Raw genomic sequence first — 57671 nt, 5'->3', positions numbered from 1 at the left:
CCGTTACAAGGCTGGGCCGCAATTGGTTCGCCCGACTATCTCGCCGCTGCCCTGTTCCCGGATGGCAGCTATCGACTAGCCGGGCTGGATACGGGTGGAAACATCCTGTTTTCCATACCTCTACCTGCGCGCGGCCACGCGGCAGCAGCCCATCCGCACCGCGCACAGGCCGTGGCTTTTGCCCGTCGTCCCGGCACCTTTGCGGTGGTCATCGATTGCGCCACAGGCACCGAAGTCACCCGACTTAACGCCCCACACGGTCGCCATTTCTATGGCCATGGCGTCTTTTCCCCCGACGGCACTCGTCTGTTCACAACTGAAAACGACTACGATTCCGGAGACGGCATGATTGGCGTCTGGAACACAGACAGCTACACCCGCATAGGCGAGTTCACTTCGGGCGGGATCGGTCCGCATGACATGCGATTGATGCCCGATGGTCAGACGCTGGTCATCGCCAATGGCGGCATCGAAACCCACCCCGAGACAGGGCGCACCAAGCTGAACCTGCCAACCATGCAGCCGCAGCTGACCTATCTGGATTTGTCCGGCACGGTTTTGGAACAGATGGAACTGCCACGCGCGCTGCATAAGAATTCGATCCGCCATTTGGCTGTACGGCACGACGGTTTGGTGGCATTTGCGATGCAGTGGCAGGGGGACAAGGTGCATCACCCCCCTCTGCTGGGCCTACATCGTCGGGGCGAAGCACCGCGTTTGCTTTCAGCGCCTGATGCCGCGCAAAGCACGTTGCAAGGCTACGCGGGCAGTGTCGCCTTTGCCGGGGATGAAACCACGGTTGCCATCACCTGCCCACGCGGCAACGCCTTGCACCGGTTCGACGTCGCGAATGGCCAACTGAACGGGGATTTCCCGTTGGAAGACGTCTGTGGCCTTGGCTCCGGCCCCAAAGGGTTCGTTTTCACCACCGGCACCGGGATAGTCGGAGAACTGACATCCACCCCCCGCATTTCAGCCCGGCCGGACTGTCATTGGGACAATCACCTGATCCCAATTCGCAAGCCTGCATAAACTCGGCAAATCCCCCCACATAGATTACACTTGGAAGAATCAAAATGCTGCCGTATTGGCGGGCGCTAAACCGGCACTTTAACCGCAAGGACTGACCTGATTGAAACAGACGCCCGACGCACCGCATTCCATCTACGGGGTAGAGAAATGGGGCAAAGGCCTCATTGAGGTGACGGAACAGGGCGAGATCGGTCTGCGCAATCCCCTGATGCCCGAGGCGGCGGCAATCAGCCTGCCAGGTATCCTGCATGATCTGGACGAACGCGGTATTAAGGCACCGATGTTGCTGCGCATCAGTTCGTATCTGGAAAACGAGATCGCGCATATCAACGAAAGTTTTCGCGATGCGATTGCACGTGTCGGCTACAAAGGCAGCTATCGCGGCGTATTCCCGATCAAAGTGAACCAGCAGGCCCAGGTGGTCGACCGGATCGTCGAGTTCGGTAAAAAGTATAACTATGGGCTCGAGGCTGGCTCCAAGCCCGAACTGGTTGTCGCACTGGCGCACCGTCTGGCCCGCGAGGCGCTGATTGTCTGCAATGGCGTCAAGGATGCCGAGTTCATCCAACTGGCCATTCTCAGTCGTAAGATCGGCTTCAACACGGTCATCGTTCTGGAAAGCCCGAAGGAGGCGGACACGGTGATCGAGGTCTATAACGAACTGGGCATCGAACCCCTGATTGGTGTGCGGGTCAAACTGACCAATCAGATCAGCGGCAAGTGGGAAGAAAGCTCGGGCGACCGGTCTGCTTTTGGCATGAACACTGACCAACTGGTCGCCACGGTGGACAAGCTGAAAGCGGCAGGTTTGCTGCATTGTTTGAAGCTGCAACATTCACACCTGGGCTCTCAGGTGCAGGACGTCAACGACGTGCGCCGCGCCGTTGGCGAGGCCTGCCGGTACTACACCGAACTGACGCGCGAGGGCGTGCCGTTGACCCATCTGGACCTCGGTGGCGGCATGGGCGTGGATTATACCGGTGAGAAAAAGGCTGCCGAGAACTCGATCAACTACACGGTCGAAGAATACTGCGCCAACGTGGTTGAAACCGTGGCCTACGCGATGGACGAGGCCGAGGTCGAACATCCAACGCTGGTGACCGAGAGCGGGCGCGCCGTGGTGGCGACGTCGTCGATGCTGGTGTTCAATGTGCTGGAAAGCACCTTGTATGACGCACCGAACGGCCCCGAGGTCGAAGCGGACGATCACCATCTGGTCTCAGACCTTGCCGCGATCAACGGGTACCTCAGTACCGAGCGTTTGCAAGAATGCTGGAACGACGCAAATTTTTACCGCAACGAGCTGCGCGCGTTGTTCCGCCGCGGCTATGTCGACCTGCGCCAGATGGCCCGCGCCGAACGCATCTATTTATCGCTGATGGCCCGCCTCAAGGCGCTGGCAGCAAGCGATGATTTGGAAACGGATGTGGACGACCAACTGGAAAAAGTGGCCGATATCTACCACTGCAACTTCTCGCTGTTCCAGTCGCTGCCCGATGTCTGGGCCATTGACCAGCTGCACCCGATCGTCCCGCTGCAGGGACTGAACCAGACACCCGATCGCCGCGCGGTCCTATCCGACATCACTTGCGACAGTGATGGCAAGATCGACCGGTTTATTCTGGCTGACGGCGTCTCACCCAGCTTGCCAGTGCATTCTCTGCCTGAAGATCAGGAATACCTGATGGGCGTCTTCTTTGTCGGGGCATATCAGGAAACACTGGGCGATCTGCACAACTTGTTCGGGGACACCAATGTCGTAACCATCGACCTGCGCGCTGACGGTGGCTTTGACCTGCTGCACGAACAAGAGGGCGACACCATCAGCCAGGTCCTGTCCTATGTCGAGTTCGACCCCAATGATTGCGTCGCCGCCTTCCGCAAAATGGTGGACGAGGCGATCTCGACCGGTACTCTGATGGCCAAGGACCGCAAAACCCTGATGAGCGCCTATCGCGACTCGATCAACGGCTACACCTATTACGAATAACCCCAGAGAGGAGATTACCCCCATGGGAACTTTGAGTGGCAAAACACTGGTTGTCGGCGCGGGCGGCGTATCCCACGCCGCCGTGCACAAGATGGCAATGAATTCGGACATCTTCACCGAAATCACTCTGGCCAGCCGGACCAAATCGAAATGCGACGCCATCGCCAAAGCGGTGAAAGACCGCGTGGGTGTTGATATCGCCACGGCCGAGTTGGATGCCTACAAAGTCGAAGACACCGTCAAGCTGATCAAGGAAACCGGGGCCGAACTACTCGTGAACCTCGCCCTGCCCTATCAGGATCTGGTGCTGATGGACGCCTGCCTTGAGGCCGGGATCCACTACCTCGACACAGCGAACTATGAGCCCGAGGATGAGGCCAAGTTCGAATACCACTGGCAATGGGCCTATCAGGAGCGGTTCAAAGAGGCTGGGCTGACCGCCATTCTTGGATCGGGCTTCGATCCGGGCGTGACCAGCGTCTTTGCCAAATGGCTTAAGAAACACAAGCTGGACACCATCCGCCAGATCGACGTTCTGGATGCCAATGGCGGCTCGAACGATCAGGAGTTCGCCACCAACTTCAACCCCGAGATCAACCTGCGTGAAGTGCTGGCCGAAGTGCGCCATTGGGAAAACGGCGAATGGCACCATAGCCCGGCGCTGACCAACAAAGTCGAATACGACTTTCCTGCCATCGGGCGGAAAAACATGTACCAGATGTACCATGAGGAACTGGAATCGCTCTCAACCCATTTCCCCGAGATCGAGCGCGCCCGATTCTGGATGACGTTTGGCGACGCCTATATCAAACACGCGACCGTACTGCAGAACGTCGGCATGACACGCATCGATCCGGTCATGCATGACGGCAAGGAAATCATCCCGATCCAATTCCTGAAAACTCTGCTGCCCGATCCCGGCGATCTGGGTGCCGAAACCAAAGGCAAGGCCTGCATCGGCGACATCGCTACCGGTCAGGCCAAGGACGGCTCGGGTGAGAAGACCTATTACATCTACAACATCTGCGATCACGAGGAATGCTATGCTGAGGTCGGCAGCCAGGCTGTCAGCTACACCACCGGCGTCCCTGCCATGATCGGCGCGGCGCAGGTGATCAAAGGCAACTGGTCCGAGCCCGGCGTGTGGAACATGGAACAGCTTGACCCCGACAACTTCATGGACATGCTGAATGAGCATGGCCTGCCTTGGCAAGTCCACGAACTCGACGGCCCGGTCGAGTTCTAAGTCCACTCATTTCATCTTTTGCCAAATACTCCGGGGGTCCGGGGGCGGAACCCCCGGCCTCTCCACCACAAGGAAACGCCGGACATGTCCGACATGATGACCACACAGGCTGGCGACGCCGGAGCCTTCCGCAATTTCGACCTGAACCGTGTGCCAACCCCCTGCTTTGTGGTCGATGAAAAAGCGGTCGAGCGAAACCTGACCATCCTCTCCGTTATCGGCACCCTGTCCGGCGCGCATGTCCTTTCGGCGCTCAAAGCGTTTTCCATGTTCTCGTTGGCCCCACTGGTGCGCCAGCACCTCGGTGGCACCTGCGCCAGCGGCATTTACGAGGCCCGGTTAGGCCGCGAAGAATATGGCGGCGAAGTCGCCACTTTCTGCGCCGGGTACAAAGATGCCGACATGGACGAAATCCTGTCGCTGTCCGACCACATCATCTTTAACAGCCCGGCACAAAAGGACCGGTTTTTGGCCAAAGCACAGGCCGCAAACGTGCAGGTTGGGTTGCGCATCAACCCCGAGCATTCCGAAGGCGAGATTGCCAAATACGACCCCTGCGCGCCCTGTTCACGTCTGGGTACCCCGATTAGCCAGTTGACCGCCGAGACCATGAACGGCATCGATGGCCTACATATGCACACACTCTGCGAACAGGGGTTCGATCCCTTGCAGCGGACATGGGCCGCCGTAGAACCAAAAATTGCGCCCTATATCAATCAACTCAAATGGCTGAACTTTGGTGGTGGCCACCACATAACGCGCGACGACTATGACCGTGAGGGACTGGTGGGCTTCATCAAGAGCATCCGCGAAACCTATGGCATCGACGTTTACCTTGAACCCGGCGAGGCTGTCGCTCTGGATGCAGGTATTCTGGTCGGCGAAATCCTCGACCTGCCCACCAACGGAATGAACCTTGCCATCACCGATATCTCGGCCACCTGTCACATGCCTGACGTGATCGAAGCCCCTTATCGCCCCGCGCTGATGGACGAGGCCGAGGCAGGTCACACCTACCGTCTGGGCGGCCCGTCCTGTTTGGCCGGTGACGTGATCGGAGACTACACATGGGACAAACCGCTGGAGATCGGCCAGCGTTTTGCCTTCCTTGATCAGGCGCATTACTCAATGGTGAAAACCAACACGTTCAATGGCGTACCCCTGCCCACCATCGCCCTGTGGAACAGCGAAACGGGCGAGTTGAAGATCATCAAACAGTTCGGCTATGACGACTTTAAGGACCGACTCTCATGAGCATTTTCCTCGACAGTGAACTGACCGCAACTGAGCGCACCGAAGATGCCCGGTTCCGCGTGATCCCGGTACCGCTGGAGCGCACGGTATCTTACGGTTCGGGAACGGCCAAAGGCCCCGAGGCCATCATTGAGGCCAGCAATGAGCTGGAACGTACCACCGGCCACGCCGAGCCCTGCGTCGAGGGGATTTTCACCGAAGAGCCCGTAGATTGCGATGCGTCCCTGTCCGAGATCATGGAGCGCCTTGCCCAGCGCACCGAGGCCGCCATCCGCGCGGGCAAGGTGCCGGTCACTTTGGGGGGCGAACATTCGCTGAGTTACGGCGCTGTGATGGGTGTGGCTCGCGCCTTGGGTCAACCCATAGGCATTGTCCAGATCGATGCCCATGCCGACCTGCGCAATGCCTATCAGGGGGAAAAACACTCCCACGCATCGGTCATGCATCTGCTCGCTGAAGAAGGTATCCGATTGGCCCAGTTTGGCGTGCGCGCCCTTTCGACCGAAGAAGTGCAAAGCCGCCTGAAAAATCACGTTTTCCACGTGGATGCTGAGGAATTGGTCACCGGTAATATCCACGCCGTCGACCTGCCCGAGGGTTTTCCTGAGCTGGTCTACGTCAGTTTTGACGTGGACGGGCTGGATCCCGCCATCATGCCCGCCACCGGGACACCGGTGCCCGGCGGGCTGGGCTACTATCAAGCGCTGCGGTTGGTCGAACATACCATGAAAGGCCGCAAATGCGTGGGCTTCGACGTGGTCGAACTGGCCCCCAATGGCAATGCCGCCTGGGACTTTACCGCAGCGCAGATCGTCTATCGCCTGATGGCTGCCTGTTAACCCTCGGCGGTCTCGTTCAACTCCATGTGCCCCTCACCCTTGTTCAGGACACGACGCAACATGGGTTCGAAGAACTCCAGCGGTTTGGTCGGGTAATCCGGGTCGAACGCCTTTTGGTCGTATTCATGGCAGAAATAGCGGCAGTCCTCCCAATAAGGGCTGTCGCGATACTTGTCGCGGGCGTTGCGGTCGCCTCCTAGATGATGGTTGTAATAATACCCCTGAAACACACAGTGATGTTTGAGAATCCAATAAGTTTTCTCACTGACATAGGGCTTCATCATCGCCGCTGACAGCTCACCATGGTTATAGGGTGACAGAATATCGCCGGTGTCGTGGATCAGTGCTGCGACCACGATTTCCTCGTCCGCGCCGTCTTCAAAAGCGCGCGTCGCGGCCTGCAGGCTGTGCTGATAGCGGTTCACGGGATAGGGCGTCCAGTCTTCGTCCAGCGACCGGATCGCGTCCAGAATCCGGTCAGGCAAAGCGGCATTGTATGCCTCTTCATACTCCATGACGGCGTCCCAGTCGGCCTTGGTGGCCTCTTCGAAACTGGTCCAGGTGGGTTTGTGGCTTTTGTCCAGCATGGCGCGGTCCTTTGGCTGATCTGTTGGAATTCAGAGTAACGCATCCCTCCTACTCAAAAAAATGAATTGATTTTATCAATCCGATGAAAAAATAGTATCGCCATGCAATTCAAAGCAATCGAGACCTTTCTATGCGTGGCCGAGACCGGGGGCTTCCATGCCGCCGCGCGTAAACTGAACGTGACACAAACCGCTGTCAGCGCCCGTATCCGGCTGATCGAAGAAGAAACCGGCAAGGCGTTGTTCACCCGCGGTGCAGGCGGCACCAGCCTGACTGAATTCGGGCAACAGTTCCGACCATATGCCGAACAGATGCTGTCGCTTTGGTCATTTGCATCGCGCGAGCTGCCAGCCCAAACGCAGAACCGGATCGCGCTGCGTCTTGGTGCGCAACTGAGCATCTGGGACCCGCTGCTTGTCGATCTGGCCGTTCAGTTCGAACAGCGCCTCGGGCAACTTTTGCTGACGTTGAACTATGACCACGATCTGAGCATGGTCGACGCGGTCGCCACCCATGTTCTGGACGCCGCATTGACCCACGAAACACCCAACGATCCGCGCGTGCAATCGCACGAGTTAAACCCCGAACGCCTGTTGCTTGTCAAAACTCCGGAAACGGACAATCCAGTTTTCGTCAATCTGGAACTGGGCGAGGTCTATCAGGACCACGTCCGTTCGGCTGCGCGGCAGGCCACGGGGCAAACGGTGTTTCTGGGCAATTGCCTGATGGCCCTGCGCTATGTCCTGCGGCGGGGCGGAACCGGGTATTTCCCGGAATACGTCATCCGAGATCATCTGTCCGCGGGTCAACTGACCCCTGTGGCCGGGGCCATTGACCTGCTGCTGCCGCTGCATCTGGTGACCCGCCGTGACAGCACAACCAGCGACGATGTCCTGACCTGCCTGACCGAGCTGCGCGCAGCCTAGGCCTGAGAGATCGCGCTCGAGGCATCTCTGTGGCGCCTGCGCAGCAACGGCCGCCCGGCAACCAGCAAAAACAGACAGGCGACCGCGATGCCGATGACCGCCGGCAGATACAACAGTATCCACAATTTCGGTTCTTCGATTACAACGGGTGAAACAAAGCCCCGCACGCCTTCCAGCACGACCAGAATCGAAAACGCCCCCAGGATCTGCGGCCACAGACCAAATCGCGAAAAGCTACCCAACATCAACGTGGCATACCCGGCCATTGCCACGGCGATACAAATGGCAACCCACGAAAACCGCTGATGCAATTCGTCAACCAATTCCCCGACGGGAAAGCCTTCGGCCGTACTGATGGCAGCGCGGTCTCGCAAAAGTTCAATGGTGGGGATGGCTTCGAGACTGCGCTCGGCCATGACATTCGAATTCGTCAGTGCGGAAATGTCATATGAGGCGTCCTCGAACAGCGTCGAGGACAAGGTTCTGCCCTCCTGATCCAAACGCAACGCGATCCCGTCCAACATCACCAAGTGGATCCCAGATTCATTGTTGACCAAATAGGCCGTTTTTGAGGAATAGCTGACCGGGTTCAGCGCATCTCGCCGATCTGATACGAAGACCTCAGACAGCGTGCCGTCCAGGTCAATCTTGCCGATATAGACAGTAACGCCAAAGGCGGGATGCAGGAATTCGCCCTCGTTCAGCAATTGCGCGGTGACGTCCCCTGCTACTTCGGCCTGGCGCTGTTCAAGCTGTTCGACCGATGCGGGGCGCAAAAAGACGCTGATGACTGCCATCATCAGCCCGGTCACCAACCCAAACAGGAATACCGCACGGGCCAGCCGCCATGGGCTGGAACCGGTGGCCAGCATCACCGTCATCTCGCTTTCGCGGCTCAGCCGGTTGGTGGCATAAACAGCGGCGGCAAACACCGCCATCGGCATCACCGTGCGGATCAGCGTTGGCAATGTCAGCGCCGAGAATTCCAGAAACACCATGGCCGATTGGCCACCGCTGATGACTCGGTCAAACAGGCTAACCGATCGGGTGATCCAGAACACACCGACCAGAACCAAGGTGAAAAAGCCGAACAGAATCAGCAATTGCCGCAGGAAATATCCATCAAAGCGCGACATGGGTCCTCTTACGTGTGTTCGTGGTGGTCGGACATTATGTCATTCCGTCGCTGTAGGAAACCGGGATTGGCCAATTGTCACCACCACGAAAAGCGCGGCAATGGCCTGGCTTGCTGAACCCAAGACTGTGGCGTGGCCGATTCAAGCGGACTATGCCTCTGTAAACTATTATATTCGGATCAAGGTGTGTCCTCCTTACCCGCCCATCCCGCTGTATCTCGGCGTTGTGTATCTACCTCTTCGAATTCCTGCTAAACGAAAACAAAACAAAAAAACATCCTTGAGCAGACGAGCAGATGAGAGGTCTAACCGCAGCGTTGGCAGTGCTCTTGACTATGAGCACGCCATTGGCATCGAAAGAAATACAGGTTGGCAATGATCCAGGCGGGCGGATTCTGGACCGCAAGGTTCAGATCGAAATCGCCAATAGGACCAACGCGCGCATACACATTGTCGGGGATTACTGTAACTCCAGCTGCACCATGCTGTTGGGGGCAGACGATGTGTGTGTATCCTCCGAAACGCTTTTCGGGTTTCACGGCCCGTACCGTGTAAACCGGACAAAGATGACCGAAAAGGAATTCGACCAGAAAAGCACTTCGCTTGCCACGTACTACCCGCGACCGATAAGAAACTGGTTCATGTCCAAGGCAAGGTTTGTGGGCCCGGATGAGTTTCTGTATGTGTCCGGTGAATATCTGATAAGCATCGGCGTGCAAGAGTGCGCGTAAAACTTCTGCAGGCTGTCACTTCTCACAACAGCCCATATGCAGGTCGCACGACTTTTGCGCATCCATTGAAACAGCGATTTGAGTGGAATGGCAGGGGCAGCAGGGTTCGAACCCGCGACCTACGGTTTTGGAGACCGTCGCTCTACCAACTGAGCTATACCCCTAAGGTGGGCCTCAGATATGCCAGCCGCGCGACGGACTCAAGAGGCTTTTTCAGATTCCGCGCGACAATTGCATTCGACAAACAAGTTGCGTGCAGCGTTGAGTTCTATAAGACACGGTTTGGTCAGTACGAGGGACCCCATCCGTGAGTATCCGCAAAAAGATCGCCGACAGCGAAGCCGTTCTGAACTGGGCTGCGCGCCGCATCGCAAGCTATATCCGGATGGTCAATCGCAACACCAAATGGCAACGCATCGGGTACGACGAACTGGACCATCTGGTCGAACAGGGTGAGCCGGTGATCGTGGTGCTGTGGCACCAAAGGCTGGCGCAATCCCCTTATTTCTTTCCTTTGGAAAAAGGGCCGATCTGTTCGATCACCTCATCCGCAAGAGCGGGTAGTATGGTGGGCCGAGTGCAGAAACTGTTCGGCATGGATACCATCGCCATGACCAGCAAAAACGCAAATAACATTGCGATATCGCGCCAAGTGATCGGCAAGATTAAGCAGGGCATTTCCATAGGCATCGCCGCGGACGGTCCGCGCGGTCCCGAACGGGTACTGTCCACTGTGCCTCTGGTCTGGGCGCGCACCTCGGGCAAGCGGGTGTTCGGCATCACCTTTTCGGCAGAACATGGCCGCGAGGCGGGGACATGGGATCGCCTTTTGATGCCGCGCCCCTGGCGGAATAAGGGTGTCTTTCTGTGCCGGGAATGGACTGAAACCGTGCCGCGGAAAGCGTCCGAAGAACAGATCGAAACCCTGCGCCAAAGCCTTGAGCAGCACATGAACGACATCACCGCCGAAGCCGACCGCATGGTCGGGCGCGAACCGTGGTCGCCTAAGGGTTAGCCGCCCCTCAGCCGTTGCATCAGATAGATTTCGCTGCCTTCGGGGATCGGTTCGGTTAACCCGCTGGCGATAACCCGCCCGTCGATGGCGATGGACACCCCCGCATCAATCGGGGCCTGCAATTGCGGATGGATCTTCACCAATTCTCGCAGCAACTCGCCTGTGGTCTTGGCCTCAACCTCCACCACCTGCTGGCCCCCGGTCAGTGACCGGAGGCTGGACCAGAGGTGAACCTCAACCATTGTCCTTTAGCGCCGCCAGAATGCGGGGCGGTGACATCGGCAGTTGCTTCATCCGAACGCCCGCCGCATGCGACACCGCATTTGCGATGGCGGCCAAAGGTGGCACGATGCCCGTCTCACCCACACCACGCACGCCAAACGGATGGCCAGGGTTGGGCACTTCGACAATCACCGTGTCGATCATCGGCAAGTCACTGGCGACAGGAATACGGTAATCCAGGAAGATCGAGTTCTGCAGGCGGCCATCCTCGCCATAGATATATTCCTCGTTCAGTGCCCAGCCGATGCCTTGCGCGGCACCGCCCTGATACTGGCCTTCCACATAGGTAGGATGGATCGCCTTACCCGCGTCCTGAATGACCGTATAGCGGGTAATCGCAGTCTTGCCTGTTTCCGGATCGACCTCAGCATCAACGATATGGGTGCCAAAGGATACGCCTGCGCCTTCTGGCGTGGCCTCGAAATGGCCCGAGATAGGCCCGCCGGTTTGACCCATGTGGGCGGTGATATCGGCCAGTGGGCGCGGGTCGAAATCACCCGCGTTTGGACCCGAAGGTACAGCGCAGCCGTTTTCCCATTTCACCGCATCCGCCGGAATTCCCCAGCTGGCGGCAGCTCGTTCGCACAGCTTTTCAACCGCGTGTTTTGCTGCCTTGATGGTTGCCAAGCCGCTTGCATAGGTCACGCGCGAACCATGCGAAACGTCGTTATACCCCAGCGTCGCAGTATCGGCGACGGTCACACGGATGTTCTCATACGGAATGCCCAGAACCTCGGCCGCCATCAGCGCCATTGACGCGCGTGAGCCGCCGATATCGGGCGTGCCCACCATCAACTGTGCCGAGCCATCCTCGGACAGCGCCAGCGAAACCGACGTTTCACCCCCGTGGTTGAACCAGAACCCGCAGGAAATCCCACGACCCTGCCCCGGCTTCAGCGGGGCTGAGTAATGCGGGTGGGCCTTCGCGGCCTCAAGCGTTTCCACCAAACCGATCCGCTCATACGTCGGGCCATAGCTGGCTTTGGTGCCTTCATGGGCGGCGTTTTTTAGACGAACTTCGATCGGATCGAGGCCCAGCTTCTTACACAGCTCGTCAATCACCGATTCAACCGCAAAAGCCCCCATCGGCGCACCCGGCGCGCGGTAAGCGGCCTGTTTCGGGCGGTTGGCCATCACGTCATACCCAATCTGGCTGACATTGGTCAGGTTATAGGGTGCAAAGGCACACATGGCGGTCATGTCACCCGGGGCGCCCGGAAACGCCCCGCCCTGCAGGCGGAACACGCCTTGGGCTGCCGAGATGGTGCCATCCTTCTTCATCCCGATCTTGATATCCATCGACGCCGAGGATGTCGGGCCAGTGGCCCGGAACACCTCGGACCGGGTCATCACCAGCTTAACCGGGCGGTTCGCCTTGCGGCTCAGTGCCAGCGCGACAGGTTCGATGAAGACTGTGGTTTTACCGCCAAAACCACCACCAATCTCGGACGCAGTCACGCGCAGTTGCGAGGTTTCGATACCCAATAGCGCCGCGCAGGTCTTTTGCGCGATCCAGTGGCCTTGAGTGGTACACCACAGCTCACCCTTGCCGTCGTTGCCCAACATGCCCAAACAGGCATGCGGCTCGATGTACCCCTGATGGGTCGCCTCGGTGACAAAGCTGTCTTCGATGATCAAGTCAGCTTCGGCAAAGCCAGCTTCTACATCGCCGTGCCCGCTTTCGTGGTACCGCACGACGTTTGGGTGCATCCCCTCGGGTACGGAATAATCCGCAGCACCCTCGCGTAAGACCGGCGCATCCGGCTCCATCGCTTTGTCTACGTCGGTGACGTGCGGCAGCACCTCGTATTCAACCTCGATCAGCTTGAGCGCATCGCGCGCCGCCAAAGCCGAGGTCGCCGCCACAGCCGCAACTGCGTGCCCGTCATAGAGCGCCTTTTCACCCGCCATGACGTTTTCCAGAACATTCCAGAATTCACCCTCAAGGCCGGGTTTGAACGGCACTTCGGCAAAATCCGCGCGGGTGACGACGGCTTTGACATCCTTGTGCGCTTCGGCCTGCGAGGTGTCGATCTTCACAATCCGTGCGTGGGCGTGGGGCGAACGCAGGATCGCGCCGTGCAGCATGCCTGGCGCAGAAACATCCGCCCCGAACTTGGCGCGACCAGTGACCTTGTCCAGGCCATCGGGCCGATCCGGGCGCGTGCCGACGAAGGTGAATTGCGTTTTACGATCGTCGAGTGCCATTATGAAGCCTCCCGCAGTTCTTCGGCCGTTTCCATCACGGCGCGAATGATCTTGTCATACCCAGTGCAGCGGCACAGGTTGCCTGCCAGCCAGTACCGGGCCTCTTCCTCGGTCGGGTTGGGGTTCTTCTCCAGCAGCGATTTGGCCGCGACCAAAATGCCCGGCGTGCAGATACCACATTGCAGGGCGGCATGTTCGATGAATTTCTTCTGCAGCGGATGCAGAACGTCACCTTCCGCGATGCCTTCGACGGTTTCGATCTGCTTGCCATCGGCCTCGACCCCTAACATCAGACAGGAACAGACCAAACGGCCATCAACCGTGACCGAGCATGCGCCGCAATCGCCCGTACCACAGCCTTCTTTCGCACCAGTCAGGTTCAGCTTGTCGCGCAGACAATCCAGCAGGGTTTCGCGCGGATCGCAAAGGTAATCGACCGCGTCACCATTCACGGTGGTGGATACGTGGAACTTGCTCATGCTTCCTCTCCCTTGGCGCGGGCATAGGCGATTTTCGCGGCGCGCTTGGCCAGAACGCCGACGACCTCGGTACGGAATTCGATAGTGCCGCGTTTGTCGTCAATCGGGTTGCAGGCGGCGGATGCCGCAGCGGCCAGTGCGTCCAATGAAGCGTCGTCCAGCGCGCTGCCGATGATGGCCTTGGCACAGTCCTCAACCAGCAGCACGGTCGGCGCGACAGCGCCCAATGATACGCGCGCCTCGGTGACGGTGTCCCCGTCCAGACGCAGGCTGACGCCAACGCCAACCACGGCAATGTCCATCTCAGTGCGCGGGATAAAGCGCAGGTATGCGTCGCCGCCATTGTCGCCCCGTGCGGGGATGTGGACGGCCGAGATCAACTCGCCCTTGCCCAGCGACGTTCTACCGGGTCCGGTTGGGATGTCTTCGACCGCTACCTCACGGTCGCCATCCGGGCCGGTCACCGTGACCGTGACACCCGCCGCAACCATGGCAGGCACCGAATCCGCCGCCGGAGAGCCGTTGCACAGGTTGCCGGTCAGCGTCGCGCGCCCCTGAACCTGGGTCGAGCCGATCAGATCCATCGCCTCGACCACGCCGGGCCAGTCGCGACCCAGTTCCAGATGTTCGCTCATCTCGGCGCCAGTGGCAGCGACGCCCAGCGTCCAACTGCCGTCGGCGTTGCTGTTGATATCGCGCACGCCGTCGATCTTCTTTATGTCGATCAGCGTATCGGGCGTCACAAGTTCTGATCGCAGTTGCACCAGAACATCGGTGCCACCTGCCAGAAACCGTGTGATGCCCGTCGCGTTTGCGGCCAGTGCCGAAGCTTCGGCAAAGCTGGCGGGGCTGTGATAATCCATGAAATACCTCGCACCTGTTGATCAGGATTCACTGGGTTCAGAGGGGACGTTAGTGCAGCAGCATGGCCGCGTCCATGGCAGGAGCGACCAAATTTCATGTTACCCGATGTCGTTTCCAGACCTGAGGTCAGAGGTCGATCTCGATCACACCGTCTGGCTGCGCCGCGCGACTTTGGCACAGGATCATCGCATCCGCGCGTTGCTGGTTCGACAGAACGAAATCGCGATGTTCAATGTCTCCCGAAATCACACCGCATTTGCAGACCCCACATATGCCGTCTGAGCATTTGACGTCCACGTGAATCCCCGCCTCGGTCAACACCTGTGCGGCGTCCTTTTCCACAGGTACGATCAATTCCCGACCCGATTTTGCCAGCCGTAAGGTGAACGGATGGTTTTCATATTCAGGCTGTTCAGGGACCGAGAAATACTCCAGATGCCGCGCGTCCTCAGGGAAGCCCTGCGCCTCGGCCGCTTGTATCACACTGTCCATGTAGCGGTCCGGCCCACAGGTATAAACGTGCCAACCCGGTTGGTAGCCTGACAGAACCGCATCCAGATCGGCGCGGGTGCCTTCGTCCGAGAAATGAAAATGTACATGTTCCGCCCAGGGCATCGCCGCCAAATCGTCCAGAAACCCCGCACTGGCGCGGGTTCTGGCTGAATAATGCAGCGCGAACGGCTTGCCCAGCGCGTGCAGGCGGTGGGCAAAGGCGATCATGGGGGTAATGCCAATCCCGCCGCCCATCAAAAAGGTCTTGGTGGCCGTCTCATCCAATTCGAAATGGTTGATCGGTTTTGAGATGAACACCTTGCGCCCTTCGTTAAAGATGCGGTGCAAAAGGGCTGAGCCGCCGCGCCCGTCATCCTCGCGCAGCACTCCGATTTGATAGGAGGACCGGTCAGACGGATCGCCAGACATAGAATACTGCCGCAGGAATTCCGGCGCGACCAGCACGTCCAAATGCGCCCCTGCGGTCCAGTCGGGCAAGGGCGCGCCGTCGATGGCCGCAAATTCGTACTTGGTCACATCCGCCGTCATCTTGTCGACTTTGGTCAGCTCAACCCGCATCACTGGCGCGTCGCCCGCAATAGTGTAGCGGTGGATTACCGACATATCACCGGCCGCTTTGCGGGCCTTGTATTCCTCAGCCGTGACCATCGCCTGATAGGCGGCAATCCCGGCTTCGCGATCCATAGCAAAGGGATAGGGCCACGGGTGCGGCGCCAGATAGGCGGGGTAGACGGCCAACGTCTGATCTTCGTATTTCAAGTCAAGGTCTGTTTGCAGACCACGCCGGTTCAGCGGGTGAGCGGTGGGGCGATAGGCACCATCAGTCTGCAGTTCGATATTCCACCACCACTTCTTGACGTCGTTCAAACCGCCATTTCCGACCGCATCATCCAGCTTTGCCAAAACAGCTGCGGCCTGAGGCAGGTTGATCGCGGCCCAGCGAAAGGGGCGCTCCTGGAAAATACCCTCAAGGTTCCATGGACAGGTTTTCATGCACCGTCCGCACATGGCCCCACCGGACGTGCCGATCCGGTACGTGGCACATTTCTGGCTGTCGGATTTCCAGATTTCATAGCCGTTGAACATCAGCTTCGGCCCGGCCGTGATCGCCCCCGAAGGACATTCACGCGCGCATTTGTTGCATGCCTCGCAAAAGCTCTGCAGACCGAAATCGATGGGCTTGTCGTGGCTAATCGGCATATCCGTTGTCACCACACCGGACTTCAGGCGCGGACCCAGATAGGGGTTCAGGATCACCTCTCCGATCCGACTGACCTCACCCAGACCAGACAGAAGCAACAGCGGCGGTTGCAGCACTTCGCCGTCCATGACGGTATGCGCCTTGGCCTTGTATCCGAGGTTACGGATTTGCTGCGCAATCACGCCGCCAAGAAGGGAAAACCGCAAGTAAGCCCGCATGGACTGGCTGACCGCGATCCAGTCGTCACCACTGGACCCTTCCATGGTTTCACGCCCCTGGTCGATGATCATACTGATCGCCTGATCATGCGGGGGGTTGATTTCCTCTCCAGCAGCGTCGTGGGAATACCAGCTCCATTCAGGGCACCGGCTGAGGCCAACGGCATCGGCACTTAGAAAATAGCTTGCGGCCTTAATATTCGCGGCATTGCGCGCGGCATCGGTAGGCTGCGACACCTCAGCACTTTCACCATCCTGCAAAAGCACGAAGGCCCCAAGCGCCCGGCGCTGCGCAAAGCTGGGGGCAGATTTGCGGACATAATGCCCACCCTTTGCCGCGTCCTGCAGCGGTTTGCCCATATCGCCAAACAACGCACGGGCGAACATGTCAGCACGCTTGGGGACGCGGGCGACATTTTCTTCGTCGATATAAGTGGTAGGGCTCTCAACGCGTTTAAGCTTTTCGAACGGATGTGCGCCGTCCACATAGCGCCGTTTGGCGTAAACGTCGCGGTTCAAGGCGTTCTTGGCAAACCCGGTGCCCAACCACCAGGCCGGACCCTGTGTGTGAAACCACGGCTGTTGCGCCATGGGCATCAGAGGCTGGTCATGCGTGATCTCTAACTCGGTCGTTACGGCGGCCAGACCGAACCGTTTGCCCAACCACGGGGCCACTATGTCGCCACCCTCAACCGTGGCTAGACCCGCCGCTACTGCCAGCCGGCCCAGATCAACCTCGGACGACATCGCGGTATGCGCCCGCGCGTCATAGCCCAGCAGGCGGATGTAATTGGCAATCACCACCGCATTCTCGGTCGCCAGCAGACAGGCGCGATGATCCTGCGCGTCGATGATCCACTCGGCCCCTGGCTCGGTCGGGTCTGGATCACGATTGTGTTCGTACAGAAAAACGATGGCGTGGCGATGCGTTTCCATCGGTTTGGGCGCGGCCTCCATGCTTTCCTTCAGGTCCGCCATGATCAGGTCGATTCCCGAAGCCAACGTCTTGGTCTGTCGCGTCTTCAGCGCATGGGACAACCGGTCGATATCCGGGTTGCGACGTGGCTCAGACAACAACGCCTCAGACGGCAACGGGCCGCAGCCCATCATCGAGGCATCATTGAAATAGCCAAATGCCTTAAGGTGGTTGGCGCGCTCGGACGGGTCCGCCGGAATCTCTGATCTCACCGGATTCACGAACCCGTCGCGGATGGCGTCCATCATCGCCTGAAACTCACCCATCGCGTTGACGATGCTTTCGGGCTGGTCCGGTTGGCGAAATCTCAGCTTTGGCATCGGGGGCACCACAGACAGATCCGGCATCTCGATCTGCCGCTCCAACCGCTCCAGCGGATACCGGCCCATATGGACAGGTCTGTTCTTATCCGAGAAAAAGCGGATTCCCATTGCGCGCCTCCTGTTGCTGACTGTCACCTAATGCGCCGTAGACAGCAAATCCATTCATGAATAGTCATAGATGATATGAGCAAAACTGATTTCACCGATCTGGACGGCAAAGTCTTGCGCACCTTTCTGACGATCCTCGAGGAAAGCTCGGTCTCAAAGGCTGCCGACCGGTTGGGTGTGACGCAATCGGCAATCAGCCACACGCTGGCCAAACTGCGGCAGGTTCTGGGGGATCCGTTGTTCGTGCGCTCGGGTCAGGGCCTGACCCCGACCGAGCGCGCCTTATCGCTGAAAGAGCCGGTACAACAGGTGCTGGACGGCATGCGGGCGCTGACTGACGAGCGTCCGTTTGATCCGCTGGCCGATGAGATCAGCATCCAGATCGCCACCAACGACATGCCGCGCGACCTGATCTTTCCGCCATTGCTGCACGCGCTTCGGGCCGAAGGCGTGCGCCTGCGGCTGGGGTTCATCCCGTCCGGCGTCCCCGACCCCGACCTGCTGCGCAGCGACCGGTGTCAGTTGATGCTGACCCCGCTGCCGCCCGATGGGCCGGATATTTTTCAAAAACGCGTACTGATCAGCCCGCTAATGATTTTCTACGATGCCGATCAGCGCAATCCGCCAGACAGTTGGCAGGCCTATTGCCAGTCTGAGCATATTGAAGTGCGATTTACCGACGGACGCAGTTCCCGCGCTGTGATGCGTGGTGTGGACCAAAGCCAGATCCGGCCACCAACCGTCACCCTGCCGCATTTCCACGCGATTCCGTCCTTTGTGAAGGGCAGCGACCTGATATCGACGGACACTGTGCTGATGAAACACGGGCCGTTGGCGGCACTGGACTGCGCGCCACTGCCGTTCGAGTGCGAGCCGGTCTCGATCTACATGGTCTGGCATCAACGCTCGGCCAATGACCCGGCCCATCGCTGGTTGCGCGCACGGATCGAGGCCATTGCCACGACGCTGCAGAATTGATCACCGGGGCGGTCGCGGATCAGAACCGTGCCTTGATCAGATGCATCAACGTCGCGCCCGTCTCGAAATAAGCACGTCGCAGGGCGGTCCAGCTTTCGCGGTATTCAGGAACCGCAGGCACAGGCAGCAGGCTCGGGTCGTCCTGCAGCAGGCTTTCTGCCATTAAGCGGCCAAAAACCGTACCCGGACCGATGCCCCGTCCAGAATATCCGTGTGCTGAAAGGGCATTGGGACCGATCTGCGTGATCTTGGGGATGTGGTCCGAGGTCATGGCGATGCGCCCATGCCACCCCTCGGTCAACGGCTGATCTGCAAGTTGAGGAAACAACTCGGCCAGTTTGCGCCTGCACCATGCCGCGTGAACCGCCCGGCCCGCCTGCCCCAGATCGCCCATGCCCCCGATGATCAGCCGCCCTTCGGCATCCATACGGAAAGAGGTCATGACCAACCCGGTGTCCCAGCACCCCTCACCCCCCGGCAGAATACTGGCCCGCAGATTGTCCGACAGCGGAGCCGTAAAGAACTGGAAGTAGTAGACCGGAACATAGTCCGGGGCGGTATCTTGAAGACCCTGATGATAGGCATTGGTGGCCTGAATTACCGATTTCGCCCGCACCGAGCCATGCGGGGTTTTCAGCACCCATTGACCATTGTCGTACTTCATCGACTGCACCGGGCATTGGGTGACAATCCGCGCCCCGGCCTCGGCAGCGGCACGAGCCAGACCACGCACATAGCCCAATGGGTGAATCGTCCCCGCACGCGGATCAAACAGCGCGCCATGGAATGCCGCGCTGCCAGTCCGTTGCGTGGCCTGATCGGCGGGCAGCAATTTAACTGGGGCTCCCGTGGCGCTCAACTGGGCGTGACGCCTCTGCAAATCCTGCAGGCCCGAGGCGGAATGCGCGCAGTGTAACGTCCCATTGCGAACAGGATCACAGTCGATGCCATGCCGCTCGATCAGGTCAAACACATCCGCAGGTGCCGCGGCCAAAAGATCGATCAACCGATCCCCGGCCCGCTTGCCCAGATGCGCGCGGATATCCTCGGGCGGCAACCACAGCCCCGCATTCGCCAGACCGACGTTTCGGCCTGAACCGCCGTGGCCAATGCCTTGCGCCTCCAACAGGCAGACCGACGCCCCGGCCTGCGCTGCCGTCAATGCTGCGGAACAGCCAGTATAGCCGCCGCCGATTACGGCCAGATCAACCGTTAGATCACCGCTTAGGGGGCGGTCTTCCACATGCTCGCGGCAGGTTTTCAACCACAGGGATTGGTCGTGGTCACTCACGCTGGGCTCCAGAATTTTGCGCGGATCATCGGGGCTGATTCAGCCGGTTGCAAGTGCCCTTTGATCATCGCGGCCCATGGCGATCAGAAAAGGCTCGGCTTGTTGTTGTGCCTGAAACGCCTCCTTATCCGACATGCCCTTCCAATCGGCCAGAACCAGTGACTGCGCCACGGCACCCCCCAGGGTCGCGCCCGGGCCGGTGACGATGAACAGGTCCGGGGCGAACTCGCGCGCAGCGGTCTGGATGGCGCGGGTAAAATCATAGGTCTCGGTAACCTGATGGCCCAGAGTGTAATCCCACAGCGCCTGCGTATCTGTCGCGCCCGGCCACCAGATTTTGCCGCGCCCATCGATCAAGGGGCGATCAGGCTGCGCAAACAGATCCGGTGCCAGTCGCGCGCGCCCTTCCGCAGCGACCGGAGTCTGCAAGGACGTATGAAACGCCGCGTGGTTCGCCAACCGCATCGGAAAGCGTTCCTGTACAACAGGCTGAGAAGCTTCGAACGCGTTCAACCCCGCTTCGTTCCCGGCCAGCACCAACATCCCACCCAGATCAATGGACAGCGCCAAATCACACCCGTCGGTTGCGTTGATCCGCGCCACATCCGCCAGCAACTCGGCCTTGCGCGCCGGAGCATCCCGCCAATCGTCGCCCGCATATGGATAGACAAGCTGCCCGCCAATTAGCTGTTCCTGCATCAGCGTGCCCATCGTGTTCACCACCCGAAAACCATCCTGCGGCGACAGCGCACCACCAGCAGCCAGGGCAATATACCAGCCCATCGAATTACCGGTGACTGCGACAACCTCGATATCGTCCGCCAAAGCCTGCGCATCGGCAAACGAGGCCGCATAGATCAAGGGCGAGGCCACATCGCCCCGCGAATACTTGGACATCGTATACCGGCCTGCACCATCCAGGGCGGTCACGGCGTCCTGCCCCGTCTCGGCACGGATGGCGTCGAAGCTGTGGAACAGGTCCATCCGCTGCGCGTGATGGCGGTGCAGATAACCCAGCTCGGGCTTGTTATAGGTGCCCCGACCGGGGCAGATGACGACGGCTGTGCGGGTCATTGGCGGCCTCCGGCCAGTTTCAGCGCGGCGGCAACGATACCGCCCTTGGATGGCAGCGGTGCGGCATAGGCCGGACCCGTGGCGATAAAGCAATCCTCGGCCACAACGCGTGCGGTTGGCGTTGCGGGATTTTCTTCGGCGAAGAACGTCATCAGCGCCTCGGACTGGCTGCCGGTGCGGCGGCATTCATCTACGACCAGAACATGTGCGCAGGGTTTGGTGGCCTCGCGCAGGGCCTCGACTGGCAAAGGCGCCAGCCAGCGCATGTCGATGATGCGCGTCTTTATCCCGGCTGCGTCCAGCTTGGGCAGCGCCTGTTGCGACAGATAATGCCCGTTGCCATAGGTCACGATGGCCAGATCGGTGCCATCCCCATGCACGCCAACCTCACCCAACGAAATACGTTGATCCGGCGAAGGGTAGGTGGTCATCCATCCGCCATCTTGCGCCCCGTGCAAATCGCGCATCGGATAGAGCGCGATGGGCTCTAGAAACACCACCACCCTTTGCTCTTCCCGCGCCAACCGCACGCATTCACGCAGCATCTGTGCCGCATCTGCACCAGAGGACGGACAGGCAATGATCACGCCGGGAATGTCGCGCAGCACCGCCAGGGAGTTATCGTTGTGGAAATGCCCGCCGAACCCTTTCTGATACCCCAGCCCCGCAATCCGCAGCACCATCGGGTTCGTGAACTGCCCGTTCGAGAAGAACGGCAGCGTCGCGGCCTCGCCCCTGATCTGATCTTCGGCATTGTGCAGATAGGCCAGGAACTGAATTTCGGGGATCGGAATAAAGCCGTTGTGCCCCATTCCTATCGCCAGCCCAAGTATGGATTGCTCGTCCAACAGCGTGTCGATCACCCGATCCGGACCAAAGCGTTGTTGCAATTTCTGCGTCACACCATAGACGCCTCCCTTACGGCCCACGTCTTCACCCATACAGACGACTTCACCGTGTTCCAGCATCAGATCGGTCAGCGCCCAGTTGATCAGGCGGCTCATGGGCTGGGGGTCATTCATCGCCCGCAAATCGCCGCCAAAGGCTTTGGCGCGCGCCTCGGCATCCGGGCCGTTGGTGGGTTTGCAGATACGTTTCGGTGGAACCAGACTGGCCACCACCTCGGCGGCATCTGACAAGTGAGGGCGGGTGGCGGCCTCGGCGGCGATGCGATCCGTGCGGGCGCAGGTGTCATTGTAAATCTTCAACGCCTGATCCGGCTGCAACGCGCCCGCTTGATCCAACAAACGCACAGTATGCAGCAGCGGGTCGTTGGCCTCATCAGCTTCGACCTCGGCTTTAGGCAGGTAGGTGGTCGGCACATCCGCCCCGGCGTGACCGTAGAGGCGCACTGTTTTCAGGTGCAGAAAGGCGGGTTTTCGGCGGGTTCGCACGTAATCGGCGGCTTCCTTGGCCACGGCGTAAGTCTCGAATATGTCTAACCCATTGGCTTGGAAATACTTGACGCCCGGCCGATGCTCCATCGACGATTGAATCCAGCCCTTCGGTGTCTTTACCGAGATTCCGATCCCGTTATCCTCGCACACGAACAACAACGGTAACGGCGTCGATTGCACGCTGGTCCAACCGGCCGTGTTGAACGCCCCCTGCGCGGTCGAATGGTTGGCCGAAGCATCCCCAAAAGAACAAACAGCAATCCCGTCCAAGGGCAACTCGCGGTGTTCCGGATCATGCCGCCGCGCCGCGCCCAGGCTATAGGCCGCGCCCACCGCTTTGGGCAGGTGGCTGGCAATGGTCGAGGTCTGCGGCGGTATCGTCAGCGCATTTGAACCCAGCACCTTGTGTCGCCCGCCCGAGGTCGGGTCATCCTTGGAACATGCAAAGCTAAGCAACATGTCCCAGGCGATCTGCTGGCCCGGCACCTGTTCGGCCCGGGCAATCTGAAACGCCGCATCGCGATAATGCAGAAAGGCAATGTCGGTCGGGCGCAGCGCGTGGGCGACGGCTGCCATCCCCTCGTGCCCCGAAGAGCCTATCGTATAGAAGCCCTGCCCCGCCTTTTGCATCGCACGGCTGGTGCGGTCCAGCGCACGGCTGAGGACTTGCGACCGAAACAATGACACCGCATCGGGGTTGCTCAGACCCGGTCTGGGGGCGGCCCCGTCGGGTAAATCGCGCTGTGCGACTCGGGTCAGGAAATTCTCGTGAACGATCTGAGCGCGATCCATGGCCAGTTCCCTGATCCTGTGTGACTTAATCCGGAGTGTTGCCGCAGCAGCACCCCCCCTTTCTTGCAGGCATTCGAGGGCAGAGGCAAAAGAAAGTCGCAAGCACCCGGGAAATAAACCTCCGATCCGATGCACAGGCTTACACGCACATACCCTGAAGAAATACCTGCATTTGTATCGGGCTGGCGCGCGGCAAAAGCCAGTGATATTCCTTTCGAAAGGTATGAGGATTTGTCATATGATCGCCCCGCGCCGCTTTTTGCCCTCGATCCCCTCTTTGCTGGCGCTTGAGGCCGTTGATCGCCTTGGCAGCGCCTCTGCCGCCGCCGAAGAGCTGTCACTGACGCAAAGCGCAATCAGCCGTCAGCTCAAGACGATGGAGGAACAGCTTGGCGTCGCCCTTATCCAGCGCAGCCAAATGCGGTTGCATCTGACGCCTGCGGCAAAGGAATATGTCCAGGTCGCCCGCAAAGCGCTGAACCAACTGGCGCAGGCGTCGCTGAAGCTCAAGGCCAACCCGACCGGAGGGTCGCTAAACCTGTCGATCCTGCCTGCATTCGGCATGCACTGGCTGGCGCCACGCCTGCAGGATTTCGCCCGCCGCCATCCAGAAGTCACGGTAAATCTGAATACGCGGCTGCGGCCCTTTGATTTCGACACGGAACAATTCGACGCCGCGATCCACTTTGGTCAACGCGACTGGGCCGGCGTGAATTACCTGCCCATTATGCGCGAAGATGTGGTGCCCGTTTGCGCACCCGATATGCTGCCCGACGACAGCGATGACATTGAGTGGTTGATCAAAGCGCCTCTGTTGCATTTGGAAACACGCCCCGAAGCCTGGGAGGAATGGTTCGCCGCACAAGGCCGCGAGGTTTCTGGGATACAGGGAATGCTATTCGATCAGTTCTCGACCATGGGACAGGCCACTATCCACGGGCTGGGCGTGGCATTGCTTCCAAGTTACTTGATCGAGGCTGATCTGGCAGCGGGGCGGCTTGTCCCAGCGTGGCACGGTCCGGGTGTCAGCCTTGGGAATTTCTATCTGGTCTGGCCACAATCGCGGGCGGAATCCGAACCACTCAGATCATTCCGAGCGTGGCTGCAAGGTCAGATTGATCAGGCCCCCAACACGTAAGCCAGAGGTGCAATGCGGCTCTGCGCCGCCTTCGGCCTTGCGTCCTGCGGAAGGAGGAGGGGCCAGGCCGGCGCGCGCATAGCCCGCGCCGGCCTGGCCCAACGGGAGGAGATGTTTCGCCAGAAACATTGATGACGGGCGGGAGTAACCGGTCTGATTAAGTATCCAAAGATCGGGCAATGAGTTCCTTCATGATCTCATTGGTGCCGCCATAGATCATCTGAACGCGGGCATCCGCGTAAAGGCGGGCAATCGGGTATTCCATCATGAACCCATACCCACCGAACAGCTGCAAGCATTCGTGCATGATTTCGTTTTGAACTTCCGACCCCCAGTATTTCACCATCGAAGCGGTCGCCGCATCCAGCGTGCCAGCTTCAAGCCGCGCGATGCAATCATTGACGAAGCTGCGCAAAACCTCAGCCTTGGTCTTGCACTCGGCCAGCTTGAAGCGGGTGTTCTGGAAATCCATCACCCGTTGACCAAATGCCTTGCGTTCTTGCGTGTACTTCACCGTCTCAGCGATGGCGAAATCAATTGCGCCCAGCGCACCGATGCCAATCGTCAGGCGTTCCCAGGGCAATTGGTTCATCATTTGGTAGAACCCCTGCCCCTCTTCCGCGCCCAGAAGGTTGGTCATAGGCACCTTAACGTCTTCAAAGAACAGCTCAGCCGTGTCATTGGCCTTCATCCCCAGCTTCTTGAGGTTACGCCCCTTGCGAAAGCCCTCGGCGTCCTCGGTCTCAACCCCAATCAGTGAAACCCCTTTTGAGCCCAGCGCCTTGTCCGTCTTGCACGCCACAAGGATCAAGTCTGCCGATTGCCCGTTGGTGATGAATATCTTGGATCCGTTCAAACGGTAGGAATTTCCATCCTTGTCGGCCGTCGTGCGAATGGCCTGCACATCCGAGCCAGTCCCGGGTTCGGTCATGGCAAGCGCGCCGACCATCTCGCCCGACGCCAGTTTCGGCAACCAGTTTTGCTTTTGATCTTCGCTACCATAGGCGCTGATATAGTGGATAACGATAGATTGGATCGCATACCCCCACCCGGAATCCCCGTGCGAGGACTGCGCGTACATCGTAACCGCGTCAAAACCTATGCCGCCACCCACGCCACCGTAAACTTCGGGGATCGCGCCTGCCATTAGCCCTATGTCGCCAGCCTTGCGCCACATGTCGCGATCCACGACACCATTTTCGATCCAGCGTTCGATGTTGGGGATCAGCTCATCATCCATGAACCGATCCGCCATTTCGGCAAACATCCGGTGTTCTTCGGTTACCCAACTGGCGGTCGTGGTAAATAGCTGCATGCGGTATCCTCCCCAAATCTTCCGTTGATCAAGGTAGCTTTGGAGGCATTGCAATCCAATCCACCCAACGCGTTGGAACGTAACGTTCTTTTGAATGTTCGGGTCCGGTCAGGCCAGCGCCGCGTCCAGCAAGACCCGGGCAGCCGCCTTAGCATCCCCCGCCGGGTCGCAGGTTTTCAAGAACACAGCCGTCACAATCGCGCCTTCCTGCAATAGAACAATCTGGCAGGCCAGATGTTCTGGATCACGGGCACCGGCCTTCCGAGCCAGATCGATAAAATGATCGAGCAATATGCGCTTGTGCTCGGCGGATTGCTTGTGGATCGGGTGGTCAATTTCCTGATACTCCGCCCCTGCTTTGATGAACATGCAGCCGCGGTATTCTTTCTCATCAAACCACTCGCCCAGCGCATCGAAACTGGCGAGCAACTGGCCGACAGGGGTATCTGCAAGCTCCTCGATCCGAGAAAAGAACTCTTTTCGGAAGTTCTCATCCCGCAACTGCAAGGCAGCCAAAATCAGCTCTTCCTTGGTGCGAAAGTGTTTGTACATCGAGGTTTTTGACACGCCCGTTTCCACCACCAGCTTGTCCATTCCGGTGGCGTGAAATCCGTCACGATAAAAGACCTGCAAAGACTTGCGGACCAGTTCATCGCGTTTGTTTGGGCGCATGTGTCACCTCCTACATGTACAGATCAGTACATAATACCGCACTGTCCTCACGGCAACCGTAGAGTGCGCTGCGGTGAAATTTCAAAATAAGACTTGCAAAAGTTTACAGATCGGTACACATTGCCAACAAGATGTACCGATCTGTAAACCATGGAGCGTTCAGATGAGACACCATGCCAGCCTTTTCCCACCCCAGTACGTCCCGGTTGTTTTAACCTTGGCGATGCTTGCAGCCATACTGACATGAAAGACCACGCAATGAGCCGACCCCCGCTGCCCCCATTCAGTTTGGAAACCGCCAAACAAAAAGTCCGAATGGCGGAAAACGCTTGGAACAGCCGCGACCCGGATGTGGTCACTCCGGCCTATACTGATGACAGCCAGTGGCGAAACAGGGCAGAATTCCTAAACGGTCACGCCGAAATCCACGCCTTTTTGACCCGAAAGTGGAGCAAGGAACTGGACTATCGTTTAATAAAGGAACTGTGGGCCTTTTCCGGCAACCGTATCGCCGTGCGCTATGCATACGAATGGCGGGACGACAGCGGACAGTGGTTTCGGTCCTATGGCAACGAGAACTGGGAATTTGCACAAGATGGGCGGATGGCCAAACGCTATACCTCATTAAACGACTTACCAATTTCCGAGGGCGATCGCCTGTTTCATTGGCCACAAGGGCCCCGTCCCGATGATCACTCCGGGCTGTCTGACCTGGGGTTGTAAAGGGGTAAAAACATGCCGCGTGCCTTTTCCGAACTGACATTTACACCAGCCGTCCGTGCGCATCAGGAAAGGATGGGCTCAGCCAAGACTTACGCCAAGTTTGTTGACGGCGGTCCGCAGCAAGGCCATCAGATCGGACCGGTTGAAAAGGCCTTTATCGAAGCGCGCGATGGATTCTATCAGTCCACCGTTTCCGAGACCGGCTGGCCTTACGTTCAATATCGCGGCGGACCGATTGGGTTTCTAAAGGTTCTGGACCCACAGACCATCGGATACGCCGATTTCACAGGGAATAAACAGTATATTTCGCGCGGGAACCTGGATGGAAACGACCGGATCGCCCTGATCCTGATGGATTATGCCAACCAGAGGCGCCTCAAGATTTTGGGTCGGGTGGAGTTTACTGAGGGCGCGGCCGCCGCCGCCGACCTTTATCCCGAAGATGCAAAAGCCCCCGCCGAACGCGCCGTCCGAATTCGGGTCGAGGCGCTGGACTGGAACTGTCCCAGCAACATTACACCCCGCTTTACCGAAGCCGAGTTGCGCCCGCATCTTAACGCGCTGGGCCAGCAACTGGCTCAGTTACAGGCCGAGAACGAAAAACTAAGACAACAACTAGCGCAACGGTCCTGACCCCGTTGCACCCAAAATTCGCAAACTAAATCAGATAATAGGGTCCACATCCATGCTACGCTTTGCCTTGAATGCTGTTCATCTCGGCCTGATTGGGGCACTGTTGCTGGCTATGGGCCTTGCGTTGGCGTTTTTTGCCTCGCCTGAATCCGTGCGTTCCCCTCTTCCCTTTTCGCACGATTCCCTTTTGCTTGATCAGCTATCGAACAATTGATCTGCGCTGCGGAATTCTACGGAAATCTGACATGACCCCTTGACCTTCCCGTGACTGGAACCCTCATCTGGAGGGTAAAAGTGACGATAGGATGAGTCGGATGGCTGCGCCGCAGACAACTCAGTTGAAAATCTCAGGCATGGGATGTGCCTCTTGCGTCGGTCGGGTGGAAAGCGCCTTGCTGGATGTGCCGGGTGTGTCTGACGCATCGGTCAACTTTGCGACGGAAACCGCGCAGGTTACCTATGACGGTCAGTTCGGCGGTTTGATCAACGCACTGTCACATGCCGGATATCCCGCTGCGACCCGGCAAACGACCCTGAAGATCGCCGGTATGAGCTGTGCCTCGTGCGTCTCTAAAATCGAGCGCGCGTTGAAAGCTGATCCGGCAGTGGTGGACGCTCAGGTCAATCTGGCCACGGAAAGCGCGCAAATCACCTATGTCGACGGTGTAACCGATCCACAGATGCTGGCGAAACGCTGCGAAGAGGTCGGGTATCCGGCGCGCGTGGCGGACGCCGCCGACCCCCAGACCGATGGGCGCAAAACCGAAGAGGCCCATGCGCTGACCCGCGCCACCCTGTTTGCCGCCATCCTGGCCTTGCCCGTGTTCGTATTAGAGATGGGCGGGCATATGATCCCGGCTTTCCATCACTGGGTGCAGGCAAGCATCGGCACGCAAACCAGCCATCTGATCCAATTCGCGCTGACCTCAGTGATTTTGCTGGGGCCCGGGCGGGTTTTCTACGCAAAGGGCATCCCCTCGCTGCTGCGCGGATCGCCGGATATGAATGCGCTTGTGGCTTTGGGCACGGGCGCGGCGTACTTGTTCTCGGCCACGGCCACCTTTGCGCCGCAAATCCTACCGCAGGGCAGCGCAAACGTGTATTTCGAGGCCGCCTCGGTCATCGTCGTTTTGATCTTGCTGGGTCGCGTGATGGAAGCCCGCGCTAAGGGCCGCACCGGGGCCGCAATCCGCAAACTGGTAGGCTTGCAACCCAAAACCGCGCGGGTCGAAATGGACGGTCGCTTCATCGACCGTCCGATCGCCGACATTACTGTTGGGGACATCCTGCAAATCCGCCCAGGTGAGCGGGTTCCTGTGGACGCAGAGGTGCTTGAAGGCACCTCCTACGTGGATGAAAGCATGATCACGGGCGAGCCCGTTCCTGTGGGCAAATCCCCAACCGATCAGGTTGTTGGCGGAACGGTCAACGGCACCGGCGCGCTGCGTCTGCGCGCCACGCGGGTCGGGGCTGATACGGTTCTGGCGCAGGTCATTCGGATGGTCGAACAGGCGCAAGGGGCCAAGCTGCCGATTCAGGGGTTGGTCGACCGGATCACCGCATGGTTCGTGCCGGTGGTTATCGCCATCGCGCTGTTTACGATTGTCATCTGGCTGATCTTTGGACCCGCGCCTGCGCTCCCGATGGCACTGGTTACCGGGGTCTCGGTCCTGATCATTGCCTGCCCCTGCGCGATGGGTCTGGCGACGCCGACCTCGATCATGGTCGGAACCGGGCGCGCAGCTGAACTGGGGGTTTTGTTCCGCAAAGGCGATGCGCTGCAGCAATTGCAGCAGGCTAAGGTCATCGCGCTGGACAAGACCGGAACCCTGACGCTGGGGCGGCCCGAACTGGAAAGCGTCACCACCACGAACGGCTTTGGTCGCGACACCGTTCTGCGGTTGGCCGCAGCGGTAGAGGCGCAGTCAGAACACCCCATTGCCACCGCAATCACCCGCGCGGGTCCGGACGATCTGCCCGCAATATCCGCGTTTAAATCCCTAACCGGGCTAGGCGTTCAAGCGACGGTCGACGGGCACAATCTGTTGATCGGGTCGCCGCGGCTGATGGCGCAGAACGGGGTGGACTTAACCACCCTGACTGCCGAGGCCGATCTGCGCTCCAGCGAAGGTGCCACACCTCTGTTCGTCGCCATTGACGGTCAGGCGGCGGCTCTATTGGCGGTTTCGGACCCGGTGAAACCCGGCACGCAGGACGCGTTAGAACGATTGCATGCGATGGGCCTGAAACTGGCGATGGTGACCGGCGACAATGCCCGCACTGCACAAGCGCTGGCCGACAGGCTGGGCATCGACCATGTCACGGCCGAGGTTTTGCCGGACGGTAAACTGACCGCGATTACCGCGCTGCGTGAACAATTCGGCACATTGGCGTTTGTCGGCGACGGTATTAACGACGCCCCAGCGTTGGCGGCGGCGGATATCGGCGTGGCCATCGGAACCGGCACTGACGTGGCGATTGAAACGGCGGATGTGGTGTTGATGTCGGGTGATCTGCGCGGTGTGGCCAATGCGGTCGAGATCAGCCGCCGCACCATGCGCAACATTCGCCAGAACCTGGGCTGGGCCTTTGGTTACAACATCCTGCTGATCCCGGTGGCCGCTGGGGTGCTGTTCCCGTTCAGCGGGCATCTGCTATCCCCTGCCCTCGCTGCCGGGGCAATGGCGTTGTCCAGCGTCTTCGTGGTCGCCAACGCGCTGCGCCTGCGCCGTGTCCGGGCTGCACTGCCCGAAACATCCCAAGACCACACATCCCAAACGGTGACGCCATGAATATCGGAGACGTTGCAACCCAAACCGGCCTGCCCGCCAAGACGATCCGGTATTACGAGGATATCGGCCTGATCAAACCTATGCGGGACGACAACGGCTATCGCCGGTTCCGCGAACAGGACGTGCATAAGCTGAACTTTCTAGGCCGCGCCCGCGCGCTGGGGTTCACGATCGAGGATTGCCGCACTCTGATGGCCCTTTATGAGGATGAAACCCGCGCCAGTGCCGATGTCAAAAAGGTTGCCCGCGCGCATCTGGCGCAGATCGAAACCAAGATCGCCGACCTCAACGCGATGCGCTATACGCTGGGCCACCTGATCGACGCCTGTGCCGGAGATGACCGGCCTGATTGTCCGATCCTGCAGGATTTGGGTGGCAAACCCTGACACGGGGTTGCTCTTTGCGCGTGGCTTTGCTTTGTCTCTGCCTGGCAATCCGGCCCGCCAAATGAAATGGCCCGGACAACAGAGAGGATCACAATATGGCAAAAGTTGCGTTTCTGGGTTTGGGCGTCATGGGCTATCCAATGGCTGGTCACCTGCAGGCGGCGGGCCATGAAGTAACCGTATACAATCGCACTGCTGCAAAGGCCGAAGCCTGGGTTGCCCAACATGGTGGCGCGATGGCAACCACCCCGAAAGAAGCCGCCCAGGGCGCGGAGTTCGTCATGGCCTGCGTCGGCAACGATGATGACCTGCGGATGGTCTGCACGGGTGAAAATGGTGCCTTTGACGGAATGGCCGACGGCACAACTTTCGTTGATCACACCACCGTTTCCGCCAAGGTGACCCGTGAGCTTTATGCGGCGGGCCAAAGCAAGGGTATCGCATTTGTGGACGCCCCGATCTCGGGCGGTCAGGCGGGAGCCGAGAATGGCGTCTTGTCGATCATGTGCGGTGGTGATCAGGCCGCCTATGATGCGGCTGAACCGATCATGCAGGTCTATTCCAAGATCTGCCGTCGGATCGGCGACAGCGGCGCAGGGCAGATGACCAAGATGAGCAACCAGATCGCCATTGCCGGTCTGGTTCAGGGTCTCAGCGAAGCGCTACATTTCGCTGAAAAAGCCGGATTGGACGGTCGATCCGTTGTTGAGGTGATCAGCCAGGGCGCTGCGGGCAGCTGGCAGATGGCGAACCGCTATGAAACCATGCTGGATGATCATTTCGAACACGGTTTTGCGGTTGACTGGATGCGCAAGGATCTGGGGATTTGCCTTGAGACGGCAAACGAAACCGGGGCGTCCCTGCCGGTTACGGCGTTGGTCGATCAATTCTACAAAGATGTGCAAAAGCTGGGCGGCGGACGGTGGGATACATCTTCGCTGTTCAAGCGGTTGCGCGCGTTGGACTGACGGCATTGGGGGGCTGTCTGCCCCCTTTTGGACCGTTCGGCCAATTCACCCCCGAGGATATTTTCGGCCAGATGAAGGGGAACCTCGTGAAAATTGGACAGGGAAGCGTATGAGCGACTTGACCGTATTCTGGGCGGATGCCCTGCGCGCCCATTGGGGGCTGGACGCCAAGCTGACGCGGCTGGATGGCGAATATGATCTGAACTTTATGGTGCGGGCTACCAATGGTCAGGATTATGTACTGAAAGTCATGCGCCCCGGATGCGAAGCAGAGTTCGTTGATCTGCAGGTCAAGGCATTGGCCCATATCGCGGGTGAGGCGCCGGGGCTGCCATTCCCTCAGGTCTATCCCGCCCTTACTGGGGCGCAGCTGCCGCAAATTGCCGATCAGCAAGGGCAGATGCGGCTGGTCTGGTTGCTGGAATGCCTGCCGGGGCAATGTTACGCCAAGGCCGCGCCTAAATCCGAGGCGTTGATCTTGAAATTGGGGCGTGTTCTGGGTGCCACCGACAAAGCGTTGGAGCGGTTTACCCATGACGGGCTGCATCGTGCAGATTTCAAATGGGACCTTACGCAAGCCGGTTGGATCGCCGATCGGCTGGATGCGATCACTGATCCTGCTCGTCGGGTTTTGCTGTCCGAGATTTGTGACCAGTTCGCAGCGATCTCGGGTCCGTTGGCGGAACTGCCGAAACAGGCGATCCATAATGACGTCAACGACTACAACATTCTGGTTGAGGGCGAACTGGGTCAGCGTCAGAGTATCTCGGGCCTGATTGATCTGGGCGATATGTGTGCTGCGCCGCGTGTCTGTGATCTGGCGATTGCGGGGGCCTATATCGTTCTGGATCGCCCTAAACCGGAACGCGCGCTTGCCGCTCTTGTGCAGGGCTATCACGCGGCTAATCGGCTGCGCCCCGATGAGATTGATTTGATCTGGCCCTTGCTGCGGATGCGGCTGGCGGTGTCCGTTGTAAACTCGACCCTTATGGCGATCGAGAACCCGGATGATCCTTATGTGACGATCAGTCAGGCCCCCGCATGGCGGTTCCTTGAGAATGCGGGCGTGAACGGTGACCTGATGGCGGCGCGGCTACGAACGGCCTGCGGTTTGCCCGTTACTGACGGGGCCGAACGCATCCACGCCTATCTGTCCGAACATCGCGGCCAGTTCGCCCTGATGTTCAATCAGGATCTGAGCGATGCGCCCATGGGCTCGCTGTCGGTTGAGAACTCGACCTGGCCGCAGAACCCGTTCCACATGCCACTGGAAGAGGCCGCGCGTGTGGGTGAGGAATTTGGCCAAGGCCTGTGGTTGGGCTATTACAACGAACCCCGCCTGATCTATGCCGAGCCCGGGTTCCGCAAGGGGCCCTGGAAGGCTTCGGACCGGCGCACCGTGCATTTGGCGGTGGATGTGTTTGCCCCGGCAGGCACCGTGCTGCACGCGCCGATGAGCGGCCGGGTCGAAGCGGTCGAGAACCGCGACGCCCATTTGGACTATGGCGGCGTCGTGATCCTGCACCACGAAACGCCCGAGGGCGATCCCTTCTATACTCTTTATGGTCATCTGGACCCCGAAGTTTGTGACCGTCTGAAGCCGGGCGATCCGGTGGCGCAGGGTGCGGCCTTTGCCCGGCTAGGGGACGCCAGCCAGAACGGTGGCTGGGCCCCGCATGTGCATTTCCAGCTGGCCCTGACCACGGATGGAATGCAGACCGACTGGCCCGGTGTCGGCGATCCGGATGAGATAGAGCTGTGGCACGCCGTCTGCCCCAATCCCGCGGCATTGCTGAACCTGCCAGACGACAAGGTATTCTATCGGCCCACAGATAAACAGGTGATCCTGCAGGGGCGGCACGACCACTTCGGCAGCAACCTTAGCCTGACCTATGACGATCCAGTCATGCTGGTGCGCGGGTGGAAACATCATCTGTTTGACGAATGGGGACGGCCCTATCTGGACGCCTATAACAACGTCCCCCATGTGGGCCATGCGCATCCGCGAATTCAGGCGGTGGCGGCGGATCAGCTGAAGCGAATGAATTCAAATACGCGCTATCTGCACCCTGCCCAAACGACCTTTGCCGACAAGATTCTCTCGAAACTGCCGGATCATTTCGAGGTCTGCTTTTTTGTCAATTCAGGCACCGAGGCGAACGAGTTGGCCTTGCGACTGGCCCGCACCCATACCGGCGCCAAGGGCATTGTCACCCCGGATCACGGCTATCATGGCAACACCAACGCGGCTGTTGCGATCTCGGCCTATAAGTTCAACAAACCCGGCGGTGTCGGTCAGGCCGACTGGGTCGAGCTGGTTGAGGTTGCCGACGACTATCGCGGGTCATTCAAACGTGACGACCCGGACCGCGCTACAAAATTCGCGAATTTTGTAGACCCTGCAATCGCTGCTCTGCAAGACAAGGGGCACGGGGTCGCAGGTTTCATTGCCGAGACCTTCCCCTCGGTCGGCGGCCAAATCATTCCGCCCAAAGGTTACCTGCCAGCGGTATATGAGAAAATCCGCGCTGCGGGCGGTGTGTGCATTGCCGATGAAGTACAAACCGGGCTTGGGCGACTGGGTGAGTACTATTTCGGCTTTGAACATCAAGGCGCGCTGCCGGACATCGTCGTCATGGGCAAACCTATCGGTAACGGCCATCCGCTGGGCGTACTGGTTACGACCAAGGAAATCGCCCAGAGCTTTGACAACGGGATCGAGTTCTTTTCAACCTTTGGCGGCTCGACCCTGTCATGCCGGATCGGCAAAGAGGTGCTGGACATCGTCGATGACGAAGGCCTGCAGGACAACGCCCGCGATATGGGCGCGCGCATGATGGATGGTCTGCGTCAGATTGAGTCCGATTTCGGATGCGTTGGCGATGTGCGAGGAATGGGCCTGTTCCTTGGGGTTGAGCTGATCAACCCGGATGGGTCCGAGGGCACCGAAATCTGCAAATACGTCAAAAACCGGATGCGCGATCATCGTATTCTGATCGGCAGCGAAGGGCCCAAGGACAACATCCTGAAAATCCGCCCACCGCTGACGATCGAGGCCGAGGACGTCGACATGATCCTCTGGGCTTTGCGGGACGTTTTGACCGGAGTGGGTGATTTCACCCCTGCCCCAGCCTGCGATCAGGGGCATCACCATGCTGGGTGCGGGTGCTGCTGAGAAATAAACCCCGGCCTAGGGAGGGCCGGGGTTCTGCGCCACGCTGCTGCTCAATGCAGCAGGGCTGCGGGGGGTTGGTGCCCGGTTGTGGGCAGCGGAATCGACGCGGTCATACGACGCAGCGCCAGTCCAAGTTCTTCTGATAATGAGGCCAGAGCGGGGGCAAAATCCGGTCGCACAATCAGGGACGCCATCATCATCGCGTCTTCACGGGAACCTTCAGAGGCCGCCGCGATCATCTGCGCAAAGCAATTTTCGTCAGCGCCAAGACAAGAACACCCCAATCCGTGACGGATCAACGGGCGGCGCCCGTGATGCGCGCACAGCGAACACAGGCGGTCAAGCGACATCATCGCAGCGCGCCCGCATTCTGCGCCCAACGCAATTTCAAAATCGCTGGCGGCATCTGCGCGGCCCTGGGCACCATCACCCCAAAGCCGCAAGTACATCACGGCTCCGGCTTCGACGGGGCCAAGGTCAGTTAAGCGGCCAACAGCCGCCCCACCCCGAGAGGAATTCGCGCTCATTTCGTCAGGATCAATTTGCCTGCGCGGGTGATGCGCAGCGTATACAGCTGGTCGCCCAATTCGATATGGGCCAGGTTACCGCCATTGGTCAGTTCTTCGGCCTTATGCGATGGCAGCATGGATACAGCATAGGATTGGCTGGGATTCGGGGTCTGCATATTCATCAGGACAACTCCAGAGGGGGCTGGGGCGAAATGCCTTAATCTGTTCGCGTTTCACTTGACCTGGCTGACCCTGACAGGGGTTGGCTGTGGACTTGAATAATAATCTGATTAAAATAGTCAGGTATGTCAAGGCCCGTTCTGGTAAATTCTCCAACCTCGCACGATTGCACCAAAAATTCAGGCAGGGTACCACTTTCTCAGAATATCAAACCAAGGGGGCAGCCAATGGCCGCGACTATCATGTTTGACCTGGATGGAACGCTCGTGGACAGTCTTCCTGATCTTGCCGCGGCCGCGAACAATATGTTGCGTGACGCCGGCGTAGCGCCCTTATCACAGGACCAGATCAAACAATTTGTTGGCAACGGGCTACCCAAACTGGTCGAGCGTGTGATTGAGCATTGCGGCCTGCCGATGGCCCAGCACGGTGATCTGACCCGGTTGACGCTTGCCCATTACAACGCCGCCTCCAGCGATAAAACCGTGGTCTATCCCGGTGTGCTGCAGGCGCTGGAGCATTTGCGTGAAATGGGCTGCGTTCTGGGGGTTTGTACCAACAAACCCGAAGCCCCTGCCCGCCATGTGCTTGAGGCGATGGGGCTTGCACCCCATTTCGATGCCGTCCTTGGCGGTGACAGCCTGAACACCCGCAAACCCGACCCGGCCCATCTTGAGGCCAGCTTTGCCGCCGTTACCACAGCCGGTCCGCAGTTGTTTGTCGGAGATAGCGAGGTGGATGCCGAAACCGCTCAACGCGCACAAGTGCCGTTTTTGTTGTTCACCGAAGGTTATCGAAAATCACCGGTTGCCGACATTCCACATACAGCAAGCTACGACCGATCCTCTGAATTGCCCAAACTGGTTGCACAAGTACTGCTATCTCTGGAGCAAAGCGCCTGAGAGCCTATTTCTAGAGGGGGATCGAAACGGGTCGCGGCCAGTGACTGAGGGGCCGGCCGAGGGGGTAAGTAGCCAGCCCCTCACAGGGGAAAAGTGGTATCGTCCGATATGACCCGTTCGATAAAACACAGTTAACGAATCGGCCTGAATTTCGATATAGGGGGTTTCCCGTAGCCCCCCGGATAGTGTTGAAATCACAGTTAATTTTTTCGCCCATTTTAGCGCAAACAGGGGTTTTGCCCTGAAAACAGAAAAATAGGCGAACCCTTAACGCGCTTGTAAGGCAGGACCGTGCGGCTGCCTGTCCTACCGGGCAAATGACGTTGGACGGTACAGTCCACCACCCTGGCGTTGACCTGGAATATACGCTGGATTCACAGGCTTGTTTGTACCACACCGCGCGACTGTGGTCGAAAAATCCGCCGGTTCAGCGGCCATTCATCTTCCACTCTATACATCCGGTTCGTCTCTCGGTAAGGAGCGTGCTTCGACAATGATCCGTGTGTTGGACGCTCTGAGGGTGACCGCATCACCCAAGAGAGCCGAGCTATGAAACAGACAATCGCAGATGCGCTGAAGCGCAAAGGATATGACACCCTGACCCCGGTCCAAGAGGCCGTGTCCGCTCCAGAGTTGCAAGGAAAAGACCTGCTTGTGTCGGCCCAAACCGGATCGGGAAAAACCATTGGGTTCGGCCTGGCCATCGCGCCGACCATTTTGGGCGATGCGCAGGTTTTCGGCACGGCAGACGCGCCTTTGGCACTGGTGATTGCGCCAACGCGAGAGCTGGCAATGCAGGTCAAACGCGAATTGGGATGGCTTTACGCCGACGCGGGGGTGTTCATTGCCTCGTGCGTTGGCGGAATGGATATGCGCGACGAACGCCGGGCTCTGTCACGTGGGGCGCATATCGTGGTCGCGACCCCGGGGCGTTTGCGCGATCATATCATGCGCGGGTCGATTGATCTGACGGCCGTGCGCGCTGTGGTTTTGGATGAAGCCGACGAAATGCTTGACCTTGGGTTCCGCGAGGATCTGGAGTTCATTCTCGACGAAACGCCCACAGACCGCCAAACACTGTTGTTTTCCGCCACGGTTCCGCGCGCCATTGCCACCCTTGCCACCCGGTATCAACGGGATGCCGAGCGTGTAAGTACCGTCAGTGAACGGACGCAACACGCCGATATCGAATACCGTGCAATGAATGTGGCCCCGCGCGATGGTGAAAACGCGATCATCAACGTGCTGCGTTATTACGAGGCCCCGAACGCCATCGTCTTTTGCAACACACGTGCGATGGTTGCACGCCTGACTGCCCGCTTGTCGAACCGTGGGTTCTCGGTTGTGGCTTTGTCCGGTGAACTGACCCAAAGCGAACGCTCAAATGCCCTGCAGGCCATGCGCGACGGGCGTGCCCGCGTCTGTGTGGCGACCGACGTGGCCGCGCGCGGGATTGACCTGCCGAATCTGGATCTGGTGATCCATGCCGAACTGCCCAACAGTCACGAAACTCTTCTGCACCGTTCAGGTCGAACCGGGCGCGCGGGGCGCAAAGGGGTCAGCGCCCTGATCGTCGCACCGGCTTCGTTCAAAAAGGCTCAACGGCTGTTGAAATTCGCCAAACTGACTGCTGATTGGGGTCCGGCACCTTCCGCAGACGCAGTCAACGCACAGGATCTACAGCGGATGTTCGGCTCGGACGACTGGCAGGTGGATCTCGTCGAGAGCGAGCGCACATCGGTCGACGAACTGGTGGCCAGATTCTCGCCGGAACAACTCGCCGCGGCCTATGTCCGTCAATACAAACGTCAGCATTCTGCTCCGGAAGAGTTAAGCGACGTCAAAACCACAGGGACAAAGTCAGAGGCACCTTTTGGCCCGAGTGTGTGGTTTTCGCTGTCGGAAGGACGCAACGATAACGCGTCTCCGCGCTATGTTCTTCCCATGGTGTGCAAGGCCGGGAACCTCACCAAATCCGATATCGGCGCGATCCGCATCGCTGACGATGTGACCTTTATCGAAATTCGCGAGAGCAGCGTTTCCGGATTTTTGGACGCGATCGGACCTGAGATGAAGGTCGAGGGCACAAAAGACATCGTGCGGTTGGACACGGCCCCCGACTTTTCGAAACCGACAAAGACAGGCCCAAAACGAGGTGTGAAAGGCAAGAGAGACCCGCAAAAGTCTGAGCGCAGACCGCCTCGCCTTGTCGATCCACAGCCTGCGAAGGCGCGAAAAAAGACGGCATCAAAGCCGCCTGAGAAAACCAAAGTCGACACTAAGCCCAAGCGCGATGGCGATAGCCTAAGCAGCAAAGGCAAAAAACCAAACCGCGGCCCAAAGGGCCCGCCGCCGCCCAAGGGTAAGCCAAACAGCAAGAAAAACCGCGCACGCGCTGCCGCGGCAAAGGGCGGCAATTCTGTACCGAGACGTTCCAAGTAAGCTGAAACGTTCCCCCGACCCGAATTCGCCTGGGTTCGTTCTTGGGAGGCAAACAAGCCGCACTGAAAATGCAGCTTTTCTCGCGCTGTCAGAAAAGGTTTAATCCACCCGTTCTAAGCTTTTGCTAAATGGGTCAGTGGCATGAATATTGCAGACATCGTCGACTTTGGGCGTTACCCTCTGGGAAATGAAGATTTCGGTACGAAGGCAAGATCGTCACTGAATGAAAACGGTGTCTTGGTCCTTGAGGAATTTATCCGCCCCGAGGCACTGGCAATGATGCAAGCCGAGGCTTTGACGGGACAAGACCAGGCATATTTCTGCACTCAAAGCCACTCGGTCTACCTAACGCCGCCAAATCCAGAGTTTGACGCATCACACCCGGCAAATCGGCAAGTGGAGTCATCCAAAGGATGTATCTGCGACGACGTGGTGTCACCGACATCGCCCCTGCGCACTCTGTATAACGACCCATTATTCCACAGCTTCATCAAGCAGCTCACGGGCGAGACTGAACTGCACCCTTATGTCGATCCGCTGTCGTCAATTAACATTCACTACGCAACCCGAGGGCAAGAACTCGGTTGGCATTTCGACAATTCCTCGTTCGCAATCACATTGCTGATCCAGAAACCCGACGCCGGTAGCCGTTTCGAATATGTAAAGGACCTGCGGGACGCGAGCGCAGGCGACATGAACTATGAAGGTGTCAGGGCCGTTCTGGACAAAGAATTGAAGCCACAAATCCTGAACATGGATCAAGGAACGCTGGTTCTGTTTCGCGGTAGAAACTCCATTCACCGGGTCTCACCGAATGAGAGTGACAAGACAAGAATGCTCGCCGTGTTGGCCTATAACTCGGAACCTGATGTGGAACTGTCAGAGAGTGCCCGCATGACCTTTTACGGTCGATTGAACTGACGTCGGCTTACTGCAATGCAGTACGAATATGCGCAAGATGGGACCTGGAAGGCCGCCAGTTTTTCCACTAACCCAATTCTGAGGTGGCTCGTAGAAGCGCCGTCTCGCTATTTAAGATATCGATTTAAAATCAAAATGACTTGGAAACATCGACTGCAAGACAAACAAGCAGATTTTCAAAGCCTCTTCGGGTTTGAAAATCTCAGAGTGTAAATGGAAGTCGGTCCAGAGCCCTTCCAGCAAAGCAATCAATGCATCTGTTGCAAGTTTGGCGTCTACGTCTTTGTACCCACCTTCGCTTATGATTTGCTGCAACAGTTCAAGGATCACTGCCCGGAAACTTTTGTCCCGTGAGTCGATGAAAGGAAATATGTCGGGGTTCGAGAGAGCTTCGGCCCGAAATGAAAACCAGATCGCAACGTCCCGTGCATTCAGGACCAAAGGGTCGAAATCCGCCTTGAGGATTGAGATTAACTTGTCCGCAGGGCCTAATTCCGGACTGTCCGCGATTGCTTTCCACTGCCCGGCATAGCGCGCTGACAACTCCTCGGCCACGGCAAGCAGCAATTTCTCTTTGGAACCAAAGTGCAGGTTCACCATCCCCCTCGACAGTCCTGACAGCTCCTGGATTCTGGCCGAGGTCGTGCCCCGAATACCGTATTTATGGATGGCATCCGCAGCCGCCTGAATCAGCTGCTGTCGGTTCTGCAACTTACTCAGATCGCGGGCATTGGTCGGAGTATCGGCCTCGAGTTTAATCTTGTTTTTCCTTCGCTGGGTTACTCGCTTTTGCTTTCTCGCATCTAGTGAAGCGAAAGTTCAAGGATTGACATTGAATGAATGTTTGTTCAATTTGTGATATATGTTACATCAAGGTGCCCCATGACCCTGTTCAACTCCGACTTTCAGCCCGTACGTGACTGGGACAACGAACACTTCCTGCATCCGTGGGAAGGGATGTCATTCCTTGGCCAAAATGAACGAACCTTTGCCGAAAGTGGCCAAGGCGTTCACATCGTGACAGAGGACGGAAAACGCTTGATAGATGGGCCTGCGGGGATGTGGTGCGTTCAATTGGGCTATGGGAACGCTGAAATTGCCGATGCGATGGCCCAGCAAGCGAAAGAGATGGCGTATTTTTCGCCCTTCAACAACGCCAACTCGGCCCCAGCCCGGCTGGCACATGAGATCGCCAAAAGAACACCGGGTGACCTGAACCATGTGTTCTTTACAACCGGCGGCTCAACAGCCGTTGATAGCGCCCTGCGGTTTGTGCAGTTCCGCAATAACCTGCTTGGCAAACCTGAAAAAAAGATCGTGATATCGCGGCAAAAGGCCTATCACGGTTCGACTTATTTGGCGGCCTCAGTATCTGGAAAAGAGCGCGACAAAGGGTGGTTGGACCAGGCCTCTCACCTGACGCGTTTCCTGCCGAATGTGAACCCATACACGCGCCGCGCCGATCAAACGGTTGAAGATTTTCTAGACGAAAAAATCGCTGATCTAGAGAACATGATCCTGGAAACCGACCCTGACAAAGTCGCGGCGTTCATCGCTGAACCAATCCTATGTTCTGGTGGGGTCATCGTGCCTCCGCAGGGGTATCATCAGCGCTGCTTGGACATCTGCCGGAAATACGATGTCCTGTATATTTCAGATGAGGTTGTGACTGGATTTGGGCGGCTTGGGCATTGGTTTGCATCCGAAGACGTCTTTGGCATTCAACCAGATATCATCACCTGCGCCAAAGGTATGACGTCTGGCTATGTCCCCATGGGGGCCTGCATTATCTCTGATCGACTGATCGCAGATGTCAGTGGTGGGAACGCGCAGGAGGCTACGTTTTCAAACGGGTTCACCTATTCAGGCCACCCGGTAAGCGCGGCAGCTGGTTTGAAAACCATCGAAATCATGGAGCGCGACGGTATTCTGGAACATGTCCGCGCGCTTACGCCGCTGTTCGAAGAACGCCTTCAGGCTCTGGCGGCCTTGCCACTTGTGGGTGACGCCCGAGGTATGGGGCTGGTTGGCTGCGTCGAATGCGTTGCCGATTCTAATGCTGATAATCTTTTGGACCTTGATAAGTCTGTTGGCGCATTGATTGACCAGCATTGCCAGGAAAACGGGTTGATCCTGCGACCGATCATCAACATGTGCGTGTTTTCCCCACCGCTGATCATCACGGAAGGCGAGTTGAACCGGATGTTCGATATCCTTGAGAAAGGTATTCGGTTGGCGGCTGAAGACCTGACACAGCAGGGTGCGTTTAAGGCTTAGAAGCCGTCTTGATGCGGCATCACTATTTTACAAGTTTCAATGCCGCATCGCCTTCCGCTGTCCTCAACCCGCCTGCATCGCCTCAGGCGGTAATTTAATCGGAAACTTGGCCCGCACCTCTGCATCAGCCTTGCTGCCAAAGTAGTTCGGATAGTGATTGGATAGGATGTCGTTGACCACCGACCGACTCCGCTCAAACATGTCCTGTCGACCTGCCTTTTCCCAAGTATCGGTCAGTTCCCGATCCAGCAGGGTCGGGTAGACATATTCCGTCTCCATATATTGCAGGGTCTGCGCGTTACCAAGGAAATGACCCGGATCAATTGCGCATTCATGGATAACGTCGACCGAAAGCGTGTCGTCGCTCACCTCGATCCCGCGCAGCGTTCGCGAGATCATGCCCGCAGCCTCGTTGTCGATGACCATAGACTCAAAGCTGCAGCCCATCAGACTGCCAAGCATACCGCCAAATTCGCAGAGCCTGTTGGCACCGGCATGCGCCGCCAAAGCAAAGGTCAGTGCCTTTTCCAAACCGTATTGCGCATCCGGGATTTTAGAATCCGTCATACCACACCCAACACTGGTCGGCAGGTTATAGAAATTGCCCATCTGGATGGCCGCAGCTGAAATTAACGCCTGTTCGCCACTGCCGCCAGTAAAGGACCCAGTACGCAAGTCGGTGATGAAAGGCCAAGCTGCAAAAACGACCGGAGTGCCCGGATTGATGAGGTTCGCAATAGCGACGCAAGACAAGGTCTCAGCAACCGCTTGCGCTAAGGTTCCTGCCAAAGGCGCCGGCGAAGTCGCCCCGGCCTGTGGGGGAACGGCAAGATCGCACACCAGCCCCATCTTCGCCGTATCGATCAAGATCTCCAGATTTTCGCGCCCGAACCTAAGCGGGGATACGATGGGACAGCCTCCAAAGATGACCGAGGGCTTTTCAAGGAACTTGCCCTCGCCACCCGATGCCAGATCGAACAGATGGATCGCATCCTGAATGTGCTCGCGGGTTCTGAAGGTCAGGCAGGAAGGTTTTTCGCTGCCTGCCAGAATGGCGTAGAGCATGCTCATGTCATGCTCATAATCCTGTGGCACATCCGTCGCCAAAACCGTGTCACCGGTCATGTGAATATTATCGAGCCGGTCGACCAAGCGGGTGAAGTCGTAAATATCCTTAAGCGTTGATGGCCTGTAACTGCGAGTCTCGGCATCAAAGGTTGTCACCGCCGTGCCGGAATTTGCGTAATACACCTTGTCCTTGGTGCAGTGCATGTCGTCCTTACCGGCCCGCGATCCGCGTGCATGGACAAAGAATTCACTGGCGGCTTTGGCCAACAGATCTTCCATCAAGGCGCGAGGAAAGCACAACCTGCCGTGCGCGTTCAATGTCGCCCCTTTTGGCACCACAAGATCGAGAACTTCCTGCGTTGGGTCCCCCACGCCTGTGCGTTCCAGAATGCTAAGCGCGGCCTCGTGAATGCGCGACATGTCCGCGTCTGACAGGGGCTTGTATCGCCCACCCGAAATACCCGGCCAGATTGCTTGCGAGGCTGCGTTGCTGGTTCGCACGGCTGCGCGTGCCTCACGCCCGCCCCCGCGCCGTCTTGATCTGCGCTGCGTTAGCTCTGTCATGTTCTTTCTCCGAATTTTGCGCGTCTCAGATCATGCTGAAGTAGTTGCGATAGAAGCCCGAAATGCTCCATTCCATCTCGGACAATGGCCCGGGGACGAAATGGTGCGAGTTCACGCCTTCCTGATTGTGCCGGATGATCCGTTCGTCATCGAGCGACGTGACATGCCACAGCCATGTCAGGGTATCCTTGTCATAGTCGCGCCCCTCTTCGGCGTCGCCGCGTACGTACCAGACGATCTGAATATCGGTGTCTTGCAGAGCACGCGGCACGAACCGATACCCGACCACGTGATCGGCATAAACGAGGAAATAGTTTAGCGTACCGATCCCCAGATCGGTGGCCCCGCCGTCTTGGGATTTCAGCTCACCCAATGGCGGCGCCAAGGGCGCGCCATCCTTGCTGCCGGTCAAGTAGCCGGGGAACAGTGGGTAACGCCGCCAATAGACATCTGCGCCCGGTGCGACTGCGTTTTCTCCAGTCAGATCAAGCTCCTCGAGGGGAACCCCGGCTTCTTTCATCCGCTCGTGCAGGGCCCCGCTGAATTCAAGAACCTGGGCCGGATCTTTCAAGGAATGACTGCGCGAATAGTCCTGATGAGATGGCGCGCAGTGATAACATTCCAAGTAATTCTCCAGAGCAAGCTTCCAGTTCGCCGGAACCGGGTATGAGGCCTCATGGGCAATCTTCAGATTCTCAAAACCGAACGGCTTTGACAGCGGGGCCAGCCTATCCAAAGCGGCGTCCAGCGGCGGCGCGTCTTCGGACGGGCAAACAAAAATCAGACCCTGAAATATCTTTACCTGAACCGGAAACAAACCGTACTGGCCCGGGTCAAAATCCGCCCCCATTGACCGCCCGTTTCTGAGCTTACCGTTCAGGTCAAAGGTCCACGCGTGATAGGGACAGATGAAGTTTCGCGCCTTGCCTTTCTGTTCAATGCAAACGCGCGATCCCCGGTGGCGGCAAACATTTTGATGCGCGCGCACCTCACCCTCGCGATCCCGAACGATGATGATGGATTCAGGTCCGTAGTCGAACAGGAAATAGTCGCCCGGCTCGGCAATCTGGCTGATATGTCCGACCCAGATCCAGTTGCGATTCCAGAACGTGCTGATATCGTTTTCGTATACTGCCTGAGACGTATAGAAATGGCGCGGCAAGGCGAACCCTTCCCGCTGCGCTTCCATCAAGTCGCGCATTACTTGCAAGTCATCTTTTGGCATAGCGCACCTCATGCAGATTCAAGGGAAACGATTTCCCGACGGAAAAATTCACGGTCGATGTCGCCCGCGTCGCGTTCAAAATTCCTGGCTGCCATGTGGCCCGAATATACAGCGTCAGCGATCAAACCGGGGTTTGCCGCATCACCGATCAGTTCCAGACTTGTCAGTGGCTTGTCGGGCAAATTTCGCAGTTCCTCATAAAGGGCAGTCTCTCGCGCGCGCTGCGTGACCAAAACAACTGATGCGCACTCGACGCTTTGTTCGCGTCCGGTATAGGCGCATTGAACTTTCGCCATTCCGGGCGTGATTTCGACCAGGGTCTGGGACAACACCAGCCGAACACCTTTTTCCAACAAGCCGCGTTGCACTTTGACCTGTTCCAAGGTCAATTCAGTGAAAGGTGAAACCATCGAGGCCGGGGTTACAAAGACGACCTCTCGCCCGGCCTGCGCCAGATGATCCGCCAACACACCACCGAGATAGGCCTGATCATCATCGTAGACCATAATCGGGCCATCCCCCGGCATTACCCCTGACATGATGTCGTCCGGAGTGAATACTTGTGAACCTACCTCTATCGATACGCCCCGGAACGCAGACTTCCCGCGACCGTCTCGCCGCCATGACGCGCCAGTTGCCAGAAAGACATTCGGAATGCCCAACTCGATAACCTCGCTTGCTGACAAGGAACTGTCGGTGAACAGTTGCACGTTCCCGCGTTGCTGCAAGTCATAGATCCTGTGATCTGTCACGCGCCTCCATGCGGATAGCCCGGCCAGACCGGATTCCTGCAACACGCGCCCCCCAAGCTCTTGCTTGGCTTCGGCCAAGGTTACGTCATAGCCCCGACGCGCCAATTGCATGGCGCATTCAAGCCCGGCGGGACCGCTGCCGACAACAAGCGCGGCTTCTTCTTTTCCTCGGCTCTCTATGATTTCAGGATGCCATTTCCGGCGCCACTCCTCCCCCATCGTCGGGTTTTGAGTACATCGGATAGGAACGCCCAGCGCGTCGGAGGACACACAGATATTGCAGCCAATACACTCGCGAATTTCCTCGATCCGACCTTCCTTTATTTTGTTGGGAAGAAACGGGTCGGCAATGGATGGTCGCGCTGCGCCGATGAAATCAAGGATACCTTTCCTGACAAGTGACACCATCAAGTCCGGAGACGTGAAACGCCCGACACCCACAACAGGCTTGGACGTCACCTGTTTGACGAATTCAATGTATGAGGTTTGAAAACCGTCGCGGGGCTCAAAACGTGTCGTCGCCGAGTCATTGCTCCAGTCCGCGACGTTGACGTCCCATAGGTCTGGCAGGTCTGCCAGCAATTCGACTACGGCACGGCCTTCTTCCTGCGCCTGCATCCCGTCTGATCCCAGCATTTCATCAACTGCGAAACGCAAGGCGATAGCACACTCATCCCCGACCTCTTCTCTGGTTTCTTCCAGAAGCTCTCGGGTTAAGCGCACCCGGTTCTCCAACGAGCCTCCGTATTCATCCGTTCGGTCATTGAACTGAGGCAGCAGAAAATGATGCGGCAGGGTCATGTGATGACCGGCATAAACATACACGATGTCAAAGCCCGCCTCGCGCGACCGCCGCGCCGCCGCGCGGTGCCACTTGCGAAACTCGCGAATGTCCGACTTATCCATCGCCCGAGCCTGTTTGGGATACGCTGTTTGCAAGGCAAGTTCTGACGGGCCTAGCAAAGGCGCGCGGCTCAGGTGGTTCTGCGCATGGTGGCCGTTATGTGCCAATTCAATGGCCGCCAACGAACCCTTGGCATGAACTGCATCGGTCATCAGGCGCAGCGCTGGAATATCCCGTTCGTCCCATAGTCGGTTTTCCGCATATGGGGACAAATCTGAAGTGGGATGAATTTCCGTCTCCTGATTGGACACTACGGCCCAACCACCCTCGGCCTTCATTGCCCGCATGGCAGCTTCGGCCTGCGGTCGCAGATATCCCATACCATTGCAGTGGGGCACCTGATAGAACCGGTTTCGGGCCGATACAGGCCCGATCTGAACCGGTTCAAAGAGAACAGAATATCCGTCAGCGCCTGACATTGTCGCGCTTCCTCCAGAAAATTTGGAAATGGTTCTGTGGGATCGGCGGGCTTTCTAAGGCACCGCCAATCCCAGTTGTGTAGTTAGATGGTTCTAAAAGCCCGCTTTGATGCGCTCGAACTCCTTCAACATCTTCGCTTCAATCTCAGGATTGACCGCGTCGAAGAACAGGCTGCCCTCAAAGAAGCTGTCCACGTCCGAGAACCCGTAGGTCTCAATCAACTCTGGATCAGCTTGCGCAAATGAGTCTTCATTGGCATGGGCATAACCCCAGCTTTCGATGATATACTTACCGCTGGCGGCCGAGCTGAGCGCGTTGAGCATGTCGTAGACCTGTTCATCGGACTGTTTGGCAGACTTCAGATGCACATAACCGCAGACCCAGGTGGCGATGCCTTTGTCCACATCACGCATCATGACTGCCGGTGTTTCGTTCCAAATCAGGTTCAACTCCGATTGGTTCCAGCCCCAACCCAGGGTCACCTCACCACTGGCAATGGCTTGATCCAGTTGACCTGCATCAGACCAGTAGAAACGTACATTGGGATGAATTGCCCGCAGGTAATCCGCCGCCTTCTGGAACTCCTCTTCGCTCATATCGGAATAGCTTGAGGCACCAGTTGCCAGTGCAGCCATGGCGAACGCGCTGGAGGCTGCATCCGGAACGGCAACCTTGCCCTGATAGGCCGGGTCTAACAACAATTGCAGCGAAACATCATCAGCCGAAATCATGTCGGTGCGGTAGATCAGGCCAGTGTTCCCCCATTCGAAGGGTACCATATAGGTCTGCCCGTCGATCGTGATACCATCGACCTCTTTGATCTTGGGCATCAGTTTGTCCCAGTTTTCCAGCTTGCTGGTGTCAATCGGCTTGATCATATCCGCTGCCACCCATTTTCTCAGGGCGTCCGTACACGGATGGGCCAGATCGGCCTCAAACCCGGATTGAAGCTTGGTGAAAGCCTCTTCCACGCTGCCGAAATAAGTGTAGCTGGGCGGCCCGCCGTATTTTTCGACGTAATCACCAAAGAATCCCTGATCCTCATATCCGGACCAGTCGAAAACGGTCAGATCAGCCGCGTCGGCCAATGCTTGGCTTGCCGTGAAGGTGGCAACCACTGCTGCCGTAAGTGATGCTGTTTTATTCATTTCTCTCCTCCCAAAGATTCACGTTTGCCCAAGTCGATCACCGAGGCGCTTTGAACCCCAAGCCAGACGGTATCGTCGCGGCTGTGATCAACTGTGTGAAAGTAGTTTGGCACTGCAACGGCGATGCTTTCCGGCAACCCGTCGACGCGCACATAATAGTGGACGCTTTCGCCATAGAAGGCGACGTCCGACACCTTGCCCTGAACACGCGCGTCGTACCCATCCGGTTTTTCCGCGCTGATCTCCAATTGCTCGGGGCGAACGCCGACCAATAGATCCATGTCATGCACCTGAACGTTGGGGTTCACCCCGATAGTCATCGAGCCAAACCCTTGAACATTCACGTCCAGCGTGTCGGCGTTCTCAGCAGTCACTTCGGCATTCAGAAAGTTCATCCCGCCGATGAAAGAGGCCACTTCTCGGTTGCAAGGTTGGGAATACAGAACCTCGGGCTTGTCGACTTGCTTGAGCTGCCCAGCAAACATGACCCCGATCCGGTCGGACATGGTCATCGCCTCATACTGGTCATGCGTGACCATGACGAAGGTAATGCCAAGCTTTTGCTGCAGGCGGCGCATTTCCAATTGCATCGCTTCGCGCAGGTTTTTGTCCAGCGCGGATAATGGTTCATCCAGCAGCAACACCTTGGGCCGCATGACCAATGCGCGGGCAAGCGCCACACGCTGCCGTTGCCCACCTGACAACTCATTGGCCTTGCGATCCTGCAAGCCGCCGAGTTCCACCATCTCAAGCGCCTCGGCAACGCGTTCCTTGATTTCATTTCGGGATAGCTTTGTCTTTCGCAAGCCGAACCCGACATTGTCACCCACATTCAGGTGCGGAAAGATCGCATAACTTTGGAACACCATGTTGGTGGGCCGCTTGTTGGCAGGCACCTCGCCCATCGTCCGTCCGTCAATCCGGATCTCGCCCTCTTCGTGATCCTGAAACCCCGCGATGATGCGCAAGGCCGTTGTCTTTCCGCAGCCCGAAGGCCCAAGCAGCGAAAAGAACTCGCCCTCTTTCAAGGTCAGGTTCAGGTCGGACACGGCCACAAAGGAACCAAAGCGTTTTTCGACGCCCTGTATTTCGATGATGTTCTGTTCGCTCATCAGGTTGGTTTCCTTAGGTTTCAATCTGAGGATTGGATGGAACGGCGGCGGAAATATTCGGCAATCAACAGCAGCAGAACCGAGGACAGCAAAAGCAGCGACCCCAGCGCCAGTGTATTAGGCAGCTTTGCCGGAAAGCGGATCTGGCTCCAGATATAGACCGGCAATGTCGGGCTGTTGCCGGACAGGAAGAAGGCCAGAACAAACTCGTCGAATGACACGGTGAACGTGACCAAAAGACTGGCGATGATGCCCGGTGCAACGATTGGTAGGGTGACACGCCGAAAGGTTCCCACAACGCTTTCGCCCAGATCAAACGCGGCCTCTTCCAACGACTGGTCGAAATCGTCAAAGGCGGATTTCATGATCGACACGGCAAAGGGCAAAGCCACGAATACATGGCCAAGGATCACTGTAGTCAGCGATGGCTTCAGTCCGACGCTGATGAACAGCACCAGCATGGAACTGGCAACGATAATGCCGGGAACGACCAGCGGGAGCATGACCAGACCTTCGGAGAATTCCCGCCCTTTGAACCGGTACCGGACATAGGCGCGCGCAGCGAAAAGGCCCAGAGACGTCGCCATCAAGGCAGTCACGCTGCCAACGATCAGCGAGTTCACCATCGCTTGAAGCAGCGTGTCCTGCTGACCCAACTGCGCGTACCATTTCAGCGTAAAACCCTTTAACGGGAAGGCCACGATGGTTCCGTCATTGAACGAAAACAACGGCAAAAGCAGAACCGGCAGGTAGAGAAACACCAGGTAGGCGATCGCGTAAACAAGCAACCATGGGATACGAATGGCCTTGGTCATCTGATCCTCCGCCCCAGAGCGGTGACGACCACCACGAACAGGATTGCAACGCAGCCGACCGAAAGCATGGCAAGCAGAGACAGGGTTGCACCCAAGGGCCAATTATTGGCCGCGCCAAACTGCACCTGAATCAAATTAGCCACCATTTTCCCCTGCGAGCCACCGACCAGGGCCGGCGTGACGTAGTCGCCCACCGTGGGGATGAAGATGATCAAGCAGGCGGCGATGATCCCTGGCACAGTCAGAGGCAAAGTCACGCGCACAAACCGTTCCAGCTTGCTGCACCCAAGGTCGGTTGCGGCCTCTAACAAGCTGCGGTCGATCTTTTGCAGCGACACGTAAATCGGCAGGATCGCAAATGGCGCCCATGCATGTGCAAGTGTAAGGACAACGGCGAATTCATTGTAGAGCAGGAAGGTCAGTGGTTCCTGTATCAACCCCAGCGAAATAAGGGCCGAATTCATCACCCCATTAAAGCCTAGGATCAGTTTCCAACTGAACACCCGCAGCAGGTAGCTGCTCCAGAAGGGAATGGTGATCAGCAATAGCCAGAGGGTCTTTTTCTGCGTCCGAAATGCGATGAAGTAGGCAATCGGATAGGCCAGACCGACTGTTGCCAGCGTCACCGCCCCCGCTATCGCAACCGATCGGATCATAAGATGCCGGACCAACGGATCGGTGAACGCCTCTTGGTAATTCGCCCATGTCAGCGTGCGGTCAATCTCGACATAGGTCTGGGTCCAAAAGCTGTAGGCGACAAGAATGCACAGGGGCACGGCCACAAGCAGACCGACATAGAGCGTCGCAGGCGCGCTCAGTGCCAGGCCCTTGCCCATTTCACTTCGTATGACTCCAGCCATGCTTCCCTGCTGAACTTTGCTTTCGGTGGCGCGACAATATCGATCACAAAATGGACAATCGTCCATTTAAATCTGGAATTTTAGGGCTAGCTGTGTCAACTGATATTTTCACAACCGGGGCTGGCCAATTTCCCAAAGGCCATTAGAAGGACCCGCAAGAGACTGAAAACAAACAAAACCACCTGATCAGATGACTGGAAGACGACAAGAAATTCGAGAACGAAACCGCCTATCACTGATCGAGGCGGTACTCGACTCGGTCGCAGAAAAGGGGATTTCCGAGACGTCGGTCAGCGAAATCATTCAACGCGCCGATTTATCCCGCGGCATGATTCACCTTCATTTCGGGGGTAAGGACAACCTTGTCGACGAAGCTGCGCGCTATTCGTCCGAGCAATATTACAATGGCATTTATGCCATGCTGGAAACGACCGGACAAACAGGCCAGGAACATATTGAGATGATCGTTCGGGGTGACTTGAGCGAAGCCATTCTCAATAAGAAAAACGTCGCAATATGGTACGCGTTTCGAGGTGAGGCCAGGAACAGAGCGGCAATCGCTGCGTTTTCAGATACCCGCGATGCAAAGCTTCGGAAACTGATCTTCAACGCGTTCGCCCGCATAGCGAAAGAGACTGAAATCGAACACCCAAATCAAGTTGCGCGCGACGCCACTCACGGCACGCTCGCCATGTTGGAAGGCATGTGGACTGACTACCTGCTTCACCCGGATTCCTTTGATCGCGACGAAGCAATGCGAATTGTCTTTCGGTTCCTGAGGGCAATGTTCCCCAAACATTTCGACCTTAGTGGCGCCCGGTTATATCAATGAAGCTTGCGACACAGTGCCTGTCTGGCCACTTCAGCTTGGGGTACCCGACAAGGTTTGCGCTTTCCTTCTTGTGTTGCAGTCACAAGACTGACTGAACGCGCCAGGTTTCCATACATAAGATTGCCTACAGCAATAGGCGTCCTTCGGTGGTTCGTCCCTGCCCTCATCAGGATTCAGTCGGCGCATAGCTTCCGTCTTTGCGATGCACTTCGCGCCCGCTGAGTGGCGGATTGAAGACGCAGACAAGCCGCAAATCAGCGTCTGTTGCGCGAACGAGGTGCCGGTCATGTTGATCCAATGCATAAAGAGTAAATGGCTCAAGCGAATGCCAGGTTTCATCGCCTGAGGTCTTTATCTGCCCTTTGCCTTCGATACAGTAACACGCCTCTAGATGATGGGTGTATTCAAGCTCAAGCATTTCACCCTTTTTGATGATCGTATCCGTAAGCGAAAACCCCATGCCATCAGATGCCAGCAACAGTCGTCTGCTGTTCCAACCCGGACCGGAAACATCCCGATCTGTACCTAGGATTTCATTGAGTGCCCTAACAATCATATTTCTGCCTCGTTGCTACCGAACCGCGCGGTTCATCCCGCCGTCGGACAATATACTCTGACCGTTAATATACCGGGCTCCCTCGCTGGAAAGAAAGACACAAGCCTGTCCAATCTCTTCAAAAGTTGCTGACCGCTGAGCGGGAATTTCACGGCGGGCCCGTTCGGACAGGTTTACGTTCTCGCAGAAGCCGGGCAGCAGGTTATTCATTCGAATATTGTAACGTGCATAGCGATCCCCATAGAGCTTTGAGAAACTGTGCAAAGCGCCGCGCAGCATGCTCATGGGATAGGGCGCACGTGGTTCGATTGTGTTCATGGACGAAATATTTACGAAAGCGCCCCCGCCTTGTTCAATCAAGATAGGCGTGACGATACGAGCAATCTTGACGACGTTCAGCACATACATGTCCAGACTTTCGTGCCACAACTCATCGCTCAGCTCCAAAAGCGGTCCGTCAAAGTCGGGGTCGAATCCCACCGTTTTGATGGCTTCGGGCACCGTTCCGCCGTGGCCCATGTTGCTGACGATTGCATCAATCCGCCCATATTCGCTCATGGTGTCGTCGATCATTGCTTGCAGATCATCGACATCCAGCACAGAACCGCGGCGGCCGATGCCCCCAAGCTCCTCGGCCAGTTCGACCGAGCGGTTCGACGGGGACATCAGCGAGACCTTGTAGCCTGCTTTTGCCATTTCGACCGCACAGCCCCGGCCAATGCCTTGGCCTGTACCTGTCATCAGCGCGACTTTGGATTCGGGCATGGGAATTCCCTTCTTTAGGCAAGCAAAGTATGAGATTTTTTGTGTTTAAATCAGTCTAACTTCTTACATTTAGGCGCATCTATCGAATTTTTAGCACGTTACTGTTAGATTTTCTCACATGATGGAAAATCTCAGACACCTTCGTGCCCTTCAGGCGTTTGACGAAACTGCAACCCATTCCAGCCTGACCAAGGCAGCGGGTGTGCTGAACGTCACCCACGGAGCGATCAGCCGACAAATAAAGTTGCTGGAACTGCACCTTGGGGTGACACTCTTTCATCGCCGCCCCAACGGCGTTGAATTGACCAAAGCCGGCGAACGCCTGCACCAATCAACACGCGGGGCATTTTCTGCATTGCAGTTGGGCGTGATGGAGGTGAAGCGATTACATCACCGCCAGTCGATTACAGTGTCTTTATCCACATCATTGGCACTCAAATGGCTTGTGCCGTTACTAAGTTCGTTTCAACAAGAACATCCGGGTATCGCGCTATTACTGGACACAAATGATGCCTTTGCCGATTTCGATACGTCCGAGGTTGATGTAGCCCTGCGATTTGGAGAACCGGGTTGGGACGGGCTTTATCACGAGCAAATAAGACAAGAGGAGCTGGTCGTCGTGGCCGCGCCATCGCTTGTCGAGAATACACAGCTGCCAATGCGTGCCACTGACATCACCGATCTTCCATTGTTGCACGATGCCTTCAACATCGGCTGGGAAAGCTGGGCCGCGCAAGTTGGTCTGAACGCGGATCAGATCAACTCGCAGAGCATCAAATACGTGGATAGTGCTGTGCTTTTGGAGGCCGCGATTGACGGACAGGGCGTGGCATTGGCAAGACACCTCTTGGCGGCGAGAGACTTGGAATTTGGTCGTCTGATCCGTCTGGACGAAAGCCATGTTCCACTAGATCGCGGGCTCTACTTTGTCTGTCGACCCAGCGATCAGGATCGAGTCTCGGTGAGAATTTTCAAGAAATGGCTTTTGTCGATTTGACCTACGGGTTTCATCAAATTCCCCCTAGACGTATACGGCCTGCAACAACTGATCACGCGTAAGGTTATCTCTTGTGCCTTTGATCATGACTTCGCCACGCCGTAACACGACAAGCCTGTCAGCAAGGTCATAGGCAAAGTCGAAATACTGCTCGACCAGAACAATTGCCATTCTACTTGTCGTTCTGAGGTGCCGGATCACTTCGCCAATCTGTTGGATGATGTTCGGTTGAATGCCTTCGGTTGGCTCGTCAAGCAGCAACAGGTTCGGCTTTGTGATCAGCGCCCGCGCGATGGCCAGCTGTTGCTGCTGGCCGCCGGAAAGGTCACCGCCGCGCCGGTTCTGCATCTGTTTGAGGACCGGGAACAGGTCGAATATCTCATCCGGGACGAAATGCTCACTGACAGGCAGGCAAGAGAACCCAGTTTCCAGATTCTCGCGAACTGTCAACAAAGGGAATATCTCGCGCCCTTGCGGGACATAGGCCACACCTTTCCAGGCCATCCGATGCGCAGGTAAGACACCCAATTGTTCCCCGTTAAGCTCCAGTTTTCCACCGGAACGCGGATGCGTGCCCGAGATTGCCTTCATCAGGCTGGTTTTCCCGACACCGTTGGTCCCCATGACGCAGGTCACTTCACCTTGCCTGGCTTCCATGGAAATCCCGTTAAGAATTTGCGAGTGCCCATAGTGCAAAGTCAGATCGGTCAGCTTCAGCATTGTTTAGCGCCCCAGGTAGACATCGATGACGTCCTGATTAGATGTCACGTGATCAAGACCGCCCTCGGCCAAAACAGATCCTTCGTGCAAAACCGTGACCTTGCAGTTCAGACGCCGCACAAACTCCATGTCATGCTCAACCACCACAACAGCGCGGGTTTTTGCAGCCTGAACAAGCAAGTCTGTAGTGTGTTCACGCTCTTGCGGTGTCATGCCCGCGGCGGGTTCGTCAACCAATAGCAGACGTGGGTCTTGTGCAAGCAGCATGCCAATTTCCAACCACTGTTTCTGCCCATGGCTCAGTTCACCGGATTTGCGGCTTAGTTCCTGATGCAAACCAATTTCGGCGGCCAGATCTTTGACTTTCTGCAGATCATTTGCCGAAGGGCGATAAAGTAACACACCCAGCCAACCACGTTTGTTTTTAAGTGCCATCAGCAGGTTATCCTGTACGGTCTGATCTTCGAAGACGGTTGGTTTCTGAAACTTCCGCCCGATCCCTGCCTGCGCGATTTTTGCCTCGGTCATGTCCAACAAAGAAATGGACTTCTTTCCCCAGATAACCCGCCCCTCATCAGGTCGTGTCTTACCTGTGATGATGTCCATGAACGTGGTCTTGCCTGCACCGTTAGGGCCGATTACGGCGCGCAATTCGGCATCACCAATTTGGAACGACAAGTTATTGATCGCGCGGAAACCGTCAAAAGTGACCGAGACACCGCTCACCTCTAGCAGAGTACTCATTCAATGGCCTCCTTTTCACGCAACGCTCCGTCATCGGGGCCCAGGTTGGCACCGTGGCGATCCGGGTGTCGCCGGTCGCTCCATAAGTCGAATAACCCGCCTATCCCTTGCGGAGCGAACAGAGTGACCAGCACGAACGAGACGCCCAGCAGCACCTGCCACCAGTCGACCCATTTGACGGTGTAGAAACCCAACGGAGTGTTGGGCGCTTGCCCGCCGGTGAACCAGGTGCTGAGCAGGCTTACAAAGGCCGCACCGATCACGGCACCATAAAGACGCCCGCGCCCACCGATGGCGACCCAGACGGCCAGATAGATAGACGCGATGGGGGCCATCTCCTCGGGGTTGATGATGCCTGCCTGCGGGTAATAAAGCGCACCCGCGATGGCGGCTATGCAGGCGGTCAGGGTGAAGACGGTCAGCTTGTAAACCTCGACCGAATATCCAAGAAACCGCACCCGCGCCTCGTTATCGCGGATGCCGCGGATGACCGAACCAAACTTACCCGAAACGATCCACGCCGCCAGCATGTAACCCAGTCCCAGCGCCAATGCCGAAGCCCAGAGGAACCAGATCGACACCACGTCCTGCGAGGCGGTCACGCCGGGCAAGTTCTGCAAGCCCGACAGCCCGTTGTTGCCACGCAAACCGCTGTCGTTTTGGAACAGATACAGCGCCAAGGCCAATGTCATCGCCTGAGTCAGGATCGACAGGTACACACCGGTAACGCGACTGCGGAAAGCCAACCAGCCAAAAATCAGCGCAAGAAGACCGGGCACTAGCACGATCAGCGCCAACTGCAGAACCAAACTGTGGGAAAACGCCCAGATCAGCGGGAATTCCGATGATCCGACGACGCCGAAAATCTGCGTCCCGATGGCGTCCACGACCTCGGACGGTGTTGGCGGGATGTCGGCCTGCGACAACGACTCGACCACGATCAGGCGGGTGCGATCGTACATCAGCCACATGCCGATCATGTAGCCGCCCAGCCCGAAGAAGGCGAAGTGGCCCAGCGACAGGATACCGGTGAAACCCCAGACCAGATCCATCGCCACTGCGATCAGGCACAGGCATAGGGTCTTGCCCAATGTCTTGACGAAACTGGTTGAGATTACTCCGATCCCGAACCCTTCGGACAGGATGGTCACGCCCAATGTGAACAATGACAGGGTGGCCAGAAAGACCAGCACGGACGGGTTCTTGGCGACGAAGCTGCGTTCCATGTCTCAATCCCCCGCCGCGCGACCTTTGAGGGCGATGATGCCCCTTGGTCGGAACTGGATGAAAACAATGATGAAGACGATCATGTAGGTTTGTGCCGCAAGGGTGTTCGAGGGGTTCATCCACTCGATCCCTTTTTGCAGGAAGCCGATCATCCCCGCCCCGGCCAGTGCCCCCCAGATGTTGCCAACGCCGCCTACGACCACGGTCATGAAGCTTTGAACAATATAGTCGCTGCCCAGATCCGACGTGACCTTGGCAAAAAGGCCAATGGCGACCCCTGCAATCCCGGCGATGCCGGAACCCAAGCCAAAGGTCAGCATATTCACCCGCCCGGGATTGATCCCCATTGATCCAGCCATGCGTGGGTTCTGCGTAACCGCGCGCATCTCAAGACCCAGCCGTGTGCGTTTCATGATGTACAGGAACAGCCCCAGAAAGATCAGAGCCAGCACGAAGATCGCGATGCGG

General features: G+C 57.7%; 51 protein-coding genes and 1 tRNA gene (2 of these 52 running past the window's edge). 23 read left to right on the top strand and 29 right to left on the bottom strand.

All coding sequences use genetic code 11. The features are described from left to right. From ACR0LY_RS15750 to speB, 5 genes are all read left to right on the top strand, one after another. Positions 1-1032, top strand: partial view of a DUF1513 domain-containing protein gene (locus ACR0LY_RS15750; protein WP_170350871.1) — the 3' portion only. 51 nt of this gene lie to the left of the window's left edge; the window shows 1032 of its 1083 coding nt (coding positions 52-1083); its start codon lies off the left edge, out of view; the stop codon is at positions 1030-1032. Positions 1033-1132: 100 nt separating this feature from the next. Continuing rightward, complete coding sequence (gene speA, locus ACR0LY_RS15745; protein ID WP_170350870.1) at positions 1133-3022, top strand: biosynthetic arginine decarboxylase; 1890 nt, start codon at positions 1133-1135, stop codon at positions 3020-3022. Positions 3023-3044: 22 nt separating this feature from the next. Next, entirely contained in the window at positions 3045-4268 is a 1224-nt protein-coding gene (locus ACR0LY_RS15740; protein ID WP_170350869.1) for a saccharopine dehydrogenase family protein, read from the top strand. 84 nt (positions 4269-4352) lie between these two features. Continuing rightward, positions 4353-5522: a carboxynorspermidine decarboxylase gene (gene nspC, locus ACR0LY_RS15735; RefSeq protein WP_170350868.1), complete on the top strand. Its 1170-nt coding sequence runs from the start codon at positions 4353-4355 to the stop codon at positions 5520-5522. Further along, on the top strand, positions 5519-6361 hold the full coding sequence (gene speB, locus ACR0LY_RS15730) for an agmatinase (protein ID WP_170350867.1): 843 nt from the start codon (positions 5519-5521) through the stop codon (positions 6359-6361). The genes nspC and speB overlap by 4 nt, the downstream gene beginning before the upstream one ends. Here speB and ACR0LY_RS15725 read toward each other — a convergent pair. Next, positions 6358-6948: an HD domain-containing protein gene (locus ACR0LY_RS15725; protein ID WP_170350866.1), complete on the bottom strand. Its 591-nt coding sequence runs from the start codon at positions 6946-6948 to the stop codon at positions 6358-6360. The genes speB and ACR0LY_RS15725 overlap by 4 nt on opposite strands. A 102-nt stretch (positions 6949-7050) precedes the next feature. Here ACR0LY_RS15725 and ACR0LY_RS15720 point away from each other — a divergent pair, with 102 nt between their 5' ends. Beyond that, positions 7051-7875, top strand: coding sequence for a LysR family transcriptional regulator (locus ACR0LY_RS15720; protein ID WP_170350865.1), 825 nt, complete (start codon positions 7051-7053; stop codon positions 7873-7875). Here ACR0LY_RS15720 and lptF read toward each other — a convergent pair. Next, the gene (lptF, locus tag ACR0LY_RS15715; RefSeq protein ID WP_170350864.1) at positions 7872-9011 is read right to left on the bottom strand and encodes an LPS export ABC transporter permease LptF; all 1140 of its coding nucleotides are present in this window, start codon (positions 9009-9011) and stop codon (positions 7872-7874) included. The genes ACR0LY_RS15720 and lptF overlap by 4 nt on opposite strands. Positions 9012-9346: 335 nt before the next feature. Between lptF and ACR0LY_RS15710 the strand changes: the two genes are divergently transcribed. Then, positions 9347-9742, top strand: coding sequence for a hypothetical protein (locus ACR0LY_RS15710; protein WP_170350863.1), 396 nt, complete (start codon positions 9347-9349; stop codon positions 9740-9742). Between the two features lie 88 nt (positions 9743-9830). On the opposite strand, the gene ACR0LY_RS15705 is transcribed toward ACR0LY_RS15710, so the two are convergent. Beyond that, a tRNA-Trp gene (locus ACR0LY_RS15705) sits at positions 9831-9906 on the bottom strand. 143 nt (positions 9907-10049) lie between these two features. Between ACR0LY_RS15705 and ACR0LY_RS15700 the strand changes: the two genes are divergently transcribed. After that, positions 10050-10757 (top strand): lysophospholipid acyltransferase family protein, encoded by a 708-nt coding sequence (locus ACR0LY_RS15700; protein WP_170350862.1) that lies wholly within the window; start codon positions 10050-10052, stop codon positions 10755-10757. On the opposite strand, the gene ACR0LY_RS15695 is transcribed toward ACR0LY_RS15700, so the two are convergent. The 5 genes from ACR0LY_RS15695 to ACR0LY_RS15675 form a co-directional block, all read right to left on the bottom strand. Beyond that, entirely contained in the window at positions 10754-10999 is a 246-nt protein-coding gene (locus ACR0LY_RS15695; protein WP_170350861.1) for a MoaD/ThiS family protein, read from the bottom strand. The genes ACR0LY_RS15700 and ACR0LY_RS15695 overlap by 4 nt on opposite strands. After that, complete coding sequence (locus tag ACR0LY_RS15690) at positions 10992-13247, bottom strand: xanthine dehydrogenase family protein molybdopterin-binding subunit (RefSeq protein WP_170350860.1); 2256 nt, start codon at positions 13245-13247, stop codon at positions 10992-10994. The genes ACR0LY_RS15695 and ACR0LY_RS15690 overlap by 8 nt, the downstream gene beginning before the upstream one ends. Further along, positions 13247-13726, bottom strand: a complete 480-nt coding sequence (locus ACR0LY_RS15685; protein WP_170350859.1) for a (2Fe-2S)-binding protein — start codon at positions 13724-13726, stop codon at positions 13247-13249. The genes ACR0LY_RS15690 and ACR0LY_RS15685 overlap by 1 nt, the downstream gene beginning before the upstream one ends. Continuing rightward, positions 13723-14589, bottom strand: coding sequence for an FAD binding domain-containing protein (locus tag ACR0LY_RS15680; RefSeq protein WP_170350858.1), 867 nt, complete (start codon positions 14587-14589; stop codon positions 13723-13725). The genes ACR0LY_RS15685 and ACR0LY_RS15680 overlap by 4 nt, the downstream gene beginning before the upstream one ends. A gap of 127 nt (positions 14590-14716) precedes the next feature. Further along, positions 14717-17929: a 2Fe-2S iron-sulfur cluster-binding protein gene (locus ACR0LY_RS15675; protein WP_170350857.1), complete on the bottom strand. Its 3213-nt coding sequence runs from the start codon at positions 17927-17929 to the stop codon at positions 14717-14719. A gap of 75 nt (positions 17930-18004) precedes the next feature. Between ACR0LY_RS15675 and ACR0LY_RS15670 the strand changes: the two genes are divergently transcribed. Beyond that, complete coding sequence (locus ACR0LY_RS15670; protein WP_170350856.1) at positions 18005-18907, top strand: LysR family transcriptional regulator; 903 nt, start codon at positions 18005-18007, stop codon at positions 18905-18907. Positions 18908-18926: 19 nt separating this feature from the next. Here ACR0LY_RS15670 and ACR0LY_RS15665 read toward each other — a convergent pair whose 3' ends face one another. The 3 genes from ACR0LY_RS15665 to ACR0LY_RS15655 are packed head-to-tail and all read right to left on the bottom strand — an operon-like array spanning position 18927 to position 23461. Continuing rightward, positions 18927-20198, bottom strand: coding sequence for an NAD(P)/FAD-dependent oxidoreductase (locus ACR0LY_RS15665; RefSeq protein WP_170350855.1), 1272 nt, complete (start codon positions 20196-20198; stop codon positions 18927-18929). 39 nt (positions 20199-20237) lie between these two features. After that, positions 20238-21272, bottom strand: a complete 1035-nt coding sequence (locus tag ACR0LY_RS15660) for an ACP S-malonyltransferase (protein WP_170350854.1) — start codon at positions 21270-21272, stop codon at positions 20238-20240. After that, positions 21269-23461, bottom strand: coding sequence for a dehydrogenase E1 component subunit alpha/beta (locus ACR0LY_RS15655; protein ID WP_170350853.1), 2193 nt, complete (start codon positions 23459-23461; stop codon positions 21269-21271). Before ACR0LY_RS15655 ends, ACR0LY_RS15660 begins: the two co-directional genes overlap by 4 nt. Before the next feature lie 238 nt (positions 23462-23699). On the opposite strand from ACR0LY_RS15655, the gene ACR0LY_RS15650 reads away from it, so the two are divergent. Continuing rightward, positions 23700-24599, top strand: coding sequence for a LysR substrate-binding domain-containing protein (locus tag ACR0LY_RS15650; protein WP_170350852.1), 900 nt, complete (start codon positions 23700-23702; stop codon positions 24597-24599). A gap of 157 nt (positions 24600-24756) precedes the next feature. On the opposite strand, the gene ACR0LY_RS15645 is transcribed toward ACR0LY_RS15650, so the two are convergent. Continuing rightward, the gene (locus ACR0LY_RS15645; protein WP_170350851.1) at positions 24757-25914 is read right to left on the bottom strand and encodes an acyl-CoA dehydrogenase family protein; all 1158 of its coding nucleotides are present in this window, start codon (positions 25912-25914) and stop codon (positions 24757-24759) included. Between the two features lie 108 nt (positions 25915-26022). Then, positions 26023-26586 carry a TetR/AcrR family transcriptional regulator gene (locus tag ACR0LY_RS15640; protein ID WP_170350850.1) on the bottom strand — a complete coding sequence of 188 codons (564 nt, stop codon included), beginning with the start codon at positions 26584-26586 and terminating at the stop codon, positions 26023-26025. Positions 26587-26844: 258 nt separating this feature from the next. Here ACR0LY_RS15640 and ACR0LY_RS15635 point away from each other — a divergent pair, with 258 nt between their 5' ends. The 7 genes from ACR0LY_RS15635 to ACR0LY_RS15605 all read left to right on the top strand — a co-directional run bounded on the left by ACR0LY_RS15635 (position 26845) and on the right by ACR0LY_RS15605 (position 35263). After that, positions 26845-27309, top strand: a complete 465-nt coding sequence (locus ACR0LY_RS15635) for a nuclear transport factor 2 family protein (RefSeq protein WP_170350849.1) — start codon at positions 26845-26847, stop codon at positions 27307-27309. Between the two features lie 12 nt (positions 27310-27321). Continuing rightward, complete coding sequence (locus ACR0LY_RS15630; RefSeq protein WP_170350848.1) at positions 27322-27942, top strand: pyridoxamine 5'-phosphate oxidase family protein; 621 nt, start codon at positions 27322-27324, stop codon at positions 27940-27942. Between the two features lie 52 nt (positions 27943-27994). Beyond that, complete coding sequence (locus ACR0LY_RS15625) at positions 27995-28156, top strand: hypothetical protein (RefSeq protein ID WP_480641117.1); 162 nt, start codon at positions 27995-27997, stop codon at positions 28154-28156. 100 nt (positions 28157-28256) lie between these two features. After that, positions 28257-30734: a heavy metal translocating P-type ATPase gene (locus tag ACR0LY_RS15620; RefSeq protein ID WP_170350847.1), complete on the top strand. Its 2478-nt coding sequence runs from the start codon at positions 28257-28259 to the stop codon at positions 30732-30734. Beyond that, on the top strand, positions 30731-31120 hold the full coding sequence (cueR, locus tag ACR0LY_RS15615) for a Cu(I)-responsive transcriptional regulator (RefSeq protein ID WP_170350846.1): 390 nt from the start codon (positions 30731-30733) through the stop codon (positions 31118-31120). The genes ACR0LY_RS15620 and cueR overlap by 4 nt, the downstream gene beginning before the upstream one ends. Positions 31121-31215: 95 nt before the next feature. Beyond that, positions 31216-32088 carry an NAD(P)-dependent oxidoreductase gene (locus tag ACR0LY_RS15610; RefSeq protein WP_170350845.1) on the top strand — a complete coding sequence of 291 codons (873 nt, stop codon included), beginning with the start codon at positions 31216-31218 and terminating at the stop codon, positions 32086-32088. 109 nt (positions 32089-32197) lie between these two features. Continuing rightward, positions 32198-35263 (top strand): aminotransferase class III-fold pyridoxal phosphate-dependent enzyme, encoded by a 3066-nt coding sequence (locus ACR0LY_RS15605; RefSeq protein WP_170350844.1) that lies wholly within the window; start codon positions 32198-32200, stop codon positions 35261-35263. 50 nt (positions 35264-35313) lie between these two features. On the opposite strand, the gene ACR0LY_RS15600 is transcribed toward ACR0LY_RS15605, so the two are convergent. Both ACR0LY_RS15600 and hemP read right to left on the bottom strand, forming a co-directional pair. Then, positions 35314-35790 carry a hypothetical protein gene (locus ACR0LY_RS15600; RefSeq protein WP_170350843.1) on the bottom strand — a complete coding sequence of 159 codons (477 nt, stop codon included), beginning with the start codon at positions 35788-35790 and terminating at the stop codon, positions 35314-35316. Further along, positions 35787-35954: a hemin uptake protein HemP gene (gene hemP, locus ACR0LY_RS15595; RefSeq protein ID WP_170350842.1), complete on the bottom strand. Its 168-nt coding sequence runs from the start codon at positions 35952-35954 to the stop codon at positions 35787-35789. The genes ACR0LY_RS15600 and hemP overlap by 4 nt, the downstream gene beginning before the upstream one ends. A 225-nt stretch (positions 35955-36179) precedes the next feature. Here hemP and gph point away from each other — a divergent pair, with 225 nt between their 5' ends. From gph to ACR0LY_RS15580, 3 genes are all read left to right on the top strand, one after another. Next, complete coding sequence (gene gph, locus ACR0LY_RS15590) at positions 36180-36854, top strand: phosphoglycolate phosphatase (RefSeq protein ID WP_170350841.1); 675 nt, start codon at positions 36180-36182, stop codon at positions 36852-36854. A gap of 549 nt (positions 36855-37403) precedes the next feature. Further along, a complete protein-coding gene (locus ACR0LY_RS15585; protein WP_170350840.1) occupies positions 37404-39296 on the top strand; it encodes a DEAD/DEAH box helicase in 1893 nt (630 codons plus the stop codon). Between the two features lie 141 nt (positions 39297-39437). Next, the gene (locus tag ACR0LY_RS15580) at positions 39438-40217 is read left to right on the top strand and encodes a HalD/BesD family halogenase (protein WP_170350839.1); all 780 of its coding nucleotides are present in this window, start codon (positions 39438-39440) and stop codon (positions 40215-40217) included. Between the two features lie 111 nt (positions 40218-40328). Here ACR0LY_RS15580 and ACR0LY_RS15575 read toward each other — a convergent pair whose 3' ends face one another. Beyond that, entirely contained in the window at positions 40329-40928 is a 600-nt protein-coding gene (locus ACR0LY_RS15575; protein ID WP_170350838.1) for a TetR/AcrR family transcriptional regulator, read from the bottom strand. Positions 40929-41099: 171 nt separating this feature from the next. Between ACR0LY_RS15575 and ACR0LY_RS15570 the strand changes: the two genes are divergently transcribed. Continuing rightward, on the top strand, positions 41100-42494 hold the full coding sequence (locus tag ACR0LY_RS15570) for an aminotransferase (protein WP_170350837.1): 1395 nt from the start codon (positions 41100-41102) through the stop codon (positions 42492-42494). 63 nt (positions 42495-42557) lie between these two features. On the opposite strand, the gene ACR0LY_RS15565 is transcribed toward ACR0LY_RS15570, so the two are convergent. From ACR0LY_RS15565 to ACR0LY_RS15535, 7 genes are all read right to left on the bottom strand, one after another. Continuing rightward, positions 42558-44126: a trimethylamine methyltransferase family protein gene (locus ACR0LY_RS15565; RefSeq protein ID WP_170350836.1), complete on the bottom strand. Its 1569-nt coding sequence runs from the start codon at positions 44124-44126 to the stop codon at positions 42558-42560. Positions 44127-44151: 25 nt separating this feature from the next. Further along, on the bottom strand, positions 44152-45351 hold the full coding sequence (locus tag ACR0LY_RS15560; protein ID WP_170350835.1) for an aromatic ring-hydroxylating oxygenase subunit alpha: 1200 nt from the start codon (positions 45349-45351) through the stop codon (positions 44152-44154). A gap of 8 nt (positions 45352-45359) precedes the next feature. After that, complete coding sequence (locus ACR0LY_RS15555) at positions 45360-47426, bottom strand: oxidoreductase (protein WP_170350834.1); 2067 nt, start codon at positions 47424-47426, stop codon at positions 45360-45362. Positions 47427-47519: 93 nt separating this feature from the next. After that, complete coding sequence (locus ACR0LY_RS15550; protein ID WP_170350833.1) at positions 47520-48575, bottom strand: ABC transporter substrate-binding protein; 1056 nt, start codon at positions 48573-48575, stop codon at positions 47520-47522. Further along, positions 48572-49687: an ABC transporter ATP-binding protein gene (locus tag ACR0LY_RS15545; RefSeq protein ID WP_170350832.1), complete on the bottom strand. Its 1116-nt coding sequence runs from the start codon at positions 49685-49687 to the stop codon at positions 48572-48574. Before ACR0LY_RS15545 ends, ACR0LY_RS15550 begins: the two co-directional genes overlap by 4 nt. Positions 49688-49707: 20 nt before the next feature. Then, on the bottom strand, positions 49708-50502 hold the full coding sequence (locus ACR0LY_RS15540; RefSeq protein WP_170350831.1) for an ABC transporter permease: 795 nt from the start codon (positions 50500-50502) through the stop codon (positions 49708-49710). After that, the gene (locus tag ACR0LY_RS15535; protein ID WP_170350830.1) at positions 50499-51362 is read right to left on the bottom strand and encodes an ABC transporter permease; all 864 of its coding nucleotides are present in this window, start codon (positions 51360-51362) and stop codon (positions 50499-50501) included. Before ACR0LY_RS15535 ends, ACR0LY_RS15540 begins: the two co-directional genes overlap by 4 nt. 190 nt (positions 51363-51552) lie before the next feature. Here ACR0LY_RS15535 and ACR0LY_RS15530 point away from each other — a divergent pair, with 190 nt between their 5' ends. Beyond that, the gene (locus ACR0LY_RS15530; RefSeq protein WP_170350829.1) at positions 51553-52194 is read left to right on the top strand and encodes a TetR family transcriptional regulator C-terminal domain-containing protein; all 642 of its coding nucleotides are present in this window, start codon (positions 51553-51555) and stop codon (positions 52192-52194) included. A 166-nt stretch (positions 52195-52360) separates the two neighbouring features. On the opposite strand, the gene ACR0LY_RS15525 is transcribed toward ACR0LY_RS15530, so the two are convergent. Beyond that, positions 52361-52750: an ectoine synthase gene (locus ACR0LY_RS15525; RefSeq protein ID WP_170350828.1), complete on the bottom strand. Its 390-nt coding sequence runs from the start codon at positions 52748-52750 to the stop codon at positions 52361-52363. Between the two features lie 15 nt (positions 52751-52765). After that, positions 52766-53515: an SDR family oxidoreductase gene (locus ACR0LY_RS15520; protein WP_170350827.1), complete on the bottom strand. Its 750-nt coding sequence runs from the start codon at positions 53513-53515 to the stop codon at positions 52766-52768. Positions 53516-53633: 118 nt separating this feature from the next. On the opposite strand from ACR0LY_RS15520, the gene ACR0LY_RS15515 reads away from it, so the two are divergent. Continuing rightward, a complete protein-coding gene (locus tag ACR0LY_RS15515; RefSeq protein ID WP_170350826.1) occupies positions 53634-54512 on the top strand; it encodes a LysR substrate-binding domain-containing protein in 879 nt (292 codons plus the stop codon). A 24-nt stretch (positions 54513-54536) separates the two neighbouring features. Here the strand turns inward: ACR0LY_RS15515 and urtE are convergent, their stop codons facing one another. The 4 genes in view from urtE to urtB are tightly spaced (at most 3 nt apart) and all read right to left on the bottom strand, a layout consistent with a single transcriptional unit that may run on beyond the window. Next, positions 54537-55232 (bottom strand): urea ABC transporter ATP-binding subunit UrtE, encoded by a 696-nt coding sequence (urtE, locus tag ACR0LY_RS15510; RefSeq protein ID WP_170350825.1) that lies wholly within the window; start codon positions 55230-55232, stop codon positions 54537-54539. Positions 55233-55235: 3 nt separating this feature from the next. Continuing rightward, entirely contained in the window at positions 55236-55976 is a 741-nt protein-coding gene (gene urtD, locus ACR0LY_RS15505) for an urea ABC transporter ATP-binding protein UrtD (RefSeq protein WP_170350824.1), read from the bottom strand. Continuing rightward, positions 55973-57202, bottom strand: coding sequence for an urea ABC transporter permease subunit UrtC (gene urtC / locus ACR0LY_RS15500; protein WP_170350823.1), 1230 nt, complete (start codon positions 57200-57202; stop codon positions 55973-55975). The genes urtD and urtC overlap by 4 nt, the downstream gene beginning before the upstream one ends. 3 nt (positions 57203-57205) lie before the next feature. After that, positions 57206-57671: the final stretch of an urea ABC transporter permease subunit UrtB gene (gene urtB / locus ACR0LY_RS15495; protein ID WP_170350822.1), read on the bottom strand. Its footprint extends 1487 nt past the window's final position; 466 of the gene's 1953 nt are visible here — the last part of the coding sequence; the start codon falls outside the window, past its right edge — the gene reads right to left on this strand; its stop codon occupies positions 57206-57208.

This window comes from Ruegeria sp. BC5, from assembly GCF_056539205.1.
The sequence above is the reverse complement of the archived record's forward strand: the minus strand, read 5'-3'. Positions and strand labels throughout refer to the sequence as shown.

Coding starts and splice junctions, on each gene's coding strand:
- ACR0LY_RS15740 (WP_170350869.1), top strand. CDS start 3,045: ATGGGAACTTTGAGTGGCAAAACACTGGTTGTCGGCGCGGGCGGCGTA.
- nspC (WP_170350868.1), top strand. CDS start 4,353: ATGTCCGACATGATGACCACACAGGCTGGCGACGCCGGAGCCTTCCGC.
- speB (WP_170350867.1), top strand. CDS start 5,519: ATGAGCATTTTCCTCGACAGTGAACTGACCGCAACTGAGCGCACCGAA.
- ACR0LY_RS15725 (WP_170350866.1), bottom strand. CDS start 6,948: ATGCTGGACAAAAGCCACAAACCCACCTGGACCAGTTTCGAAGAGGCC.
- ACR0LY_RS15720 (WP_170350865.1), top strand. CDS start 7,051: ATGCAATTCAAAGCAATCGAGACCTTTCTATGCGTGGCCGAGACCGGG.
- lptF (WP_170350864.1), bottom strand. CDS start 9,011: ATGTCGCGCTTTGATGGATATTTCCTGCGGCAATTGCTGATTCTGTTC.
- ACR0LY_RS15710 (WP_170350863.1), top strand. CDS start 9,347: ATGAGCACGCCATTGGCATCGAAAGAAATACAGGTTGGCAATGATCCA.
- ACR0LY_RS15695 (WP_170350861.1), bottom strand. CDS start 10,999: ATGGTTGAGGTTCACCTCTGGTCCAGCCTCCGGTCACTGACCGGGGGC.
- ACR0LY_RS15690 (WP_170350860.1), bottom strand. CDS start 13,247: ATGGCACTCGACGATCGTAAAACGCAATTCACCTTCGTCGGCACGCGC.
- ACR0LY_RS15685 (WP_170350859.1), bottom strand. CDS start 13,726: ATGAGCAAGTTCCACGTATCCACCACCGTGAATGGTGACGCGGTCGAT.
- ACR0LY_RS15680 (WP_170350858.1), bottom strand. CDS start 14,589: ATGGATTATCACAGCCCCGCCAGCTTTGCCGAAGCTTCGGCACTGGCC.
- ACR0LY_RS15675 (WP_170350857.1), bottom strand. CDS start 17,929: ATGGGAATCCGCTTTTTCTCGGATAAGAACAGACCTGTCCATATGGGC.
- ACR0LY_RS15670 (WP_170350856.1), top strand. CDS start 18,005: ATGAGCAAAACTGATTTCACCGATCTGGACGGCAAAGTCTTGCGCACC.
- ACR0LY_RS15660 (WP_170350854.1), bottom strand. CDS start 21,272: ATGACCCGCACAGCCGTCGTCATCTGCCCCGGTCGGGGCACCTATAAC.
- ACR0LY_RS15655 (WP_170350853.1), bottom strand. CDS start 23,461: ATGGATCGCGCTCAGATCGTTCACGAGAATTTCCTGACCCGAGTCGCA.
- ACR0LY_RS15650 (WP_170350852.1), top strand. CDS start 23,700: ATGATCGCCCCGCGCCGCTTTTTGCCCTCGATCCCCTCTTTGCTGGCG.
- ACR0LY_RS15645 (WP_170350851.1), bottom strand. CDS start 25,914: ATGCAGCTATTTACCACGACCGCCAGTTGGGTAACCGAAGAACACCGG.
- ACR0LY_RS15640 (WP_170350850.1), bottom strand. CDS start 26,586: ATGCGCCCAAACAAACGCGATGAACTGGTCCGCAAGTCTTTGCAGGTC.
- ACR0LY_RS15635 (WP_170350849.1), top strand. CDS start 26,845: ATGAGCCGACCCCCGCTGCCCCCATTCAGTTTGGAAACCGCCAAACAA.
- ACR0LY_RS15630 (WP_170350848.1), top strand. CDS start 27,322: ATGCCGCGTGCCTTTTCCGAACTGACATTTACACCAGCCGTCCGTGCG.
- ACR0LY_RS15625 (WP_480641117.1), top strand. CDS start 27,995: ATGCTACGCTTTGCCTTGAATGCTGTTCATCTCGGCCTGATTGGGGCA.
- ACR0LY_RS15620 (WP_170350847.1), top strand. CDS start 28,257: ATGGCTGCGCCGCAGACAACTCAGTTGAAAATCTCAGGCATGGGATGT.
- cueR (WP_170350846.1), top strand. CDS start 30,731: ATGAATATCGGAGACGTTGCAACCCAAACCGGCCTGCCCGCCAAGACG.
- ACR0LY_RS15610 (WP_170350845.1), top strand. CDS start 31,216: ATGGCAAAAGTTGCGTTTCTGGGTTTGGGCGTCATGGGCTATCCAATG.
- ACR0LY_RS15605 (WP_170350844.1), top strand. CDS start 32,198: ATGAGCGACTTGACCGTATTCTGGGCGGATGCCCTGCGCGCCCATTGG.
- ACR0LY_RS15600 (WP_170350843.1), bottom strand. CDS start 35,790: ATGAGCGCGAATTCCTCTCGGGGTGGGGCGGCTGTTGGCCGCTTAACT.
- hemP (WP_170350842.1), bottom strand. CDS start 35,954: ATGAATATGCAGACCCCGAATCCCAGCCAATCCTATGCTGTATCCATG.
- gph (WP_170350841.1), top strand. CDS start 36,180: ATGGCCGCGACTATCATGTTTGACCTGGATGGAACGCTCGTGGACAGT.
- ACR0LY_RS15585 (WP_170350840.1), top strand. CDS start 37,404: ATGAAACAGACAATCGCAGATGCGCTGAAGCGCAAAGGATATGACACC.
- ACR0LY_RS15580 (WP_170350839.1), top strand. CDS start 39,438: ATGAATATTGCAGACATCGTCGACTTTGGGCGTTACCCTCTGGGAAAT.
- ACR0LY_RS15570 (WP_170350837.1), top strand. CDS start 41,100: ATGACCCTGTTCAACTCCGACTTTCAGCCCGTACGTGACTGGGACAAC.
- ACR0LY_RS15565 (WP_170350836.1), bottom strand. CDS start 44,126: ATGACAGAGCTAACGCAGCGCAGATCAAGACGGCGCGGGGGCGGGCGT.
- ACR0LY_RS15560 (WP_170350835.1), bottom strand. CDS start 45,351: ATGCCAAAAGATGACTTGCAAGTAATGCGCGACTTGATGGAAGCGCAG.
- ACR0LY_RS15555 (WP_170350834.1), bottom strand. CDS start 47,426: ATGTCAGGCGCTGACGGATATTCTGTTCTCTTTGAACCGGTTCAGATC.
- ACR0LY_RS15550 (WP_170350833.1), bottom strand. CDS start 48,575: ATGAATAAAACAGCATCACTTACGGCAGCAGTGGTTGCCACCTTCACG.
- ACR0LY_RS15545 (WP_170350832.1), bottom strand. CDS start 49,687: ATGAGCGAACAGAACATCATCGAAATACAGGGCGTCGAAAAACGCTTT.
- ACR0LY_RS15540 (WP_170350831.1), bottom strand. CDS start 50,502: ATGACCAAGGCCATTCGTATCCCATGGTTGCTTGTTTACGCGATCGCC.
- ACR0LY_RS15535 (WP_170350830.1), bottom strand. CDS start 51,362: ATGGCTGGAGTCATACGAAGTGAAATGGGCAAGGGCCTGGCACTGAGC.
- ACR0LY_RS15530 (WP_170350829.1), top strand. CDS start 51,553: ATGACTGGAAGACGACAAGAAATTCGAGAACGAAACCGCCTATCACTG.
- ACR0LY_RS15525 (WP_170350828.1), bottom strand. CDS start 52,750: ATGATTGTTAGGGCACTCAATGAAATCCTAGGTACAGATCGGGATGTT.
- ACR0LY_RS15520 (WP_170350827.1), bottom strand. CDS start 53,515: ATGCCCGAATCCAAAGTCGCGCTGATGACAGGTACAGGCCAAGGCATT.
- ACR0LY_RS15515 (WP_170350826.1), top strand. CDS start 53,634: ATGATGGAAAATCTCAGACACCTTCGTGCCCTTCAGGCGTTTGACGAA.
- urtE (WP_170350825.1), bottom strand. CDS start 55,232: ATGCTGAAGCTGACCGATCTGACTTTGCACTATGGGCACTCGCAAATT.
- urtD (WP_170350824.1), bottom strand. CDS start 55,976: ATGAGTACTCTGCTAGAGGTGAGCGGTGTCTCGGTCACTTTTGACGGT.
- urtC (WP_170350823.1), bottom strand. CDS start 57,202: ATGGAACGCAGCTTCGTCGCCAAGAACCCGTCCGTGCTGGTCTTTCTG.